Source organism: Streptomyces rubellus, assembly GCF_036323805.1.
In the GTDB taxonomy this organism is placed as follows: Bacteria; Actinomycetota; Actinomycetes; order Streptomycetales; family Streptomycetaceae; genus Streptomyces.
This window is the reverse complement of record NZ_JAZDCX010000024.1, coordinates 57,343-100,844: the sequence shown is the minus strand read 5'-3', so window position 1 is coordinate 100,844 and position 43,502 is coordinate 57,343. Positions and strand designations below refer to the sequence as shown.

Annotated in this window: 40 protein-coding genes and 2 pseudogenes (1 of these 42 running past the window's edge); 18 read left to right on the top strand and 24 right to left on the bottom strand. The window is 73.6% G+C overall.

Annotation, left to right across the window (positions count from 1 at the left end; all coding sequences use genetic code 11):
• Positions 1 to 127: 127 nt before the first annotated feature.
• On the bottom strand, positions 128 to 1,954 hold the full coding sequence (locus V1L54_RS24115; RefSeq protein WP_330120206.1) for an acyl-CoA dehydrogenase: 1,827 nt from the start codon (positions 1,952 to 1,954) through the stop codon (positions 128 to 130).
• Between the two features lie 260 nt (positions 1,955 to 2,214).
• Between V1L54_RS24115 and V1L54_RS24110 the strand changes: the two genes are divergently transcribed.
• On the top strand, positions 2,215 to 2,745 hold the full coding sequence (locus V1L54_RS24110; protein ID WP_330120205.1) for an SseB family protein: 531 nt from the start codon (positions 2,215 to 2,217) through the stop codon (positions 2,743 to 2,745).
• Between the two features lie 103 nt (positions 2,746 to 2,848).
• Positions 2,849 to 3,865: a pirin family protein gene (locus V1L54_RS24105; protein ID WP_330120204.1), complete on the top strand. Its 1,017-nt coding sequence runs from the start codon at positions 2,849 to 2,851 to the stop codon at positions 3,863 to 3,865.
• A 6-nt stretch (positions 3,866 to 3,871) separates the two neighbouring features.
• Here V1L54_RS24105 and V1L54_RS24100 read toward each other — a convergent pair whose 3' ends face one another.
• The gene (locus V1L54_RS24100; protein ID WP_330120203.1) at positions 3,872 to 6,094 is read right to left on the bottom strand and encodes a SpoIIE family protein phosphatase; all 2,223 of its coding nucleotides are present in this window, start codon (positions 6,092 to 6,094) and stop codon (positions 3,872 to 3,874) included.
• 247 nt (positions 6,095 to 6,341) lie between these two features.
• Here V1L54_RS24100 and aspS point away from each other — a divergent pair, with 247 nt between their 5' ends.
• Positions 6,342 to 8,114: an aspartate--tRNA ligase gene (aspS, locus tag V1L54_RS24095; RefSeq protein WP_330120202.1), complete on the top strand. Its 1,773-nt coding sequence runs from the start codon at positions 6,342 to 6,344 to the stop codon at positions 8,112 to 8,114.
• Between the two features lie 96 nt (positions 8,115 to 8,210).
• On the opposite strand, the gene V1L54_RS24090 is transcribed toward aspS, so the two are convergent.
• The gene (locus V1L54_RS24090; protein ID WP_330120201.1) at positions 8,211 to 9,440 is read right to left on the bottom strand and encodes a phospholipase D-like domain-containing protein; all 1,230 of its coding nucleotides are present in this window, start codon (positions 9,438 to 9,440) and stop codon (positions 8,211 to 8,213) included.
• 204 nt (positions 9,441 to 9,644) lie between these two features.
• On the opposite strand from V1L54_RS24090, the gene V1L54_RS24085 reads away from it, so the two are divergent.
• The 4 genes from V1L54_RS24085 to V1L54_RS24070 all read left to right on the top strand — a co-directional run bounded on the left by V1L54_RS24085 (position 9,645) and on the right by V1L54_RS24070 (position 11,795).
• Positions 9,645 to 9,887, top strand: a complete 243-nt coding sequence (locus tag V1L54_RS24085) for a DUF6411 family protein (RefSeq protein WP_330120200.1) — start codon at positions 9,645 to 9,647, stop codon at positions 9,885 to 9,887.
• 86 nt (positions 9,888 to 9,973) lie between these two features.
• Complete coding sequence (locus tag V1L54_RS24080) at positions 9,974 to 10,126, top strand: hypothetical protein (RefSeq protein ID WP_330120199.1); 153 nt, start codon at positions 9,974 to 9,976, stop codon at positions 10,124 to 10,126.
• 81 nt (positions 10,127 to 10,207) lie between these two features.
• The gene (locus tag V1L54_RS24075) at positions 10,208 to 11,176 is read left to right on the top strand and encodes an ADP-ribosylglycohydrolase family protein (protein ID WP_330120198.1); all 969 of its coding nucleotides are present in this window, start codon (positions 10,208 to 10,210) and stop codon (positions 11,174 to 11,176) included.
• Between the two features lie 121 nt (positions 11,177 to 11,297).
• Positions 11,298 to 11,795, top strand: coding sequence for an SSI family serine proteinase inhibitor (locus V1L54_RS24070; RefSeq protein WP_330120197.1), 498 nt, complete (start codon positions 11,298 to 11,300; stop codon positions 11,793 to 11,795).
• A 51-nt stretch (positions 11,796 to 11,846) separates the two neighbouring features.
• On the opposite strand, the gene V1L54_RS24065 is transcribed toward V1L54_RS24070, so the two are convergent.
• The 4 genes and pseudogenes from V1L54_RS24065 to V1L54_RS24050 form a co-directional block, all read right to left on the bottom strand.
• Positions 11,847 to 12,398: a DinB family protein gene (locus V1L54_RS24065; RefSeq protein WP_330120196.1), complete on the bottom strand. Its 552-nt coding sequence runs from the start codon at positions 12,396 to 12,398 to the stop codon at positions 11,847 to 11,849.
• Positions 12,399 to 12,470: 72 nt separating this feature from the next.
• Positions 12,471 to 12,725 carry a TIGR02452 family protein gene (locus V1L54_RS24060; protein WP_330120195.1) on the bottom strand — a complete coding sequence of 85 codons (255 nt, stop codon included), beginning with the start codon at positions 12,723 to 12,725 and terminating at the stop codon, positions 12,471 to 12,473.
• Positions 12,726 to 12,841: 116 nt separating this feature from the next.
• Positions 12,842 to 13,519: pseudogene (locus tag V1L54_RS24055) on the bottom strand (GNAT family N-acetyltransferase); the annotation flags it as partial.
• 82 nt (positions 13,520 to 13,601) lie between these two features.
• Positions 13,602 to 14,009: a VOC family protein gene (locus V1L54_RS24050; RefSeq protein ID WP_330120193.1), complete on the bottom strand. Its 408-nt coding sequence runs from the start codon at positions 14,007 to 14,009 to the stop codon at positions 13,602 to 13,604.
• A 239-nt stretch (positions 14,010 to 14,248) separates the two neighbouring features.
• Between V1L54_RS24050 and V1L54_RS24045 the strand changes: the two are divergent.
• Positions 14,249 to 14,842, top strand: a pseudogene (locus V1L54_RS24045) (phosphatase PAP2 family protein); the annotation flags it as partial.
• A gap of 87 nt (positions 14,843 to 14,929) precedes the next feature.
• On the opposite strand, the gene V1L54_RS24040 reads toward V1L54_RS24045, so the two are convergent.
• From V1L54_RS24040 to V1L54_RS24025, 4 genes are all read right to left on the bottom strand, one after another.
• Positions 14,930 to 15,610, bottom strand: coding sequence for a response regulator transcription factor (locus V1L54_RS24040; protein WP_330120192.1), 681 nt, complete (start codon positions 15,608 to 15,610; stop codon positions 14,930 to 14,932).
• A 7-nt stretch (positions 15,611 to 15,617) separates the two neighbouring features.
• Positions 15,618 to 17,105 (bottom strand): sensor histidine kinase, encoded by a 1,488-nt coding sequence (locus tag V1L54_RS24035; RefSeq protein WP_443076771.1) that lies wholly within the window; start codon positions 17,103 to 17,105, stop codon positions 15,618 to 15,620.
• Between the two features lie 276 nt (positions 17,106 to 17,381).
• Entirely contained in the window at positions 17,382 to 18,224 is an 843-nt protein-coding gene (locus tag V1L54_RS24030) for an ANTAR domain-containing protein (protein ID WP_330120191.1), read from the bottom strand.
• Positions 18,225 to 18,464: 240 nt separating this feature from the next.
• Entirely contained in the window at positions 18,465 to 19,406 is a 942-nt protein-coding gene (locus V1L54_RS24025) for a DMT family transporter (protein WP_330120190.1), read from the bottom strand.
• Between the two features lie 103 nt (positions 19,407 to 19,509).
• Between V1L54_RS24025 and V1L54_RS24020 the strand changes: the two genes are divergently transcribed.
• Positions 19,510 to 20,187, top strand: coding sequence for a TetR/AcrR family transcriptional regulator (locus V1L54_RS24020; RefSeq protein ID WP_330120189.1), 678 nt, complete (start codon positions 19,510 to 19,512; stop codon positions 20,185 to 20,187).
• A 67-nt stretch (positions 20,188 to 20,254) separates the two neighbouring features.
• Here V1L54_RS24020 and V1L54_RS24015 read toward each other — a convergent pair whose 3' ends face one another.
• From V1L54_RS24015 to metG, 6 genes are all read right to left on the bottom strand, one after another.
• Positions 20,255 to 20,896, bottom strand: a complete 642-nt coding sequence (locus V1L54_RS24015; RefSeq protein WP_330120188.1) for a hypothetical protein — start codon at positions 20,894 to 20,896, stop codon at positions 20,255 to 20,257.
• Position 20,897: 1 nt separating this feature from the next.
• Positions 20,898 to 21,434 (bottom strand): RNA polymerase sigma factor, encoded by a 537-nt coding sequence (locus V1L54_RS24010; RefSeq protein ID WP_330120187.1) that lies wholly within the window; start codon positions 21,432 to 21,434, stop codon positions 20,898 to 20,900.
• Between the two features lie 87 nt (positions 21,435 to 21,521).
• The gene (locus V1L54_RS24005) at positions 21,522 to 22,313 is read right to left on the bottom strand and encodes a hypothetical protein (protein ID WP_330120186.1); all 792 of its coding nucleotides are present in this window, start codon (positions 22,311 to 22,313) and stop codon (positions 21,522 to 21,524) included.
• Between the two features lie 8 nt (positions 22,314 to 22,321).
• Positions 22,322 to 22,987, bottom strand: coding sequence for a hypothetical protein (locus tag V1L54_RS24000; RefSeq protein ID WP_330120185.1), 666 nt, complete (start codon positions 22,985 to 22,987; stop codon positions 22,322 to 22,324).
• Positions 22,988 to 23,944: 957 nt separating this feature from the next.
• The gene (locus V1L54_RS23995; protein ID WP_330120184.1) at positions 23,945 to 25,051 is read right to left on the bottom strand and encodes a helix-turn-helix domain-containing protein; all 1,107 of its coding nucleotides are present in this window, start codon (positions 25,049 to 25,051) and stop codon (positions 23,945 to 23,947) included.
• 84 nt (positions 25,052 to 25,135) lie between these two features.
• The gene (gene metG, locus V1L54_RS23990; RefSeq protein ID WP_330120183.1) at positions 25,136 to 26,752 is read right to left on the bottom strand and encodes a methionine--tRNA ligase; all 1,617 of its coding nucleotides are present in this window, start codon (positions 26,750 to 26,752) and stop codon (positions 25,136 to 25,138) included.
• A 190-nt stretch (positions 26,753 to 26,942) separates the two neighbouring features.
• Here metG and V1L54_RS23985 point away from each other — a divergent pair, with 190 nt between their 5' ends.
• From V1L54_RS23985 to V1L54_RS23970, 4 genes are all read left to right on the top strand, one after another.
• The gene (locus V1L54_RS23985; protein ID WP_330120211.1) at positions 26,943 to 27,758 is read left to right on the top strand and encodes an ABC transporter ATP-binding protein; all 816 of its coding nucleotides are present in this window, start codon (positions 26,943 to 26,945) and stop codon (positions 27,756 to 27,758) included.
• Entirely contained in the window at positions 27,758 to 30,382 is a 2,625-nt protein-coding gene (locus tag V1L54_RS23980; RefSeq protein ID WP_330120182.1) for an ABC transporter permease, read from the top strand. The genes V1L54_RS23985 and V1L54_RS23980 overlap by 1 nt, the downstream gene beginning before the upstream one ends.
• Positions 30,383 to 30,560: 178 nt before the next feature.
• Positions 30,561 to 32,639 carry a PhoX family protein gene (locus V1L54_RS23975; RefSeq protein WP_330120181.1) on the top strand — a complete coding sequence of 693 codons (2,079 nt, stop codon included), beginning with the start codon at positions 30,561 to 30,563 and terminating at the stop codon, positions 32,637 to 32,639.
• Between the two features lie 250 nt (positions 32,640 to 32,889).
• A complete protein-coding gene (locus V1L54_RS23970) occupies positions 32,890 to 33,153 on the top strand; it encodes a GlsB/YeaQ/YmgE family stress response membrane protein (protein WP_330120180.1) in 264 nt (87 codons plus the stop codon).
• Between the two features lie 143 nt (positions 33,154 to 33,296).
• Here the strand turns inward: V1L54_RS23970 and V1L54_RS23965 are convergent, their stop codons facing one another.
• Positions 33,297 to 33,494, bottom strand: a complete 198-nt coding sequence (locus V1L54_RS23965; protein WP_443076773.1) for a hypothetical protein — start codon at positions 33,492 to 33,494, stop codon at positions 33,297 to 33,299.
• A 480-nt stretch (positions 33,495 to 33,974) separates the two neighbouring features.
• Here V1L54_RS23965 and V1L54_RS23960 point away from each other — a divergent pair, with 480 nt between their 5' ends.
• Together V1L54_RS23960 and V1L54_RS23955 are read left to right on the top strand one after the other, a co-directional pair.
• Positions 33,975 to 34,304: a hypothetical protein gene (locus V1L54_RS23960; protein WP_330120178.1), complete on the top strand. Its 330-nt coding sequence runs from the start codon at positions 33,975 to 33,977 to the stop codon at positions 34,302 to 34,304.
• A gap of 231 nt (positions 34,305 to 34,535) precedes the next feature.
• On the top strand, positions 34,536 to 34,886 hold the full coding sequence (locus V1L54_RS23955; protein ID WP_330120177.1) for a nuclear transport factor 2 family protein: 351 nt from the start codon (positions 34,536 to 34,538) through the stop codon (positions 34,884 to 34,886).
• A 133-nt stretch (positions 34,887 to 35,019) separates the two neighbouring features.
• Here V1L54_RS23955 and V1L54_RS23950 read toward each other — a convergent pair whose 3' ends face one another.
• Entirely contained in the window at positions 35,020 to 35,688 is a 669-nt protein-coding gene (locus V1L54_RS23950) for a permease prefix domain 1-containing protein (RefSeq protein WP_330120176.1), read from the bottom strand.
• Positions 35,685 to 36,038: a PadR family transcriptional regulator gene (locus V1L54_RS23945; RefSeq protein WP_330120175.1), complete on the bottom strand. Its 354-nt coding sequence runs from the start codon at positions 36,036 to 36,038 to the stop codon at positions 35,685 to 35,687. The genes V1L54_RS23950 and V1L54_RS23945 overlap by 4 nt, the downstream gene beginning before the upstream one ends.
• Before the next feature lie 84 nt (positions 36,039 to 36,122).
• Between V1L54_RS23945 and V1L54_RS23940 the strand changes: the two genes are divergently transcribed.
• The 3 genes from V1L54_RS23940 (at position 36,123) to V1L54_RS23930 (ending at position 39,816) form a co-directional block, all read left to right on the top strand.
• Positions 36,123 to 36,605, top strand: coding sequence for a hypothetical protein (locus V1L54_RS23940; protein ID WP_330120174.1), 483 nt, complete (start codon positions 36,123 to 36,125; stop codon positions 36,603 to 36,605).
• Positions 36,606 to 36,610: 5 nt separating this feature from the next.
• Positions 36,611 to 36,880 (top strand): DUF3817 domain-containing protein, encoded by a 270-nt coding sequence (locus tag V1L54_RS23935; protein WP_330120210.1) that lies wholly within the window; start codon positions 36,611 to 36,613, stop codon positions 36,878 to 36,880.
• A gap of 1,256 nt (positions 36,881 to 38,136) precedes the next feature.
• Positions 38,137 to 39,816 (top strand): glucuronyl esterase domain-containing protein, encoded by a 1,680-nt coding sequence (locus V1L54_RS23930; RefSeq protein ID WP_330120173.1) that lies wholly within the window; start codon positions 38,137 to 38,139, stop codon positions 39,814 to 39,816.
• A gap of 60 nt (positions 39,817 to 39,876) precedes the next feature.
• Here the strand turns inward: V1L54_RS23930 and V1L54_RS23925 are convergent, their stop codons facing one another.
• From V1L54_RS23925 to V1L54_RS23910, 4 genes are all read right to left on the bottom strand, one after another.
• The gene (locus V1L54_RS23925; RefSeq protein ID WP_443076769.1) at positions 39,877 to 41,067 is read right to left on the bottom strand and encodes a cytochrome P450; all 1,191 of its coding nucleotides are present in this window, start codon (positions 41,065 to 41,067) and stop codon (positions 39,877 to 39,879) included.
• 55 nt (positions 41,068 to 41,122) lie between these two features.
• Complete coding sequence (locus tag V1L54_RS23920) at positions 41,123 to 42,628, bottom strand: alpha/beta hydrolase (RefSeq protein ID WP_330120171.1); 1,506 nt, start codon at positions 42,626 to 42,628, stop codon at positions 41,123 to 41,125.
• Positions 42,629 to 42,754: 126 nt separating this feature from the next.
• Positions 42,755 to 42,898: a hypothetical protein gene (locus V1L54_RS23915; protein ID WP_330120170.1), complete on the bottom strand. Its 144-nt coding sequence runs from the start codon at positions 42,896 to 42,898 to the stop codon at positions 42,755 to 42,757.
• Positions 42,899 to 42,997: 99 nt separating this feature from the next.
• A protein-coding gene (locus tag V1L54_RS23910; RefSeq protein WP_330120169.1) for a PA14 domain-containing protein crosses the window boundary here: on the bottom strand, positions 42,998 to 43,502 show its end. It continues 1,319 nt past the right edge of the window; 505 of the gene's 1,824 nt are visible here — the last part of the coding sequence; its start codon lies beyond the right edge, outside the window — the gene reads right to left on this strand; the stop codon is at positions 42,998 to 43,000.

The window sequence follows — 43,502 nt, the reverse complement described above, 5'->3', positions numbered from 1 at the left end:
CGGCCCCCCCCTGCTGTGCAACGTCCCCCCCCCACCGCCGGGTGCCGCCCCCGGTGGGGGCGGCACCCGGAGACCGGTCCGGCCGGCCCGCGCGGCGGGCCGGCGGCTCAGCGGCCGGAGAAGGCCCTCAGAAGGCGGATTCGTCCAGCTCCATGACCGACAGGTCGGTGGCCTCGGCGATCTGCCGCTGGACCGTGACGCCCGGCAGGACGTTCGCCGCGAAGAACTTCGCCGCGGCGATCTTGCCCGCGTAGAACGCCCTGTCCCTGGCGGAGGCGTCCGACAGCTTGTCGGCGGCCACGGCGGCGCCCTTGAGCAGCAGGTAGCCGACGACGACGTCACCGGAGGCCATCAGCAGCCCGGTGGTGTTCAGGCCGACCTTGTAGATGGACTTGACGTCCTTCTCGGTGGCGGCCAGGTCGGTCAGCATGGTGCCGACGATGGCCTCCAGGTCGCCCGCGGCCTTCGCGAGCCGGTCGCGGGCGTCGGCGAGCTCCTCGCCGCCGGCGGCCTCCGCCAGGAACTTCTTGATCTCCTCGGACAGGGCGGTCAGTGCACGGCCCTGGTCGCGGACGATCTTGCGGAAGAAGTAGTCCTGGCCCTGGATCGCCGTGGTGCCCTCGTAGAGGGTGTCGATCTTGGCGTCCCGGATGTACTGCTCGACCGGGTACTCCTGCAGGTAGCCGGAGCCGCCGAAGGTCTGCAGGGACTGGGCGAGCTGCTCGTAGGACTTCTCCGAGCCGTAGCCCTTGACGATCGGCAGCAGCAGGTCGTTGAGGCGCTTGGCGTCGGCGGCGTCCTCGCCGTTCGCCTCCTTGACCTGCACCTCGTCCTGGACGGTGGCGGTGTAGAGCACCAGGGAGCGCATGCCCTCGGCGTACGCCTTCTGCAGCATCAGCGAGCGGCGCACGTCGGGGTGGTGGGTGATGGTGACGCGCGGGGCGGTCTTGTCCGTGGAGCGGGTAAGGTCGGCGCCCTGGACGCGCTCCTTCGCGTACTCCAGCGCGTTGAGGTAGCCGGTGGAGAGGGTGGCGATGGCCTTCGTGCCGACCATCATCCGCGCGAACTCGATGATCTTGAACATCTGGCGGATGCCGTCGTGCTTCTCGCCCATCAGCCAGCCCTTGGCGGGGGTGTTGGCGCCGAAGGTCAGCTCGCAGGTGTTGGAGGCCTTCAGGCCCATCTTGTGCTCGACGTTGGTGGCGTGGACGCCGTTGCGCTCGCCGAGCTCGCCGGTGGACCAGTCGAAGTCGTACTTCGGCACGATGAACAGCGACAGGCCCTTGGTGCCGGGGCCGTGGCCCTCGGGACGGGCGAGGACGAAGTGCACGATGTTCTCGGACATGTCGTGCTCGCCCGAGGTGATGAAGCGCTTGACGCCCTCGATGTGCCAGCTGCCGTCGTCCTGCCGGACCGCCTTCGTGCGGCCGGCGCCGACGTCGGAGCCGGCGTCGGGCTCGGTGAGCACCATGGTGGAGCCCCACTGCCGGTCCACCATCAGCTGCGCTATCTTCCGCTGCTCCTCGGTGCCCTCCTCGTGCAGGACACCGGCGAAGGCCGGACCGGAGGCGTACATCCACACCGCCGGGTTGGCGCCGAGGATGGTCTCGGCGAAGGCCCACAGCAGGGAGCGCGGGGCGTTGGTGCCGCCGACGCCCTCCGGGATGCCCAGCCGCCACCACTCGGCGTCCATGTACGCCTGGTAGCTCTTCTTGAAGGCCGCCGGGACCGGCGCGGTGCCGGTCTCCGGGTCGAACACCGGCGGGTTGCGGTCGGCCTCCTCGAAGGAGGCGGCCAGCTCGTTCTCGGCCAGCCGCGCGACCTCGGACAGCACGCTCCTGGCGGTCTCGACGTCCATCTCCGTGAACGGGCCGGTGCCGTACACCGTGTCACGGCCGAGGACCTCGAAGAGGTTGAACTCGATGTCGCGGAGATTCGACTTGTAGTGCCCCATGGCGACGGCTCCGTAGTGGGATAGACAGGGAGGAGGGGAGTCCTCGTGGCATGCGCGTACCGATAAGTAGCTCCCATGATGCTACCCGTCGGTAATAAGAATCAACCCCACGCCTCCCGACTGTGACCGAACTCCCCGTGCGGCTCGTTCCCCCGGACCGTACCGGGCCGCCGCGCCGCTGTCCGGGGAGATCGCGAAGCCGGGGCCGGAAGCCGCCGGTACGGGCATGGGGCGGCCGGGGAGTCAGTACTCTTGCGTCCATGTACGGCTACGACCAGACCGGAAACGCGGGCCGGCACACCGGCCACCCGGGCCACGGCGGTCACCCGGGGCACTCCGGGCACCCTGGCCAGGGCGCGCACGCCGGACAGCAGCAGCACTACGCCCAGCAGCAGCCGCCCTACGCCGAGCAGCCGCTCTACCCCGAGCCGTCGCCGCCCTCGCTGGCCGAGGCCGTGAAGGCCTTCACCACGGGCGCGATGACCCCGGAGGACTTCCAGGCGGTCTTCGCCACCTCCAAGGTGTACTGCCCGCGCGGCGACACCCCCGGCTTCCTGGCGCTGCACAACACCCAGCAGCCGGTGATCCCGATGTTCACCACGCTCAAGGAGCTGCGCGCGTACGCGGGCAAGGAGTCCAAGTACTTCGTCATCACCGGCGCGGAGGTGCTCGACCTGCTGCCGTCCGGCTACGGGTTCGTGCTGGACATGGAGGGCGAGCACCGGATCGTCTTCGACGCCAAGGCGGTGGAGGAGATGGTCGACTTCGCGATGCGCCGGATGTACGGCTGAGGCCGTGGCCTGCTCCGGGCGGCCGCCGGGGGGAGCGGTGCGCTGGCCTTCGGTTGAACATTGAAATATCCTGGGTGTCCCAAGACTTCCCGAGGAGGTCCCGATGCCCGCGATCACCGCCGAGAACCCGCTCGCGCTGCCGCGTGTCCCCGTCCCCGATGGCCCCGCCGCCGAGACCGCGGCCGCCCGTCCCGTCCTGGCGGTGTCCACCGCGCCCAGCGGCTTCGAGGGCGAGGGCTTCCCCGTCCGCCGCGCCTTCGCGGGGATCGACTACCGGCACCTCGACCCGTTCATCATGATGGACCAGATGGGCGAGGTGGAGTACGCGCCCGGCGAGCCGAAGGGGACCCCCTGGCATCCGCACCGGGGGTTCGAGACCGTCACGTACCTGATGGACGGAACGTTCGTGCACCAGGACTCCGCCGGCGGCGGCGGGGTCATCGGGGACGGCGACACCCAGTGGATGACCGCCGGCTCCGGACTGCTGCACATCGAGGCGCCGCCGGAGGAGCTGGTCGTCAGCGGCGGCCTCTTCCACGGGCTCCAGCTGTGGGTGAACCTCCCGGCCAGGGACAAGATGACCGCCCCGCGCTACCAGGACATCGGCGGCGGCGCGGTGAAGCTCCTCAGCTCCGCCGACGGCGGCGCCCTGCTGCGGCTGATCGCCGGCGACCTCGCGGGCCACGCCGGGCCGGGTGTCACCCACACCCCGATCACCATGATCCACGCCACGGTCAGCCCGGGCGCCGAGCTCACCCTGCCCTGGCGCGCGGACTTCAACGCCCTCGCCTACGTCCTCGCCGGCCGCGGCACGGCCGGCACCGAGCGCCGCCCGGTCGAGCTGGGCCGGACCGTGGTGTACGGGCCGGGGGACACGCTGACCCTGCGCGCGGACGGGAAGCAGGACTCGCGCACACCGGACCTGGAGGTCGTCCTGCTGGGCGGGCGGCCCATCCGGGAGCCGATGGCGCACTACGGGCCGTTCGTGATGAACACCCACGCCGAGCTGGCCCGGGCCTTCGACGACTTCAGGGCCGGCCGGCTGGGACGCGTCCCGGCCGCCCGCACCCGGCCCGGCGCCCCGGACGGCCGCCCGTCGGCCGCCGCCGCGGGGAGCTGACGCCGGCTAGCGCCCGGAGGCGCCCACGGGCTCCGCGGGGGAGCGCGCGTCCTCGCGGAGCTCGAACCAGATGGTCTTGCCCCGGCCCACCGGCACCACCCCCCAGGAGTCCGCCAGCATCTCCAGCAGCAGCAGACCGCGGCCGCGGGCGGCCAGCTCACCGGGGTCGCGGCGGTGGGGCAGCTCCTCGCTGCTGTCGGTGACCTCCACGCGCAGCACGCGCGAGCCGGGCGGCCCGGCCACCTCGACGGTCACCACGGCGTCCCCCTCGGTGTGCAGCAGGGCGTTGGCCAGCAGCTCCGACAGCAGCAGGACGGCGCCCTCCGCCTGCTCCCCGTCCGCCCAGTCGTACAGCAGCTCGCGCAGCTGGTGGCGGGCGTCCGCGACCCGGACCGGCTCGCTCTGGGCGACGGTCAGCACGTTCCGGCGGACGGTGCCCCGGCGCGGCCGCGCGCCCTCGCCCCGGCACAGCAGCAGCAGCGCGATGTCGTCCTCCCGGCCGCCGCCCCGCCAGGCGCCCAGGCCGGTGCCGGTCATGTGGCGCGGCGGCGAGCCGTGCATCGTGTGGATCAGCTCGTCGGCCAGCTTCTCCATCGAGTCGGGCCGCAGACCCCCCAGCGCCTTCCGCAGCCGCTCCCAGCCGCTCTCGTAGTCGTGTCCGCCGGTCTCCACCAGCCCGTCGGTGAACAGCAGCAGCGTGTCGCCCCGGCCCAGCACCAGCCGGGTGGTCGGGTAGTCCGCCGCCGGGTCCACCCCCAGCGGCGGCCCGGCGGGCACCACGGGGGACAGCACCGTGCCGTCGGCCATGCGCACCAGCGGGTCCGGATGGCCCGCGCGGGCGAGGTCGAGGATGCCCGTGGCCGGGTCGGTCTCCACGTACAGGCAGGTCGCGAAGCGGTGGTCGTCGAGGTTGTCCACCTCCTCCCGGGCGGTGGACGACAGCAGGTCCTCGGCCTCCAGCTCGGCCAGGAAGCGGCAGGCCCGGGAGAGCACCGCGTCGGGCCGGTGCCCCTCCAGGGCGTAGGCGCGCAGTGCGATCCGCAGTTGGGTCATGATGCCCGCGGCCCGCACGTCGTGCCCCTGCACGTCGCCGATGACCAGCGCCGTGCGCCCCGAGGGCAGCGGGATCACGTCGTACCAGTCGCCGCCCACCTGGAGCCCGCTGCCGGTCGGCAGGTACCGGCTGGCCAGCGACATGCCGGGGACGTCCGTCGCGCGGGCGGGCCGCATGGTGCGCCGGAGGCTGTCGGCCAGTTCCCGCCGGGACTCCTGGATGTGCACCCGGGACAGCGCCTGGGCGAGCAGCCGGGCCACCGTCGTCAGGACGTACCGCTCGTCCGGGGCGAAGGGGGCCGGCTCGCGGTAGGTGATCATCCAGGAGCCGATGGTCCGCCCGCCCACCGCCAGCGGCAGGTACGCCCAGGAGCGGCGGCCGTACGGCTGGACGGCGGGCCAGGCGGCGGGGAAGCGGCGGCGGTACTCGTCGGGGGAGCCGATGTAGAGGGCCCGGCCGGTGCGGGCCACCACGGCACCCGGGTAGTCGCTGTCCAGCGGCACGTCCTGGAAGAACCGGTGGGCGGAGGAGGGCATCCCGTAGTAGCCGAGCGGGACCAGCCGGTCGCCGCGGACCCCGAAGAGGACGAAGTCGGCGGCCGGCAGGCCGGCCATCAGCTCCGCCGCGGTCCGCATCACGTCCGCCGTGGTCTCGGCCTCGGCCAGCACCTGGCCCGCGCCCATCAGGAACTCCTCGCGGGAGCGCCGCCGGTCGCCGGCGGCCGGCGCCTGCCCGGCGGAGGCGTCCACGGGGCCGCCGAGCTCCACCCGGAGCCCGGCGGGGTGGTCCTCCTCCGTCCCGGGCGGCGTGGCCAGGGACGTCTCGGCCATCAGGCCGTACAGCACCAGGTCCGAGGTGTCCTGCTGTTCCAGCGCCTGGTCGGCGAGGGCCGCCCGGAGGCGCAGGGTCCGTACGACGGCGCCGTCCTCCGCCACGATCCGCAGCAGCGCCTCGGCGACGGTGCCCTCGGTGACGGCCAGTGCCGCGATGTTGTACAGCTCGGTGTAGTCGAACGAGTGAATGCGGGGGCGCAGGGCCTCCAGGGGGAGGGTGGTCTGCTCGGGAGGCAGCCCGAACAGGCGGGCCGCGGTGGCGTCCAGCGTGCTCATACCGGTGCCGTTGTCCCAGACGAAGCAGCCGGTACCGGTGGCCGAGAGGATATCCGCTATGCGCACTTCTCCACTTTATGTGGTCGTTGGTGACGGCACCCGGCGGAAGGGGTCCGGACGGTACGCTGAGGCGTGCGTGCCCGCGTACCGCGGCCGGTGCGCCACTCCCCCGGAAGGGGCGGCTCCGCCCGGTGGACGGCTCCTTCCCGGCAGGGACGGACGGCGCGGCCGGGCACCGCACCGCGCGGCACCGTGCGACACGGCGCGGCACGTACGACACAGTGACCCGACAACCTGACGACTTGGACGAATGATGCATCGGTACCGGTCCCACACCTGCGGCGAGCTCCGTGCCGCGGACATCGACACGGATGTCCGCCTCTCCGGCTGGCTGCACAACCGCCGGAACCTGGGCGGCATCCTCTTCATCGATCTGCGGGACCACCACGGCATCGTCCAGCTCGTCGTCCGCCCGGACACCGCGCCCTACGAGGCGCTGAGCTCGATCTCCAAGGAGTCCGTCGTCCGCGTCGACGGCCGGGTCATCGCCCGTGGCGCGGAGAACGTCAACCCCGAGCTGCCCACCGGCGAGATCGAGGTCGAGGTCGGCGCCGTCGAGGTGCTCGGCGCCGCCGACCCGCTGCCCTTCACGGTCAACACCGAGGACGGCGTCAACGAGGAGCGGCGCCTGGAGTACCGCTTCCTCGACCTGCGCAAGGAGCGCATGCACCGCAACATCATGCTGCGCTCGGCGGTCATCGCCGCCATCCGGCAGAAGATGACCGCGCTCGGCTTCAACGAGCTGGCCACCCCGATCCTGTCGGCCACCTCCCCCGAGGGCGCCCGCGACTTCCTGGTGCCCTCCCGGCTCCACGCGGGGAAGTTCTACGCGCTGCCGCAGGCCCCGCAGCAGTTCAAGCAGCTCCTGATGATCGCGGGCTTCGACCGCTACTTCCAGATCGCGCCCTGCTTCCGTGACGAGGACGCCCGCGCCGACCGCTCGCCGGGCGAGTTCTACCAGCTCGACATGGAGATGAGCTTCGTCGAGCAGGAGGACGTCTTCGGCGTCATCGAGAAGGTGATGACCGAGCTGTTCGAGGAGTTCGGCAACGGCCGCCACGTCACCTCGCCCTTCCCGCGCATCCCGTTCCGCGAGGCGATGCTGAAGTACGGCTCCGACAAGCCGGACCTGCGCGTGCCGCTGGAGCTGGTGGACGTCACGGAGGTCTTCGCCGGCTCCGGCTTCAAGGCCTTCGCCGACAGGCACGTCCGCGCCCTGGCCGTGCCGGACACCGCCGACCAGCCGCGCAAGTTCTTCGACCAGCTGGGCGAGTTCGCCGTCGAGCAGGGCGCCAAGGGGCTGGCCTGGGTGCGCGTCGGCGACGACAACAAGCTGACCGGCCCGATCGCCAAGTTCCTCACCGAGGAGGACACCGCCGCGCTGCTGTCCCGGCTCGGCGCCAAGCCGGGCACGGCGGTCTTCTTCGGCGCGGGCGAGTTCGACGAGGTCTCGAAGATCATGGGCGCGGTCCGCGTCGAGGCCGGACGGCGCACCGGGCACTTCGCGGAGGACGTCTTCCGCTTCTGCTGGATCGTCGACTTCCCGATGTTCGAGAAGAACGAGGACACCGGGGCGATCGAGTTCTCCCACAACCCGTTCTCCATGCCGCAGGGCGGTCTGGAGGCGCTGGAGACCAAGGACCCGCTGGACATCCTCGCCTGGCAGTACGACATCGTCTGCAACGGCGTCGAGCTGTCCTCCGGCGCGATCCGGAACCACGAGCCGGAGGTCATGTTCAAGGCGTTCGAGATCGCCGGCTACAGCCGGGAGGAGGTCGAGCGCGAGTTCGGCGGCATGCTGCGCGCCTTCCACTTCGGCGCCCCGCCGCACGGCGGCATCGCCCCGGGCGTGGACCGCATCGTGATGCTCCTGGCGGACGAGCCCAACATCCGCGAGACCATCGCCTTCCCGCTCAACGGCAACGCGCAGGACCTGCTGATGGGCGCCCCGAGCGAGGTCGACGAGGCCCGGCTGAAGGAGCTGCACCTGTCGCTGCGCAGGCCGCCGCAGGCGAAGGAGAAGTAACCCGCCCGCACCACCCGTCCGCGCCCGGGGCCCGGCACCGTACGACGGCGGTGCCGGGCCCCGGGCGCGTGCTCCGGCCCGGTGCCGCGCCGCCCGTCACAGGAAGCGGCGGATCGGCACCACCGCCAGCTCCCGCGCCCGCTGCGAGACCGGGCGCTTGCGCCACCGGTGCCCCTCGATGTTGACGCTGCGCTTGACGTCCTCGTCGAAGTGCCCGTCCAGCACCGCGGTGAAGTCCTCGTCCAGCACGACGAGCATGACCTCCTCGTCGTGCTCCAGGGACCGCCGGTTGAGGTTGGTGGAGCCGACCAGCGAGGCCGTCCCGTCCACCGTGACGATCTTGGCGTGCATCATCGTCGGCTGGTACTCCCAGACCCGCACCCCGCACGCGGTCAGGGCCTCGTAGTGGTTCTGCCCGGCCAGCCGGCACACCCGCTGGTCCGTGTACTTCCCCGGTACGAGGATCTCCACCTCCACCCCGCGCCGGGCGGTGGCGCACAGCAGCTCCACGAAGTACGAGTCGGGCGCGAAGTACGCGGTGGACAGCCGCACCCGCCGCTGCGCCGTCTCCAGCACCACCCGCAGCAGGGTCTGCATGTCCTGCCAGCCGAAGCTGGCCGACCCCCGCACCACCTGCACCACCGAGTCACCGGCCGGTTCGTGCTCCACGAAGCGGTCCCGCTCGTCGAACAGGACGTCGGCGCACTCGGCCCAGTTCTGCGCGAACGCGGCGGCGATGCCGTCCACGGCCGGACCGCGCACCCGCACATGGGTGTCGCGCCACTCGCCGGGGTTCCGGGCGTCGCCGCACCACTCCTCGGCTATCCCCACCCCGCCGGTGAAGGCGGTCCGCTCGTCCACCACCAGCACCTTGCGGTGGCAGCGGTGGTTCTGCTTCAGCGGGGAGAGCCACAGCGGCTTGCGGAACCAGGCGATCCGCACCCCGGCCCGGTCCATCATCTCCAGCAGGTCCCCCTCGATGAGCCGGCTGCCGAAGCCGTCCAGCAGCAGCCGCACCCGTACGCCCGCCCGGGCGCGTTCGGCCATGGCCTCGGCGAACTCCCGGGCTATGGCACCGCGCCAGTAGACGAACGTCATCATGTCGATGGTGTGCTCGGCGGCCCGGATGCTCTCCAGCATCGCCGGGAAGATCTCGTCGCCGTTGCGCAGCGGGACGAGGCAGTTGCCCTCGGTGGCGGCGATCCCGATCAGCCGTTCCAGCCGCCGCCGGAGCCGCCGTCTGTTGTCATCCGCGCTGTCCGCGCTGTCCGCGCTGTCCGCACCGTCCGCCGTGCGGCCCTCCTGCCGGTCCTGGCCGACGTTCATGGCACCTTCCCGAGGGGAATCGAACACATCGAAAAGCCTGTCGGAGTCCGTATGCCCCGTATTCCGCTCGGTCCGCACTGCCGGCGCGCCCCACCCGGCAGGGATGGACGGCGCGACAGGGGGCAGACGACGGAACACCCCGGATCGGTGACCGATTCGACGCCGGGGGAGACAGAGCGTCACAAGCCGACCTGAGGAGTCACCGTGGTGGTTGCCGGTGTGATAGCCGTCTGCGTGGTCCTGGCCGTACTCGCCTTCCTGGTACCGCGCCTGTCCCGGCACCCCGAGCGCGGTACCCAGCGCTCCCTGGGGCTGGGCGCCCGCGCGGGCAACAAGGCGCCCGGACCGCTGGGCCGGCTGCTGAGCAAGCCGTTCCACAGCAGCTCCCGCGCGGTCTCCCGCAGCGGTTCGGCGGGCCGCCGCGGCCGCCGCCGTCTGCCGTTCTGAGCCCGCCCGTTCCCGGAACGCCGCTGCCCGGCCCGGTACTTCGGACCCGACAGGACCCCGGCCGAGACCCGAAGGGAGACAGCGCAGTGAGTGGGTATGCCGACGCCGCCCGGGGCGGCGACATGGTGGACCTCGCCCGGAGCGGGGACGTCACCGGCGGCCTGGCCATAGGACTGGTGTTCCTCGCCATCCTGGTCGCCTGCCTGGCCGCCGCCTACGTCATCAAGCGGAAGGTGTGACGGCGGCGGCGAATGACGCCCGGGGGTGCCGCCGTCCGGCCGCGCGTCCCCGGGCCGCACCCCGGCCGGTAGCGTGACCGCATGGAACGTACACAGCGCACCGCCGGGGCGGTCGTCGGCTCGGCGGTGGGGGACGCGCTGGGCGCGCCGTTCGAGTTCGGGCCCGCCGGGGCGTTCTCCGCCCGCTTCCCGCACCCGGACGGCGCCTCCGGAGACGGCGACGCAGACGGGAACGAGATGTGCGGGGGAGGCGGCTGGGAGCCGGGCGAGGCCACGGACGACACGCAGATGGCCGTCCTCACCGCCGAATCGCTGCTCGAGCGCGGCGGACTGGACCCGGCGGACCTCTTCGACCGCTTCCGGCGGTGGGCGGCGTCCGACCCCAAGGACATCGGCATCCAGACCGAGACCGTCCTCACCGGCGGCCTGCCCTGGGACCGCGCCGCCGCGGCCCACGCCGAGACCACCCGCCACGCCGCCGGCAACGGCGGGCTGATGAGGGCGGCGACCTCCGCCGTGTACTTCGCGTCCGCCGGCCGCGAGGCCACCATGGACGCCGCCCGCCGGCTGTCCGCCCTCACCCACGGGGACCCGGCCGCCTGGGAGGGCACCGCCGTCCTCCACGAACTGGTCCGCCTGGCGCTGGACGGCACCGACCCCCTCGACCGCCTCCCGGACGTCCTCGCCGCGCTCCGCCCCGAGCACCGCGAGCGGTACGCCACCGTCCTCGCCCCCGGCTGGCACCCCGGCGAGGCCACCGAGCCCAACGGCGCGGTCTGGCCCTGTCTGGGCTCCGCCGTCTGGGCCCTGCGCACCACCTCCTCCTACGAGGACGCGGTACGCGCCGCGATCGACCTCGGCGGCGACACCGACACCGTCGCCGCGGTCACCGGCACCCTCGCGGGTGCCGTCCACGGTCTGTCCGCGATCCCCGCGCGCTGGACCGGGCCGCTGCACGTCCCGCTGCCCGGCTTCGGCGGGCGGGTGCTGCGCCTGCCGGACCTGCTCACCCTCGCCGAACGCCTCGCGGCGGGCGGCCGGGGCTGCTGAGGGCGCTGAGGACCGGGCACGGGGGCGCGAAACTGTCCGGTCCGGCTGTCACACCTGCCCGGCGCGCGCTGTTAGCCTCCGCCGCGTCACCCGCAGACCACGTCCGAGGAGGCCGTGCGCCATGAGCGAGACAGCACGAGAGACAGCACGGGGGAGAACCCGGGAGACGTCCCGCCGCGGATCCCCGTTACGACCGCTCACCGCCACCGCCCTGGCCGCCGTCCTGGTCGCCCTGCCGGCGACCGCGACCGCGACCGAACCCGCCGGTGAGCCCGGCACCGAACCGGGGGCGTCGCTGACGCTGACCTCCGTCCCCGACGACCCCGAGTCGACCTGGACCTCGGCCGTCACCGTCACCCTGGAGTGCGACCCGGTGGGCGGCACCCACCCCTGGGCCGAGGACGCCTGCGAGGCACTCACCGAGGCGAAGGGGAACTTCGAGGACATCGAGCGGATCAGCAACATGTGCCTGCCCTACTGGGACCCGGTCACCATCACCGCCACCGGCCACTGGCACGGCCGGGAGATCTCCTTCCAGGACTGGCACAGCAACAACGACTGCGCCGCGATGTTCACCGGCGGCGTCTTCGGCTTCCGCGGCCCCGCTCCCACCGGATGACCCGCTCCGGGTTCCGGGCGGTCCGCCCCCGGCGGACCGCCGTCCGGCGCGCTACTGACCGATCCGGCCGTCGATCCGCTCGCGCAGCAGGTCGGCGTGGCCGTTGTGCCGGGCGTACTCCTCGATCATGTGCACCAGCACCTCGCGCAGCGAGGTGAGTTCGCCCCTGTCGTCGCCGGTGACGTCCAGGCTCGGCGCCCCGGCCACGAACCGGTCGGCGAAGGCGCACTCGGCGCGCCACACCTCCCAGGCGTCCGCGACGACCGCCGGATCGGGCACCGCGCCGTCGAAGTCCCCGTCCGGGTCGGTGTCGGTGCGGTAGTACGGCGGTGCGTCCTGACCGGCCATCACCCGCCGGAACCAGCCGCGTTCCACGTCGGCCATGTGCCGCACCAGGCCCAGCAGCGACATCGTGGAGGGCTCGACGGAGCGGCGGGCCAGCGCGACGGCATCCAGACCGGAGCACTTCAGCTCCAGCGTCAGCCGCTGGTAACGCAGGAACTCGGTGAGCGTGGCGCGTTCGTCGCCCAGGGACGGCCCGCCCTCGCGGGGATCGTCGGCGGGGTCCAGGAACAGGTCGGCTCTTCTGCGGGGGCTGCTCATCCCCCCACCATCGGGGAGCCGACCGGTCGACCGCCACGGCTTTTCCGGTGCCGGTTCCGGACCGGGTACCGGTCAGGGGCGGCCGGCTTCGTCGGCGAAGGCCCGCTCGAAGGCGGCCCGTACCGGTGCGCCGGGACGGTGGTCGAGGACGGCGAAGACCACGTGCGCGAAGCGGCCGGCGAACCGCCCGCCGCCGGTCAGGCGGGTGCGGAAGGCGTCCGCGACGGCCGCCGCGATGGACACCTCCCGCCCGCCGGGCGCCGTGTAGTGGCCCCGCCCGACGATCTCCTCGGTCTCCTTCGCGATGGCGCGCAGCCGTGCGCTCATGTCCCTGCCTCCCCGGTGTGGTTTCCCCGGTGTGGTGCCCGAGGTGATCGTCGGCGACCGTCCGCGCCGGACGCAACGAGGTTCCCGGGGAACGCCGTCCCCGCACCCCCCTGCGCCCCGAAGAGCGCCCGGCAGGGCTCCAGGCCGCGGATCTCCACCGGGACCGTGCGGTGCGCCTCCCACGCCGCGCGGTCCAGCCGCAGCCGCCGGACGGTGCGGGCCTCGCCCCGTACCGCCGCCGTGACCAGGCCGTCCGGCGCGTAGCCGAGCTTCCGCGACACCGCGAGCGAGGCCGGGGTGTCCGTCATCGCGGCCGAGGTCACGCAGCGGGCGCCGAGCCCGGCGAAGGCCAGGTGCAGCACCGCCGCCCGCATCTCCGTGCCGATGCCCCGCCCCTGGTGGGCCAGGCCCAGCCAGGAGCCGGTCTCCGCCTCCCGGGTCACGGCGAAGCCGGCGGCGCTCAGGTCCTGCCGCCCGACGATCCTGCCGCCGTCCCCGTCCCCGTCCCCGTCCCCGTCCCCGTCCCTGCCGTGCCGGACCGCCAGGCTCAGCGTCCACTCCTCCGGGCGCCAGTTCGCGACGGTCCCCAGGACGTGCTGGAACGTGGCCCGGGCCCGCGCCTCGGGGCCGCCGTCGGTCCACGGCACGGTGAACGGCATGCGTGCCTCGTCGTGCACACCGTCCGCGGCGACCGCGGCCAGCTCGGCCAGGGCCGCCAGACCGGGCAGCCGCAGTTCTAGGCGCGGTGTGGTGACGCGCAGCCCGTACAGGGGCCAGATGTGCTCCTCCGCCATGACGGAAGCCTGCCGAACGGACCGGACGCGCGTCGAACGGTTTTGCCGCCCGGCGGCCGCCCTCGGAAGTCCCCGGAAACCCTCAGGAGCTGGACCACCCGCGCTCGCACAGCACCAGCCGGTAGCCGTCCGGATCCTCGACGGTGACACCCCACCGGTCCCAGTACGGGTTGGAGGACGCCACCCGCCTGCCGCCGTGCTCCGTCAGCCGGGCCACCAGACCGGCGGGGACGGCCCCGCCGAGGTAGACCACCAGCAGGTCCTCCTCGGTGGGGCGCGGCAGGACGGGCCGGTCCGGGTCGTGGACGAGTTCCAGGTGCCAGGCGGCGTCCGGCCACCCCAGCATCAGCAGATCGTGCTCCCCGGGCCGTTCTCCCGCCGCCCGGTACAGCACGTCCAGCCCCAGGCCGCGCGCCCAGAAGCGCTCCGCCGCCGCGAGGCCGCGGGACGGGCGGGCGACACGGAGCTGACTGCGGCCGTCGACGGGCACGGGCCCTCCTCGGTGCGCCGGGTACGTGCCCGGCAGCGTAGGCGCCCGGCCGCCCCCGCACCTCGGCCCCGCGTCCCGCCCGGCCCCGGTCGCCGGTCCTACGCCCTCCGCGCCCGGGGCGGGTGTCCGGTGACGCGGACGAGGGGTTCCGCGCGGTCGTCAACCCCGACGATCGGCAGGGCCCGCCGTTGCCGTTCGGGTCGGGTGCCCGGCCGTCCCCGCTCCTACGTTCGGGCCCCATGGGACAAGAACCGCGGAAGAAGATCAGGGCCGGTCGGCTGCTCGGTGCTCTGGGCGTCCTGGGCGCGGGGGCGGGAGCGGTCGTCCGGCTCTCCCCGGGCGGGCTGGGCGAGCCCGGTGCCGTGGAGGTCACCGGCGGTGCTTCGGCGTCCGCGTACCGCTCGGTGACCGGGGCGGTGGCGGATGCGCCCACGCGGCTGGGCCCCCTCCTGGAGGCGGCCACCGAGGGCACCCTGGTGGTTCTCGGAGTGCTGCTGGCCTGGATGTGGTGGACCGCGGTCCGCCGCAAGGACCCGCGAGGGGCCGCCGGAGCCGTGCTGACCGGTCTCGGCACCGTCACGGCCTACGCGGTGAGCGAGGCGGTGAAGCTGGTGGTGGACGAGGAGCGACCGTGCCGCGCGCTGCGCACGGGGGCCGACCTCGTCGCGGAGTGCCCCGGCACGGGGGACTGGTCCTTCCCGAGCAACCACGCCACCCTGGCCGCCGGGCTGGCCGTCGGCACGGCCGTGCTCCGGCCGCGCCTCGCGGTGGTCACGCTGCCGCTGGCCGGGGCCGCCGCACTGCTGCGCGTCCTGGTGGGGGTCCACTACCCGCACGATGTGCTCGCCGGCGCGCTCCTGGGCGCCACTGTGGTGGCGGCCGTACTGCTCGTGTTCCTGTCGCCGGCTCAGCGGGCGGCATCACGCCTGGTGAGGCTGCGGGGGAACGATCCCGGCCTCATGGGCGACGACCGCGGCAGCGGCCCGGTTTTCCACGCCCAGCCTCGCCAGGATGGAACTCACATGGGCCTTCACCGTTCCCTCCACCACGTGCAACCGCCGGGCGATCTGCCCGTTGGACAGCCCACTGCCGAGGAAGGCCAGCACCTCCCGTTCCCGGGCGGTCAGGGAATCGACCCGGGCGCGGGCGGCGGAGCGCCGGCCGGCCAGCGCCCCCGCGCCCGTCGCCGCGAGGTGCGCGACGACCCGGGCCGCGACCTTGGGTGACAGGTAGGCGGCGCCGCCGGCCACCGCCCGGACCCCGGTGATCAGTTCCTCGGGCTCACCCGACTTGATCAGGAAGCCGGCCGCGCCGCCACCGAGTGCCCGCAGGATGTAGTCGTCCTCGCCGAACGTCGTCAGCATGACGACGCCCGTGGCCGGCACCGTGCTGCGGATCTCCGCCGCCGCGTCGATACCGTTCGTCCCCGGCATGCGGATGTCGAGCACGGCCACCGCGGGGCGGTGCCGCCGGACCAGTTCCACGGCCTCGTGCCCGTCGCCGGCCTCGGCGACGACCTCCATGTCCGGATCCGAGGCGAGGACGGCGCGTATCCCCGCCCGGATCATCGGCTCGTCGTCGGCGACCAGTACCCGGATCATCGGGTCCTCACGGGACGAGTGCTTCCAGGGACACCAGGACGCCGTCCCGGAAGCAGAGCCGGTAGGCGTCGCCGGACCGGTCGTCGAACCGGTTTGCCGTCATCGCGTAGTACTCGCACGTCACACCTTCCCCGGCCGGCTCGGCGGTCGGCGGTCGGCCGTCCGTCTGCCGGTCCGGCAGGAGACGCTCCACCTCGGAGCGGTCCTGCCCCACGCGCAGGCGGGCGTAGTCGCCGGGCTCCAGGACCGACCGGGACGCCGACAGCATCTCCCACCCCGTGAGTGCTCCGCTCAGCGCCGCTCCCGTCACCAGGGGCACCATGGCCGCGGCGACCAGGGTCCGGCCGGCGCGGCGCCGGGCACGGTGATGTTCCTGTGGCAACCGGCCACCGGTCCGGGAGGACGCGGGGGCGAGGGGCCCCGGCGGCTGCGGCGGGGGCGTGTGCGGGATCAGCGCGGTGACCGCGAAGCCGCCGTCGCGCGGACCGTGGCCGAACGATCCGCCGGCCAACCGCACACGTTCTTCCAGGCCGATGAGGCCGCTTCCTCCACTTCCCCCGCCTCCCTCGTCCCGGGTCCGGGTCCGGGTCCGGGACCGAGGGCCGGCCGCGGACGGCGGCGGGCCGTTCTCCACCACGACTTCCGTCTCCGCCGCCGTGTGCGTCACCCGGACGGTCGCCGTCGCGCCGGGCGCGTGCCTGGCAACGTTGGTCAGCGCCTCCCGCACGACCCGGTGCGCCGCCCGCGCGGCCACCGGCGACAGGCCGTCCGCATCGCCGTCGACGTGCAACCGCACTGCGAGCCCGGCCGCGGACGCCGCTGCGACCAGGTCCGCGAGACCGGAGCCGCCGGGTTCGGCCGGAGCCTGGCCGGCCTCCTCACGCAGGACGCCGATCACCTCGCCGAGACGCTCCACCGCGGCCGCCGCCCTGGCCCTGATGTCACCCGCGGCCCTTCGATGGTGCTCCGCAAGGTCCGGCGCGAGCTTCAGGGCACCGGCCGACAGGGCGATCAGGCTGAGGTCATGGCCCAGCACGTCGTGCATGTCCTGCGCGATACGTGCCCGCTCGCGCAGCCTGGCCCGCTCGGCCACCAGCTCCTGCTCGCGCCGCAGCCGCTCGGCGCGCTCCCAGCCGGCCCGGACGAGCTGCTGGTACTGGCACCAGAACCGGCCCCCGAACCAGGGCAGCATCATGGCGGCGACCACCACTGTCACGAACCGGTCGGCCAGCGGCAGCCAGGCGGGTACGACGGACAGCGCCACCACGCCGGCCGCGAGAACCCCGACCAGAGCGAGCACGGTCGGCACCGTCCGCCCGGGCCGCCGTCCGGCCAGGAACGCGGCGACGGCGGTCGGGACGGCCCACCACGGGTCGACCATGCTCAGACCGGCGGCCGTCACCGCGGCCGCTGTCAGGAGATCCCCTGTCCCGGGAACCCGCCGGGGAACGGCCGTCCCGCCCGGAGCCCCGCTGTTGGTCACTGTGCTGTCCACGGAAACGACGGTACGGACACCGGAAGCCGCCCGACACTGCCGAAAGTCCAATCCGCGCCGGGCCCCGCCGCTGGACCACCGCCGTGGACACACGGTTCCGGACGCACCGGGAAGGGCCGCTCCCCCGTTCCGGGGCCTGTCCCCGTACCGGCCGTGCTCGGTCCCGGCCGTCGTCCCGTTCCGCACCGCCCGCCCACTCGCACACCGCGACCGGGCGGAGGAAACGGAAGAACTCGCAGGACGTGCCGTCGGCGCCGTGACACGCGGTCGCGGTTCCTACGACCGCGCGCTCCGCGTCCGCGGCGCGGAGCGCGGCGCGTGGACACGACCCGGCAGGGTGTCCCGCGGCAGCAGCGTTCCCGGCTGGGCGGCCTCGGCGCGGCGCACCAGGGCGGCGGCGATGTCGCGGAGCTTGACGTTGGTGCGCTGGGAGATGTTCACCAGGATCTGGAAGGCGTCCTCGGTGCCGCATCGGCGCTCGGCCTGGACGATGCCGATGGCCTGGTCGATGACCGCCCGCGAGCGCAGTGCCCGCCGGAGCTGGTCCACCTCCGCCTGGAGTTCGTCCAGGCGCCGGGCGGCTTTCTCGGCCTGCGCCAGATGGCGTGCGTAGCCGCGCTGGGCGGACGCGGTGTGGGTGCGGGCCGTGGGGGTCTCTGTCCGCAGGTAGGCGCGTTCGACGCGGACCAGCTCCTCGTGGAGGCCGGTGACGTCCTCGACGTGGTGCAGCAGTCCGGTGATCTCCCGGCCGGGACCCGGCAGGGGGCTGTTGACCGGGCTCCAGTACTTCTCCCGGAAGCCGGTCGGGCTGCCGGCGAAGGGCACGTCGTATCTCTGGACCGGCATCGGGTCCGGGCGTCCCCGCTCCAGGACCCGGCGGAAGGAGGCGTTCAGCCTGCGCACGCCGTCCGCTTCCGGGACGTGCGGGTTGTCGGGGAAGGCGTCGAAGACGTGCTGTCCGATCAGCTCCTCCCGTTCGCGGAGCGTGGCTGCCGCGTAGGCCCGGTTGACGTCCCGGATGACCAGACCGGTGTCGAGCACGAGCAGGGGGGCGGTGGTGGCGTGGAAGACGGCTTCGAAGTTCGTGGGGCTCGTGTTCGGACTGGGGGGCGGAACCATACGAGTACCCCTGCTCGGGTCCCGGCGAACAATGCGGCCCTTTGCGTGTCCTATACCTCACAGTGTCCTGTCCGTGGGGGAGTTGGGCGTACGGCGGCGGTACGTACCCGGCGCGGCGGTACGTACCGCCGCGCCGGGTGCTACCGGGACCGTCGCTCCCGGGCCTCCCGTCCGGGCGGGAGGCCCGCCGCGAAGTCCGCCGGGGGGGGGCGGCGCGACGGGGGCCGCCCTGAGACGGCGTCAGGAGCGGTGCGCCGCCCCGCGCCGGTCGGCCGCGCGGCCCTCGCTCCCGGTCGTCGGGCGGCCCCCGGACCTCCTCGCGCCGTCGCGGTGGACGATGAGGGCGGCGGCGAGTCCGATGCCCAGTCCGAGGACGGTCCGGGGACCGAAGGGCTCGCCGAAGGCGGCAGCCCCCCACACGGCCGTGACCGGGGCCATGAGGAACATGAGGGTGTTGACCTCCGTGACCCCCGAGCGCTTGAGGACCAGCCAGTACAGCCCGTAGGCGACGAAGGTGGCCACGGCGGCGAGCCAGCCGACCGCGAACCAGAACGAGGGGTCCGCCGGAGGGACCGCGGAGCCGGTCCCCACCGCGAGGGCGGTGAACAGGACGGCGCTGGTGGCGCAGTGCACGGTCATCGACACGGCGGGGGCGACCCGCCGGCGGGAGCGCTCCTGGAGGAAGGTCGCCGCCACCAGCGAGAGCATGCCGAGGAACGGTACGAGGTAGGCCCACCAGGCCGCTCCGGTGCCGGCGGAGGCGTCGGCGGTCGCGACCAGGGCGGCGCCGCCCACCCCCAGCCACAGACCGAACCACTGCCCGCGCGAGACGTACTGCCGCAGCAGGGGGCCGGCGAGCGCCCCGGCGACGAGGGGCTGGATGCCGTCGATCAGGGCGGTGGTGCCGCTGGAGACACCGAGCTGGATCGCGTGGTAGACGGTGAACAGGTAGGCGCTCTGGGACAGCACGCCGATCACCACCTGCCTGCCCAGCACCCCCGCCGTCATCCCCCGCCAGGCGCCCCTGGTGAAGAGGACGGACACGGCGGCCAGCACGGCGGCCAGCGGCAGGAAGCGCCACATCAGGAGGGTGGCCGCGGGAGCGCTCTCCGTCCCCAGCTTGGCGCCGATGAAGCCGGAGCTCCAGCTCAGCACGAGCGCGACCGGAAGCAGGACCTTCATCGCTGATCCCTCCGCCGGGCAGGCCGGCCCGTCGGCGCACCGGACTGCGGTATACAGATCGGTCTACTCGCCACGAGTATACAGATCGGTCTACTATCGAGGTGTGGAGAACGGAACGGAGTGGCGGCGCATCACGCTGACACCCGCCGCGGCAAGGGTCCTGAAGGCGGCGGAGCGGCTCTTCTACGAGCGGGGGATCCACGCCGTCGGAGTGGATCTGATCGCCGCCGAGGCCCAGGTCGCGAAGAAGACGATCTACGACAGGTTCGGTTCCAAGGAGCAGATCGTCGTGGAGTACCTCGCGGCCCGCGACGAACGCTGGAGGGAGTTCCTGGCCGGCTTCCTCGACTCGGCCGTGCCGGACGGCGACCCGGCGGCGCGCGTCCTGGCCGTCTTCGACGCGTCGCGCGAGTGGGCGCGGGAGAACAACTCCAAGGGGTGCGGCATGGTCAACGCCCATGCCGAGATCAGCGACCCGTCCCATCCGGCGTACGCCGTCATCACCGGCCAGAAGCGCTGGATGCTCGCGCTGTTCACGGACCTCGCCCGCGAGGCCGCGGACGGGGCGGACGGGACGGACGGGACGGCCCACGGTGCCGACGCGGCCCGGGACGCGGGGCACGCCCTGATGCTGCTGCACGAGGGCGCGCTCGTCGCCCACGGCCTGCGCGTCCTCCCCGAGCCCTTCCGCCGTGCGCGGGAGCAGGCGGGGCTGGTGCTGGAGGGCCTCCGCCGGCCCGGCGCGCCCACGGCGGCGGAGGCGACGGGGACGCCCGGGTGACGGCCGCCGCCGCCCGCCCGGTGCCGCGGCCGCTACCGCGCCCCCGGTGAGCGCACCGTGCCGCCGCTCAGCGCGCCGTTTCCCGAGGCGGGTTCTTCCAGTGGGACGGGCACTCGGTGCCCGCCGCCCGGGGTAGGTAGTACTCGAGCTGTTCGCGCTGGTCCGCCAGGGCGTCGCCGGTGAACACGTCGGCCGCCAGGTCGTCGCGGGCCGGCACCACGACCAGCGCGCGCCGCCCCTCGCGCCACGGCTCGCCGACGCCCGCCACCGACGGGTCCACCACGTCGAGTTCGACGCGCTCGGCACCGCTCGTGGGCTTGATCCACTCCCGGACGTCCAGGGTGACCAGCAGCCTCCCCTCCTCCGGGGACCGGCGTACGTCGGCGATGTCGGCGTCGGCGATCATCCGGGCACAGGCGATGTACTCCTGGTAGGTCTGCCCCTGTCCGGCCTCCTCCCGGCCGGGCCCCTCGGAGCCGGGTGAACCGTCCCCGCCCGGTGGACCGATAACCAGCAGGAGCACGGAGACGGCCGCCGCCGCGCCCAGCGCTCCGGCGAGCACACCGCGCCGCCGCCACACGGCCGTTCGGCGTGCGATGTGCGGCGCGGGCTCCGGCCGCCCGGCCTCGTCCCCGATCATCCCGAGGGCCAGCCGCAGCCGTTCCTCCTCCCGCCGGGTCGGCTCCACCGCGTCAGGTGTCTCGGGCACTTCAGATCGCCTCCATGTCGCGCAGTACGGTACGCAGGGCCGCGACGGCCAGGTGGATCCGGCTCTTGACCGTGCCCTCGGGAACGTCCAGCAGCCGGGCGATGTCACGCACGGGCAGGTCGGCGTAGTACCGCAGCACCAGCACCTGGCGCTGTGCCGCCGTCAGGCGCTCCAGGCCGTCCGCCACCGTCAGTGCCAGGACCCGGTGCTCCTGGGGGTGGTCGGCCGGGGGGCGCCGCGACCAGCGGGCGGCCAGCCGCTCGCGCAGCCCCGTCTCCCTGGTCCTGCGCCGGTGCCAGTCGATCGCCACTCGGGAGGCGACCACCGCCAGCCAGGCGTCCCGGTCGCGGATCTCGGGCCGGTCCGGCCTGGCCCGCTCCTCCAGCAGCTTCAGCCGGACCTGCTGCACTCCGTCGTCGAGTTCGTCCCAGGGCAGCCCGCCCACCAGGAGCACCGCCCGTACGCGGGCGGTGTCGAAGGCCTCCTCCGAGGCCGGCGGGCCGTCCGCCGCGGGCCGTGCGCCGCGCCATCCGTCCATCCGCAGCCCCTCCTCGTTTCCCTGACGACGGAACCGCCCCCGGAAACGTTCACCCGGACCGGGGGCGGTCGGCCACTTCCCGCCGGATCAGCCGCAGCCGGTCTCCGCCGCGGTGGCCGCGGCCCGCTGCCGCGTGTCGCCGGGCCGCGCGGCCTTCAGCTCCGCGACCAGCTCGGCGGCTTCCCGTCCGGCCAGCCGCTCCTCCAGCCCGTCGTCGGCACCGGCCTCCGTGCCGCGCGCGACCGCGGTGGCGGCCTCGTCCGCCCGCTGGGTGCGGCCCTCCTGCTCACCGGTGCCGATGACGCCGGTGTCGTAGGGGATCTCCGACCCCTCGCCCAGACCACGCCACTGGGCGGGGGCCTCCGGGTCCCCCGGGGAGCACCTGGCCTGCTCCCAGACCACCGCCATGATGTAGGTGTGGCCGACCTCCACGCGAGGCCGGTCGTGCATGGCGAGCTCGGTGCGGTTGCCGGTGTCACCGTCGGTGAACTGCCAGCCGACGGCGGAGTAGTCCCAGGTCCGCGGAGCGGGCTTCGGCGCACCGTCGCGGGACCACAGCACCTCGTCGATCCGCAGTGTCACATTCCGCCCGATGACACCCTCGCCGCGGTCGAGCTCCTGCTGTGTCGGGGGGATCTGCCGCTCCGACACGGCGGAGACCACGATCACGTGATCGGCGTGGGTGACCCAGTCCTCGGCGGTCTGGTTGGGCAGGTGGTCGGCCGCGTGGCCGACCACGACGTCCTCGGCGGCCCGCTGCCGCTCCACCGGGCCGGACGCTCCGGCCGGCCCGGCCGGGCCGGCCAGGAGGGTCGCGGTGACCGCGGCGACGGCCGCGGACGCCACCGCGGCGGCCGCGGCATGTGTACGGCGTCTCATGTTTCCCCCTAGTACATGGAGTTGATGTTGTCCCGGTTGTTGGAGCCGAGCCCCGTTCCCGCTCCGACCGGGGTCACCATGCAGCCCAGCCTGCTGTCCGTCTTGGACAGCGCCGGGTACGCCTGGTTCCCGTGCAGCAGTCCGACGGCGTGTCCCGTCTCGTGGCACGAGAGGCCGCGCGTGTAGTGGCCGTTGCCGCGGATGCGGACGTACTGCTGGTCGCACTCCAGGGCGTCGTTGTCGACGGCGTCGTTGCACCAGGTGACCCCGTCCGCACTGGACGGAAGGTTGGTCGAACCCTCCTGGTAGACCACGTCCGTCTCGGCGTTGCCGGAGAACGCCGGTGACGAGTCGTAGGAGACCGACAGGTCCGTGGGCGCGTAGTCGTTGTTCATGGTGCTGCGGACGGCGGTCCTGTCCGGGCTCTCCAGCTCGTAGGTGCCGCTGCTGTCCATGTAGTAGGTGAGCTGCGAGTTGTCGGTCAGGCAGGTGACGTCCCCGTCGCCGCCGTCGGGATCGTTGCTGCACGTCCCCCAGGCGTTCGAGGTGGGGAAGATGTTGTCGGTCACCGCGGCCCAGGCGGTTCCGGCTCCGACCCCCACCGTGAGCACCACGGCGCTGAACGCGAGTCCGCCCGCTGTCCGCCGGCGGCCCCGGTCCGATCCTCTCGGCACGGTTGTCCTCCTTCGTGTCGCTTCGACGGCACGGACACGAGCCGTCGTACGGGTGTTCGACTCTAGGGGGGTCGGGGCGTGTCGGCATCGCCTTAATTCACAAGCGGAACAGGCGAGTTGGATTTCCGGGGCGGGTGCGTGAGGTGCCGGAGCTGCGACTGTCGTGTACGCGTGCCCGGCCCCGGCCGAACCGCTGGGCCGGGCCGGCGGAGGTCACACTCCCGGTGCTGTTGCTCTTTCGGTGCCGTCGACGTGGTACGGCCCGCGCGCACGGCGGAGTTCCCCGCCCGCCTCGGCGGCGGCCCGAAGGGCCCAGGCCGGGACGGCTCCGGGCTCACGGTGTCCCGGTCGGCCGATCCTGTCCGGCGCCGCGCACCACGGCGTCCTCGCCGCCCCGTCTGCCGGGGACGGTCGTCCCGTTCCCGGGCGCCGGCGGGTGGAGGACACGGCCCGGCGTCGGTGGCGCCGGAGCAGTCGGCCGATCCGGTCGGCGGACGCGGCGACGACGACCGCGTGTCGCGGCCCGGGCACGGCCGGGTGGTGGGCAGGGCTCACCGGTGCGCTCTCCCCCGCTCCGTTCACTCCGCGAAGTGGCCGGACTCGCCCGCCTTGACGCCGAGGGGGAACGCTTCGGGCCTGGCGGGCGTGGTGACGACGACCTTGCCGGGGTTGTTGCCCCCATGGGGATGCGGTCGCCGTCCCGGGCGATGGTGATCTCTTTCAGCCCGTCGACGTGCACCGTTTCCAGCCAGTCCAGCCCGGCCACGGGCAGTCGGTGATGGCTGATCTCGTCGATGACCGCGGCCGTGGTGACGTGCCGCTGGGGTGTACCTCGCCACTGGGCCGCGATGTCCGCCAGGAGATCGATCTTGTCTGCCTTGACTGCGTGGAGGAGCGGTGAGGTGTCCCGGACGAGTACCTGTCCGTGCGGAGTGGTGTCCGCTCCGGAAGTTTCTGTCACGGCAGACAGTCCTCCTGCCCCCGGCCGGGAAGGTCTTCTTCCGTGATCGCCCCGTAGAGCAACCCGACAGCGCGTGACGCCGTGATCGCACCACCGCTCCACGCGGACAGTGCGGCGCGTCGCCACTGCGCCCCTGTCGTCCCTTCTGCGAGGTCGGGCTCCGGCTCGTTGCCGCACAGGGCCAGGAAGTCACCCTTGACGGGGGTGTCCGCCTTGAGTCGCCGGGCGGTCGTGCCGTCGACGAGATTCAGTTGACGAGCACGCGCCACGATGGCGGACCACGAGAGGCGGTACGAGGCCGCGACCCTGATCAGCGTCGACCGGGGTGCCTCGTCATCGCTTGTCCCTGTGTCCCAGGCGTGACGGAGGTCGGCTTCCGGCAGCAGGAACTCCCCTGTAAACCGGTTGATGCACTGCTCGCGCTCGTCCCGGTTCGCAGCGACCCCCGCATCACTGTGGTACTCGTCCTGCAGGAGGTGGTGTCCCAGTTCGTGGGCAGCGGTCCAGCGGAGCCGCCCCGGCGGAAAGCGGCCGCTGATGACGGCCACACCGTATCCGTCCAGCAGCAGGGAAGCTCCCTCCGCGGCCTCGTCCACCACGGTCAGGTACAGGCCCAACCGCTCCAGTACGTCCGCGAGTGCTCCGAGCGGTCCGGAGGGAACTCCGGCGGCCGACCGGGCCGCACGCGCCAGCTGGAGGGGATCCACTTTCCCGGCCCCCCGCGCGACTCGGGGGTCCGGCTCGGGCGGAACGAGGAAACCGTGCTCGACCAGCCACTGGGCGTTGCGCGCGTGTTCCTCCAGCCGGGCGTCCAGCCGATAGCGCTCACGCGACGAGGCGTCGGCGTTCGGCTCCAGCGCGGTGCGCCGGGAGACGAGGGCGGCCGGCGGTCGGGAGACCAGGTGCGCGGGCGACACCTTCAGTATTTCCGCGAGCCGGAACAGCTCCAGGGCGGTGATGCGCCGCTCTCCGGCCTCCATGCGCACCACCGCGGTGCGGTCCACACGCATGCGTTTGGCCAGTTCGCCCTGGCTCAGTCCTGCGGCCTCACGAGCCTCGGCGACTCGTTCGCCGATCTCGTTCCAGCTCTGCGCGGTCTCCATGTGTGTGATTTTCGCACACCCTCGGCGCCGCGCACCCCCTTGTGCGTACACAGGGGGTGCGGCGCCGCGAAGGCCGGGCGCGCCCTACGCGTCCTTCGGCTCCTCCAGGCGCGGGAAGAGCACCGCGCCCTTCGTCACCGTCGAGCCCGCCGGGAGCTGCCCCCAGCGGGCGGCGTCCTGGACGCGCTGTTCGGCCAGGGGGCCCAGGGCGGCTTCCGCGCCCAGGGAGTCCCACAGCAGGCCGGAGGTGCGCGGCATCACCGGGTTGAGCAGGACGGCGCAGGCGCGCAGCGACTCGGCGGCGGTGTAGAGGATCGTCGCCAGCCGCTCCTGCGCCTCGGGGGAGGTGTCCTTGGCGACCTTCCACGGCTGCTGCTCGGTGAGGTAGCCGTTGACCTGCTTGACGAAGTCGAAGACCGCCAGGATGCCGCCGGAGAAGTCCAGCTCGTCGCCGATGCGCCGGTCGGCCTCGGCGACGGCCTTCGCCAGGCCGTCCCGGACCGCCTGCTCGGCCTCGCCCGCGCCCTTCGCCTCCGGCAGCAGGCCGTCGAAGTACTTGTTGACCATCGCCGCCACGCGCGAGGCGAGGTTGCCGTAGTCGTTGGCCAGCTCGCTGGTGTAGCGGACGGAGAAGTCCTCCCAGGAGAAGGAGCCGTCCTGGCCGAACTGGATGCCGCGCAGGAAGTACCAGCGGTAGGCGTCCACACCGAAGTGCCCGGTGAGGTCCTGCGGCTTGATGCCCGTCAGGTTGGACTTGCTCATCTTCTCGCCGCCGACCATCAGCCAGCCGTGCGCGACGACCTTCCCCGGCAGCGGCAGGCCCTGCGCCATCAGCATCGCGGGCCAGATCACCGCGTGGAAGCGGAGGATGTCCTTGCCGACCAGGTGCACGTCCGCGGGGAAGGTCTCCTCGAACTTCGCCTGGTCGGAGCCGTAGCCGACGGCGGTGGCGTAGTTCAGCAGGGCGTCGATCCACACGTAGATGACGTGCTTGTCGTCCCAGGGGACCTTCACGCCCCAGTCGAAGGTGGAGCGGGAGATCGACAGGTCCTCCAGGCCCCGGCGGACGAAGCTCACCACCTCGTTGCGCGCCGACTCGGGCTGGATGAACTCCGGGTGCCGCTCGTAGTGCTCCAGCAGCTTCGGCCCGTACTCGGAGAGCCGGAAGAAGTAGTTCTCCTCCTTGAGGATGTCCACCGGCTTCTTGTGGACCGGGCAGAGCTTCTGGCCCGCCCACTCCCCCTCGCCGTCCAGCAGGTCGCCGGGGGCCTTGTACTCCTCGCAGCCCACGCAGTACGGGCCCTCGTAGGAGCCCTGGTAGATCTCGCCCTTGTCGTACAGGTCCTGCACGAACTCCCGGACGCGGGCGGTGTGCCGCTCCTGCGTGGTGCGGATGAAGTCGTCGTTGGCGATCTCCAGGTGCTCCCAGAGGGGCTTCCACGCCTCCTCCACGAGCCTGTCGCACCACTCCTGGGGGGAGACCCCGTTCGCCTCGGCGGTGCGCATGACCTTCTGACCGTGCTCGTCCGTGCCGGTGAGGTACCACACCTTCTCGCCGCGCTGGCGGTGCCAGCGCGTGAGCACGTCGCCCGCGACGGTCGTGTAGGCGTGGCCCAGGTGCGGAGCGTCGTTGACGTAGTAGATGGGGGTCGTGACGTAGAACGCCTTCGCCCCCTGCTGCTCTTCTCCAGTGGCCGCCATGGGAGAAATCCTAACGGTCCGCACCTCGCCGGATCGCCCGTATATCGGCCGCACACCGTCCGCGCGGGACGGAGGCGGACGGCCGGGGGTGGTGCAGGCTGTACCCGCGATCCGCCGTCTGGGCCCATGGGCGGGCACCCCGCGGATTCCTAGGGTCGAGTACATGACCACCAGGGATCGGGGAGCGACCATGAGCAGGGAAGACGCCACCGCGGGCGGGGGCGCCGGGGGAGCCGGGCGGGGCGGGTGGGCGCTGCGGCTGACGGACGTGCACCGCCGCTACGGGAAGGGCGACGCGGCCGTCGCCGCCCTCGACGGGGTGAGCGCCGGCTTCGCGCCCGGCACCTTCACCGCCCTCATGGGCCCCTCCGGCTCCGGCAAGTCCACCTTCCTGCACTGCGCCGCCGGGCTGGACCGGCCCACCTCCGGACGGGTCGAGCTGGCGGGGCGGGACCTGGCCGCGATGAGCGAGACCGAACTGACGAAGCTGCGCCGCGAGCGGATCGGCTTCGTCTTCCAGGCCTTCAACCTGCTGCCCGCGCTCACCGTCGAGCAGAACGTGACCCTGCCGCTGCGGTTCTCCGGCCGCCGCGCCGACCGCGAGCTGGTCGCCGAGACGCTGGCGCGGGTCGGCCTCGCCGACCGGGCCCGCCACCTGCCCGCCCAGCTCTCCGGCGGCCAGCAGCAGCGCGTCGCCATCGCCCGCGCGCTGGTCGTGCGGCCCGCCGTGCTCTTCGGCGACGAGCCGACCGGCGCGCTGGACACCCGTACCGCCGCCGAGGTGCTCACCCTGCTGCGGACCGCGGTGGACCGGGCGGGGCAGACGGTGGTGATGGTCACCCACGACCCGGTGGCCGCCTCGTACGCCGACCGGGTGCTGTTCCTGGCCGACGGGCGGCTGGTGGACGAGATGCGCGCCCCGACCGCCGACGCGGTCGCCGAGCGCATGACCTCCCTGGGCGCCTGGGGCGAGCAGGCGCGGCAGCGGGCGGGGGGTGCGTTCTGATGCTCGACCTGGCACTGCGGATGCTGCGGCACCACAGGAGCGCGAACGTCGCCACCTTCCTGGCACTGCTCGTCGGCACCGCCATCGTGATGGCCTGCGGCGGGCTGATGGAGACCGGGCTGCGCGGCGACGCGGACCCGAAGCGGCTGGTCCGGGCGGACGTGGTGGTGGTCGGGGACCGCTCCTACCGGCCGCCGGTCGAGCGGTCGGCCGCCTCGGAGGGCGAGCTCGGGGAGTCTTTCGCGGCGGACCTCGAGGGCTTCGGCGAGACGGTCGTGCTGCCCGAGCGGGTGCCGGTGGACGACCGGGCCGCCGGCGCGGTGCGGTCGGTCGGGGGAGCGGGAGCGGTCGTCGCCGAGCACACCGTCGAGGCCGCCCTGCTGGACGGCGCGAAGGGCGCGGCGGAACTGACCGGCCTCGGCTGGTCGTCGGCCGCCCTGACCCCGTACGAGCTGGTCCCCGGCGGCCGGGCGCCCGGCGCGTCCGGCGAGGTGGTGCTGGACGCCCGTACCGCCCGCGCCCAGGGCGTGCGCGCCGGTGACGAGGTGCGGATCGCGGCGCGGGGCACCTCGGACGTCTACCGGGTGAGCGGCCTCGCCGAGCCCGCCGCCGGTGACGCGCCGGAAGGAACCGCCTTCTTCACCGACGCGCACGCCGCCGCACTGTCGCCCGCCGTGTCCGCCGTCGCGGTGGTCGCGGCGGACGGCACCGACCCCGGCGCGCTCGCGGACCGGATCGCCGACGCGCTCGGCGGGCTGTCCGGCGCCGCGCCGGTGACGGTGCTCACCGGCGGTGAGCGCGGCCAGGCGGAGGACCTGTCGGTGCTCTCCAGCGGAACGAACCTGATCGCGCTGGCCGGTTCCTTCGGCGGACTGGTCACCATGATCGCGGTCTTCACCGTCTCCGCCACCATCGGGCTGTCGGTGCGGCAGCGGCAGCGGGAGTTCGCGCTGCTGCGGGCGACCGGCGGCACCCCGGGCCAGCTCCGCCGGATGCTGCTCGGCGAGACGCTGCTGGTGGCGGTCCCCGCCGCCGCGCTGGCGATGGTCGCGGGACCGCTGCTGGGCGAGTGGCTGTACGGCCGGCTGGTCGGCCTGGGGATGGCCTCGGACGCGGTCGGGTACCGGCTGGGCTGGCTCCCGGCGGTGGCGGCGGCCGGCGCGCTGCTGCTCACCGCGGTGCTGGGCGGCTGGCTGGGCGCGCGGCGCGCGGTGCGGGTCCGGCCGGTGGAGGCGCTCGCCGAGGCGTCGCTCCAGCGGCGCTGGGCGGGGCCGTGGCGGATCGGCTCCGGGATCGTCTGCCTGATCGTCCCCGTCGTCCTGGGCGTGCTCAGCCTGGTGCTGGGCCAGGGGATGGTCGGGGCCGTGGCCGCGGGCCCGGCGGTGTTCGTCATGGTCGTCGGCCTGGCGCTGCTGGGCCCGGCCGTCACCCGGTGGGCGCTGCGGCTGCTGGACGGGCCGGTGCGGTTGCTGACCGGTGTCGGCGGCGGACTGGCCCTGCTCAACGCGCACGCCCGCCGTATCCGGATGGCGGCCGTCGTCGTGCCGGTCATGCTGGCCACCGGCGTGACCGTCGGCAACGTCTACATCCAGACCACCCAGGTCCAGGCGGGCAAGGACGCCTTCACCCGCAACCTGCGCGCCGACGCCGTGGTGGGCACCGCGGCGGGCGGGGTGACGCCTGAGCTGCTGGAGTCCGTGCGGCGGGTCGAGGGCGTGGCCGCGGCCGGTGCGTACGTCACCACCGTCGGCCATGTCGAGAAGCCCCTACCCGGCGAGCTGGACGAGCTCACCACCGGCATGGGGGAACTGCCGCTCCAGGGCGTCAGCCCCGAGGCGGCGGAGCGGACCACGGCCGTCACCGTCACCGAGGGCAGCCTGGCGGAGCTGCGCGGCCGTACGGTCGCGTTGCCCGAGGTGGTCGCCGGGAGCATGGAGCGCGGTGTGGGCGACACGATCCGGGTGCGGCTGGGCGACCGCGCCGCCGTGGACCTGGAGATCGTCGCCCTCTTCGAGAACCGGCGGGGCGGCCAGGCCGCCCTCGCCCCGGCCGGCCTGCTCGCCGGGCACACCACGGGCGGGCAGCCGCAGCAGATCCTGGTGCGCACCGCGGAGGGGGTGCCGGACGAGCGGATCACCGCGAACCTCGCCGCCCTGGCCGAGGACCACCCCGGACTCGTCGTCGCCGACCGGGCCGCCCTGATCGAGGAGAACACCCGGCAGCTGGAGACCCAGGCATGGGTCAACTACCTGGCGGCGGCCATGATCGCCGGATACACCGCACTGGCCTTCGTCAACACCCTGGTGGTCTCGGTGAACGACCGGCGCCGCGAGTTCGGTCTCCAGCGGCTGTCCGGCGCCACCCGCGCCCAGGTGCTGCGGATGATGACCGTCGAGGCCCTGCTGACGGTGGCGATCGGGGCGGGACTCGGCACCGTCGCCGCGCTGACCTCGCTGGTCCCGTTCAGCTTCGCGCTGACGGGCAGCCCGGTGCCGGCCGGCCCGGTGTGGGTCTACGGGCTGGTGGTGGGGACGGCCGCGGTGCTCACCCTGGCCGCCACCCTGGTGCCCACCTGGAAGGCGCTGCGGGTCCGGCCGGCCGCCGCGGCGGCGGTCGCCGACTGAGCCGCCGGCCGGATCACCGACCGAGCGCCACGGCACGTACCCGGGCCGTAAGGATGGTTGCCCACGTCAACCATCCTTACGGCCCCGGCCCCCTCCCGTTCACCGAGCGGTCGTCCCCCGTCACATCCGCGCCCATACCGTCCTGAGCTGCACGGACATGGGAAACACGGAGGGGACCATGCGCAAGCTGCTGCCGCTGATCGGTTCGCACCCGGGCGGGAGATCCGCCCTCACCTGCCGCTACCGCTGCGGCGACGCCTGCTTCCACGAGGTGCCCAACACCAGCGGCAACGAGTACGCGGGCGACATCATCGCCGAGGCCCTCTCCCGCCGCTCGGTGCTGCGCGCCGCCGGAGCGGCCGGTGTGGCGGCCGCCGCCGGAGCGGCCGTGCTCGGCCAGGCGGACCCCGCGGCCGCGGCCGTCCCGGGACACGGCAGGGGCTGGGACAAGGGGCGCGGGAAGAACCGGCCCGCGCGCGGTCTGCGCTTCACGCCCGTCGCGCCGAACACCGCCGACGCGGTGACCGTCCCCGAGGGCTACGCCCAGAACGTCGTCATCCGCTGGGGCGACCCCATCCTGCGCGGCGCCCCCGCCTTCGACCCGGCCCGCCAGAGCGCCGAGGCGCAGGCCGGGCAGTTCGGCTACAACAACGACTACCTCACCCTGCTGCCGCTGCCCGGCGAGCACGGCCGGCAGGTCCTGTTCGCCAACCACGAGTACACCGACGAACAGTTGATGTTCCCCGGGTACGACGAGGACAACCCCACCCGCGAGCAGGTCGAGATCGCCTGGGCCGCGCACGGCCTGTCCGTCGTGGTGGTGCAGGAGGAGCGCCGCACCGGCCGCCTCACCGCCGTCCCCCGCCACCACCTCAACCGCCGCTTCACCGCCACCAGCGCCTTCCGCCTCACCGGCCCGGCCGCGGGCAGCCCCCTGCTGCGGACCTCCGCCGACCGCACCGGCCGGAAGGTGCTGGGCACCCTCAACAACTGCGCGGGCGGCACCACCCCCTGGGGCACGGCGCTGTCCGCCGAGGAGAACTTCAACCAGTACTTCGCCAACGCCGACGCCGTCACCGACCCGGACACCAGGGCGCGGCTGAAGCGCTACGGCATGACCGGCGGCGCCTCGGACCGCAAGTGGGAGCGGTTCGACGACCGCTTCGACCTGTCCAAGGAGCCCAACGAGGCCAACCGCTTCGGCTGGGTCGTCGAGGTCGACCCGTACGACCCGCACTCCGTCCCGCGCAAGCGCACCGCGCTCGGCCGCTTCAAGCACGAGGCCGCCCAGCCGCGGCTGACCGCCGACGGCCGCCCGGTGGTCTACATGGGCGACGACGAGCGCTTCGACTACTTCTACAAGTTCGTCTCCAGCCGGCGGATGATGCGCGGCAACAGCCGCCGCGCCCGCGAGCACAACCTCACCCTGCTCGACGAGGGCACCCTGTACGTCGCGAAGCTGACCGGCGACAGCCCAGCCGACCAGACCTTCGGCGCCGGGGACCTCCCCTCCGACGGCGAGTTCGACGGCACCGGCCGGTGGATCCCGCTGGCCACCGGCGACGTCTCGCACGTCCCCGGCATGACGGCCGAGGAGGTCTACGTCTTCACCCGGCTGGCCGCCGACAAGGTCGGCGCCACCAAGATGGACCGCCCCGAGGACGTCGAGCCCAGCCCGCGCACCGGCCGCGTCTACGTCGCGCTGACCAACAACACCCGTCGCGGCACGGACGGCAACCCGCTCGCGGACGAGGCCAACCCGCGCAACGCCAACAAGCACGGCCACGTCCTGGAGCTGACCGAGCGCCGGAGCGACCCGGCCGCGGAGAGCTTCGCCTGGCGGCTGTTCCTGGTCTGCGGTGACCCGGAGGACCCCGCCACCTACTTCGCCGGCTTCCCCAAGGACCGGGTCAGCCCGATCTCCTGCCCGGACAACCTCGCCTTCGACGACCACGGCAACCTGTGGATCTCCACCGACGGCAACGCGCTGGGCACGCACGACGGCCTGTTCGGCGTCGCCACCACCGGCGAACGGCGCGGTGAGGTACGGCAGTTCCTGACGGTGCCCACCGGTGCCGAGACCTGCGGCCCGATCGTCCAGGACCGCCGGGTGCTGGTCGCCGTCCAGCACCCGGGCGAGGTGGACGGCGCCAGCTACGAGCGGCCCGCCTCCGCCTGGCCCGACGGACCGGGCCGGGCCGTCCGCCCGTCGGTCGTCGCCGTCTGGCGCCGGGACGGCCGGGACATCGGCGTCTGACACCCCCCTTCCGTCCCTCCCCGCCGCTCCCTCCCCTCTCGTACGGGCGTGTCCCCCCGTACGGACGCCGCCGCCCGCCCGTTCCCGGGCGGGCGGCGGCGCTTCGCGCGCACGGGCCCGTACGGGGGTGCGGCGCCCGGCCGGAGAGCCCGCTGACCTGGTGAGAACGCCGCCCTTGACATGTCCTCGGTATGCATGCTTCCGGACCGGGAAGGAGGAAACCAAGCAACCGTCCCGAAAAGGTGAAGTCATGGAGATTACCGGCATCATTACCGCGATCATCATCGGTATCGTGATCGGTGTGCTGGGACGCCTGGTCGTACCGGGACGTCAGCGGGTGGGCGTGCTGCTCACCATCGCCGTCGGTATCGTCGCGGCTCTGATCGGTACGTTCATCGCCGCCGGCCTCGGTGTCGCCAGCACCGCGGGTGTCGACTGGATCGAGCTGCTGATCCAGATCGGGCTGGCCGCGGTCGGTGTCGCCGCCGTGGACCGCGCCAAGGTGCGTGCCTGACGTCCCGCAGTCCCGTGCACCGGTAACCCCCCACGCCTTCCCCCGCCTCCGGCGGGTGCCCGGCCCGGCAGGGCGGCCTCGACGGCCCCTGCCGGGCCCTCGGCTGTCCGGGACCGGAGCGTCCCGCCCCGGCCGGACGTCCCTCAGCCGGTGTGGTGGTCGCGCTGGACGACGGCCGCGTGCTCCAGCACGTCCTCCATGGGGTCGTCGATCTGCCCGGTCGAGATCAGTGCCATCTTGGGCCCGTTGTGCGACCCGGTGTGCGTCTCGTCGGCCCACGCCGCCCCGGCCGGCGACACGACCGCCGCGACGGCTCCCGCCGCCACGGCGCAGCCGCGCATCCAGTTCCTCCGCATCGTCCCTCTCCCGATCTCCGGGCTTCTCCCGGTCCGGCCTGTTCCGTTCCGGCGGCCCGCCGGTATGGATATCCGTCGATCCGGCCAGAAGTTACGGCCGTACGGCCGTGAATCGCCCGGAACGGTTCCCGGACCGGCCGGACGGTGCGACCCTCCGGTGTCCGCTGACCGCCCGCCGGGGTACTGGCGTGTTCTCCCGGTATTTCCGAGCGGCAGCCATCCGTCCCGGGGTTTCCTGACTTCCCTGCGGAACGCTGTTGGCGGAATGCGCTCGGGCGGTTTCGTGGAGCGGCCCGGTGGCGTGCCGGACCGGTTTCAGGCGTTCGGGGCTTGGCGATGCCGCGCCTGACGACAGCCGTGCGGAGACAGCGGATGCCGGAGCGGGAGGACTTCACGCGGCGCTGCGAACCGCTCCGGCAGCGGCAGCGCCGGGTCCTGTCCAACGCCTGAGCCCCGACCGCCGGGATGACCGACTGGCTGCGCGCCGTCACCGAGTGGAACCCGATCAGCACCGTCGCCGCCGCCTGCCGCGAGCTGTCCGGCGGCGAGGCCGCCGCGGCGAACGACGTCCCGGGCGCCGCCTGGCCGGTGGCGCATCCCGTGGTGGCGGCGGTCGGCCGGGCGGTGCTGCTGCTGGCGTCCTCGTCCCGCTCGCCGTACGCCGCCACGCCCGCGGCGCGGACGGCCGCTGAGGGACGGGGGAGGAGACGCGGACGGCCCGCCCGGGGGGTGGAGGCGGGCCGTCCGCCGCATGGGGTCGAGCGGGCTCGCGCGCCCGGGTGGCCCTCGTTGTGAATTGTGGACGCTGGAGCTCCCCCGGCCCGCGTTTTCGGTGTGCTTTAACCCGAAAGAGGGCGGGCAGGGGCGCGGTGGCGGCGGGTGTTCGAGGGCGGCACCGGCGGGCGGGGCCGAATTCTCCGCCCGAACCGATGAGTTGTGCGGCGCGCGGTGATCGAAGTGGGAGAGGGTGGTAACAGTGGTCCGGCTGCTCGCCCACCCTGCCGGGCCAGGAACGGAGGCACCCGTATGTCCACCCGCAAGGCCGTCGTCGAGAAGTACCTCGAGGGGTTCCGCCGCGGTGACCACGACATGGTCCTGTCCTGCCTCACGGACGACGTGGTGTGGGACATGTACGGCTACACCACGCTGCAGGGCAGGAGGGCCTTCGCCGCCGAGATCGACAACGAGGCCTTCACGGGGCACCCCACGATCACGGTCGACAGCCTGGTCGAGGAGGGCGACACCGTCGTCGCCGCCGGTGGGGGCAGCGCGGTGCGGAAGGACGGCGGTGTGCTGCGCTTCCGCTTCGCGGACGTCTTCCACTTCGACGGCGATCTCGTCGGCCGTCTGGAGACGTACCAGGTCAACCTCGACTGAGCGGGCCCGGGGCGCGTGTCCGGGCTGCGCCCGGGGTGCGTGGGTGCGGGTTCTGTGGGCGCTGGGGCCGGTGCCAGTCCGGAACGGTCGCCCCTCCCCGTCCCCTCCCGCCCGTCGCCCGGCTGCGGCCCGGTCACCCGGTGCGGACGCACTGGCGGCAGGCGCGGGCGGAGGCCGCCACCACGGTGTGCGACACGGCGGCGAGGGCGCCGGTGAACGCCACCAGCGGCCAGTTGGCGGCCAGCGGCGAGGACACGAAGAGCGCGAGCGCGGACAGGCCCAGAGTCACGCCGGTCGCGGTGCCGGCCCACGCGGTCGCCCGCGGCAGCCGGTGCGCCGTGGACAGCCGGGCGGGCAACCGGCGGGCGAGGGCGCCGGTGGCGGCCAGCGCCGCCGCCGCGAGCAGCGCGGCCCCGGCGGCGGCCCCGGCCAGGGGCAGGGCCAGGAACCGCGCCTCGGGCGGCAGTTGGACCCCTTGGCCGGTGACCAGGAACAGCCACCAGCAGGCGGCCAGGAACGGCGCGGTCAGGGCGACGGCCCGCGCGGTGTGCCGGACCTGGACGACGGTCAGCTCCCGCTGACAGGACGGCGCCACCTCCTCGACGGTGCCGAACTCGGCAACGGCCCGCCGGACGGCGAGCCGTTGCGGCAGCCCCTCGGCGGCGTACGCCGCCACCGTGTCCGCGAGACCCTCCCGCAGCTCCGCGACCAGCCGTGCGCGGGCCCGCGCCGGGCCGTACAGGGCCGCCGCCAGTTCGGCGGCGTACGCCTCGACGTCCTCCACTTCTCCGGTCGGCCTCATGCGGTGGCCCGGCCCGGCCGTACGGGTGCGGGGGCCGGGTTCAGCACGGAGCCGATCGCCGCCGTGAACTCGCGCCAGGCCGCCCGCTCCCCGTCCAGGGCGCGCCGTCCGGCGTCGGTGAGCTCGTAGCGGCGGCGGCGCCGCTCACCGACGGAGTCCCAGGTGCTGCGCAGCAGTCCGGTCCGCTCCAGCCGGTTCAGTGCGGGGTAGACCGTGCCGGTGCGCAGTTCGAGCGTGCCGGAGCTGCGCTGCTGGACCGCGGTGATGATCGCGTAGCCGTGCAGCGGCCCCGGCTCGAGCACGGCCAGCAGCAGACCGTCCAGGTGTCCTCGTACCGCATCCGCCTTCATGAGTGGGCAGCCTACACAAAGGTTTTGTAGGCATGGTATCTATTGGCAGGCAATGTATTTGTCGTCGGTACGGGAGAGTCCGCGATGACCAAGTTCCTGCTGTCCGTGCACGTCCTCGCGGCGATCCTGGTGGTCGGGCCGATCGCCGTGGCCGCCTCGCTGTTCCCGCGTTACGCGCGGCAGTCGGCGTCCGGGGGCGGGGATTCGGGGGAGCGGGACGCCGGGGTCGCCGTGCTCCTGCACCGGATCTGCCGGAGTTACGCCGTCGTCGGCGTCGCCGTCCCGGTCTTCGGGATCGCCACGGGTGCGCGGCTCGGTGTCCTCACCGACGCCTGGCTGCTCGTCTCGATGGTGCTGACCGCGCTCGCCGCGGCTCTGCTGGTGGTGGCGATCGTGCCCGGGCAGCGGCGGATGCTCGCGCCGTCGGCGGGTGCGGGCGGTGGGGCCGATGTGGCCGTACGTCCGGCGGCGGCCCGGCTGGCCATGCTCACCGGCGTCTTCAACATCCTGTGGGCGATCGTCGTCGTCCTGATGATCGTCCGGCCCGGCTCCACCACGGGAGCGTGAGCGTGATGCGTGTGCTGCGGATCGCCGCCGGCGCCGAGGCCGCTTCGCTGGCCGTCCTGCTGCTCAACCTGTTCACCGTCCACGCGGAGCCGGTCAGCTCGCTGATGGGTCCGCTGCACGGCATGGCCTATCTGGTCACCATCATCGCCGTCTGGCAGGTGACGACCGCCGCCGACCCGGCGGCCCGCTGGTACTCCCTCGTGCCCGGGGCCGGGGGGCTGCTCGCCCTGCGCCGTGTTGGGAGGGGCACGGGGGTGCCGGAGGCGGGGCGGTGATGTGCCCTGGGCGGGTCCGGGGTCCGGGGTGCGGGGTGCGGGGTGCGGGTGGGGTGCGTGCTGGGGTCGGGGCCAGTCCGGGGCGACCATTCCGGACGGCATGATTTACGGCCGTGATCGTGTCACGTCTCCTCACCCGCTCATTGGCCGCAAATCACGCTTGAGTGTCCGGAACGGTCGCCCCTCCCCGTCCCCTCCCCGCCGTCGCCGGGTGCGCCCCGTCGTGCCTGCGGTCCTCCACGCCCACCGGCTCGTGCACGTCGTGTGACGCCCCTGGCCGTGGCCGGACGGCCACTCGCTCCTGGTGGCGAGGGTGACCGGGACGTGCCGCGGTGCGGGCCGGGTTGCCGGCCGTGCACCCGCACCTGTGAGGGCGGCCGAGGCGCTGCTCGTCCCGGTGTGCGGGGGTGTCCCCTGGCGGAGCCGGGGTGGCTTGCGGGCACGTTCGGCGGGCCGGTCCGTGCCGACCCCCGATCCGGGCGACCATCTCGGGAGCGGACTCGATCCGGGAGTGGGCCCGGTCCGGGGTGTACGGGATGCGGCCAGGTGACCGTCTCGGGAATGAGCCCGGTCTGAAGCGTGCAAGGGATGGGGCCCGCAGTCGGGCGACGGCGGGAGGGGACGGGGAGGGGTGACCGTTCCGGACACTCAAGCGTGATTTGCGGCCGATGAGTGAGCAACAGAGCGTGACACGTCCACGGCCGTAAATCATGCCGTCCGGAATGGTCGCCCCGGACTGGCCCCGACCCCCGCACGCACCCCGTGCACCCCCACCCCTGTGGGTGCGGAAGGGAAGGGCGTGAAGCGGTTCCCCGTGGGGCTCCGGCCGGTACGGTAAGCACCGGCTTCGCCTGAAACGTGTTCCGGAAGAGTTGCTGTGATGTACCGGAAAGTGGCCGGAAGTTTCCATCGGGTGGTGGTGTGAGGGGTGAGCCGCAGGGTCGGTTTTCCCTGTTCTGACCGGCTGTGGCGGGCGCTGTGGCTGTCGGTGGGGGTGTGAAAAAGGTCAACCTGAGGTGGTCGTTGTTCTACAGGTTGTCAGGTGTGAGGCCGCGTTCTTAGCCTGGGAGCGCTCCCGAGCCTGGCCCGGAACTCCGCGATCCGCACGACACCCCACCGACTCGCTCGTTTCTCCGCCGCCGGTTCGGCACACCCCCCGCAAACCGGCGTGCACCGGCGAGTGGACGGCTTCCTGCCGGTCGTGGCAGGGGGTTGGTCCGGCCGACCGCACGCCTTCACGATGGAGGTCCCCCCACATGCGCTCCCACAGACATCGGCCCTGGACATGGGCGGCCGCGGCCTTCGTGACCGTCGCGAGCCTGACCGTCACCACCCTCGGTGGTGCACAGGCGGACAACATTGAAACCTTCCAAACCGCCGCCGCGCTGGCTGATCCTCCGGTGGAGGACGAGGGCGCGGACTGCCGGGTGGGCCAGGGCGGGTCGGCCAACACCTCGATGCTGCCCGACCCGTTCACCAAGATGGACGGCACGCGCGTGACCACCAAGGAGGACTGGCGGTGCCGGCGCGCGGAGATCAAGGAGCTGGCCGAGCGGACCGTCTACGGTGACAAGCCCGCCAAGCCCGACAGCGTCACCGGCACGGTCTCCTCCTCCCGGATCACCGTCAACGTCAGCCACCAGGGCCGCACCGCCAGCTTCTCGGCGAACGTGCAGCTGCCCAGCGGCTCCGGCCCGCACCCGGCGGTGATCGTCTACGGCGGGTTCGGCGCGGACACCGCCACCATCCGCAACTCCGGCGCGGCCGTCATCAGCTACGACCCCTTCGCGGTCGGGCAGGAGGGCACCGGGCGCAACAACAAGTCCGGTGCGTTCTACAGCATCTACGGCGCCCAGAGCGGCACCGGGCTGCTGGGGGCCTGGGCCTGGGGCGTCAGCCGGATCATCGATGTCATCGAGTCCTCCGGCGGCAGTGTGCTGCGGGCGGACGCCACCGGGGTGACCGGCTGCTCGCGCTACGGCAAGGGCGCCTTCGTGGCCGGCGCGTTCGACCAGCGCATCGCGCTGACCATGCCGATCGAGTCCGGCAGCGGCGGGGTGGGCGCCTTCCGCTCCATCGCGCGCGAGAGCGGCGCGCAGCCGCTGAGCAGCGCCTACGGCGAGCAGCCCTGGCTGGGGGACGCGTTCGGCTCCTACACCGGCAACCCCAACTCGCTGCCGGTGGACACCCACGAGGTGGTGGGCATGATCGCGCCGCGCGGTCTGCTCATCATGGACAACCCGCACGTGGAGTGGCTGGGCGCCCAGTCCGGAGCGGTGGCGGCGCTGGGCGGCGCGGAGGTCTACAAGGCCCTGGGCGCGCAGCAGAACATCAGCTACTGGTCCGACGTCAGCGACGGCACGCACTGCGCCAACCGCAGCGAGTGGCGCGGCCCGATCCAGCAGAGCATCCAGAAGTTCCTGCTGAACACCGGCAGCGCCCCGGGCGTCTTCCGGATCTCCGCCAAGAAGTCCGCCAACCTCTCCCAGTGGCGCAACTGGCAGACCCCCACCCTCACCGACGGCGGCGGCAACGGCGGCACCACCGCCGGGAACAACGGCGGGACCACCGCCGGGAACAACGGCGGTGGTGACAACGGTGGGACGACCGCCGGGAACAACGGCGGGAGCGGCAACGCCACCTGTACGGCCACCCTGGAGGAGTCGCAGCGCTGGGGCGACCGCTTCAACGTCCAGGCCACCGTGCGGGCCGGTTCCACCTCCATCAGCAACTGGACGGTGAACCTCCAGCTCAACGGCGGACAGTCGATCCAGAACTCCTGGAGCGCCTCCTTCTCCACCAGCGGCAGCAACATGACCGTGCGGCCCAGCGGCAACGGCACACTGGCGGCGGGAGCCTCCACCGGCTTCGGCTTCACCGTGATGGCCAACGGCAACTGGAACCTGCCCCGCGTGGTGGGCTGCACCGCCTCCTAGCCCGGCCTCGTACACCCGGTGGCGCGGCGGCTCGAAGCCGTCGCGCCACCGGCGCGTCCGTCAGGAGCGGTCGGCCGTGACGGTCAGACCGCGGATCTCGTAGCCGTCGATCGCGTCGTTGTAGGCGACGCGGGGCGGGGCGGCCATACGGATGCCGGGCAGGGCGAACAGCCGGGTCAGGAGCGTGTCGGTGGCCAGGACGGCGATGCCCGCGCCGGGGCAGCGGTGCGGGCCGTCGCCGAAGGACAGGCCCGCGCCGATCTCCCGGCCGGGACGGACAGACAGCGGGCAGGGGCCGGTGGCGGCCGGGTCGGTGTTGGCGTCGGCCAGATGGATCTCGACCGGTGCGCCGGCGGGGACGGTGACCGGTGCTCCGCCGCCGTCCAGGCCGAGGGCGGCCGTCGTGCGGCGCTTGAGCCGGGACACCACCGGTTCCAGGCGGAGGATCTCGTGCAGCAGGGCGAGGCGTCCGGCCTCGCCGGCGGTGCGGTACGTCTCCAGCAGGGCCTCGTCGGCGAGCAGGTGCCAGGCCGCGACGGAGACGAACTCGCGGGTGGTGACCATGCCCGCGGCGGCGAACGTGAGGCACTCGCCGAGGATCTCGGCGTCCGTGCAGCCCTCGTCGATCAGATGCGAGATCAGGTCGTCCCGGCGCGCGCGGCGGTGGGCGCGTACGGCCGGGCGGACGTCGGCGAGGTGGACGGCGAGCCAGGAGGTGTTCAGCCGGACGAGCCAGTAGAGCCCGGAGGGTCTGGTCAGACCGGGTCTGCCGAACTTCTCGGGGAAGAAGCGCTCCAGCCGCCGGCGGATGCCGGGTCTGCTGTGGGTGAGGCCGATGACGGTGCTCACCGTCTCGATCGCCATGCCGAAGCCCAGGTCGCGGAGTTCGGCCCGGCCGGTGGCCCGGAGCGCGGCGAGCTGGGTGTCGGCGGCTCGGGCCATCGTCTCGCGGTGGCGCTCGTCCACCCGGCGGGGGGTGAAGAAGCGGGCGGTCTGCCGCCGGTGCTCCCGGTGCTCGGGGCCGTCGCGGTACAGCACGGGGCGCCGGACGCCGGGGGGCAGCTTCTCCACGGTCTCGATGCCCAGGCCCGCCTGCACGGTGTCGGTGCTGCGCAGCACCTGCCGGGCCTGCGCGTGGCCGTGGACGTGCCAGGTGCCGTCGCCGGCCCGGACGACCGGGCAGGCGGGGCGGGGGCCGCCGGACAAGGCCCGGCGGGCGTCGTGGCTGTCGCTGTCGCCGCTCATGCCCATGCACTGCCCGGCCGCGCGGGGGCGGCAATCCTCCGCTCCCGCACGGCCGGGCCGGTCAGCCGCCGGAGGCGGGGCAGAAGGTGTCGTGGGACGGACGGTCGCCGGTGGTCAGGAAGCCAGTGACCAGCGCGTCCCCGCAGGCGTTGCCGTTGCGGGTGTAGGACACGTGGCCCGTCTCGTCCACGGTGACCATCCGCACCCGGTCGCCCAGGGCGCGGCGCATGCGCAGGGCGCCGTGGTGCGGGGTGGCCGGGTCGCGGAGGTTCTGCACCAGCAGGATGTTCGACGGACCGCGGGAAGTGATCCGCACCGGCGGCTCCTGCGGCCGGTCGTGCCAGAACGCGCACGGGGTGATGTTGACCGGCATGCCGGCCGTGAGCGGATGGCGCAGGCGGCTGACCGCCACGTCCCGGGCGTAGCCGGCCGGGTCGGTCGGCCAGGCGACGTCGTTGCAGATGGTGGCGGCGGACGCGGCGGTGGTGTTCTGCACCACCTCCTCCGGTGCGGTGGGTGGTGCGGGCAGCGGTCCTCCGCCGCGGGCGGCCTCGATCAGCCGGGCCAGGGCGGGGAAGCGGTCGGTGGAGTACAGGCCGTCCAGGAGGGCCTGGCGCAGCACGTTCCCGTTCAGCTCGGCCGGGTTGGCGCCCGGCCAGGGGACGGGTTCGCGGTCCAGGCGCCGGGCGAGGCCGAGGAAGAGGGCGCGGACCTGCCGGGGGGTGCCGGCCAGGCGGTGGGGGTTGCCGGGGTCGGACGCCCAGCGGGCGAAGACGGGGAAGGAGTCGGCCACGCCCACCGCCTGGTTGGCGAGCCAGCCGCGGACCACACGGCGCGGGTCGGGGTCGCCGGCGCTGTCCAGCACGATCCGGTCGGTGCGGTGGGGGAAGAGCTGGGCGTAGACGGCACCGGCGTAGGCGCCGTAGGAGACGCCCCACGCGGAGATGCGCCGCTCGCCCAGCGCGTGCCGGATGCTGTCGATGTCGCGGGCCTCGTTGGCGGTGGTGATGCTGCGCAGCACCGGCCCGCCGTTCTCGGCGCAGGCGTCGGCGATCCGGCGGGCGGCCGCGGTGTTCCCCTCGATGCCGCCGCCGGGGGACGGCCAGGGGAGCAGCCGGACCGGGGCCAGGTCCGCGTGGGCGAGATCGCAGCCGACCGGGGTGGACCGGCCCACGCCCCGGGGGTCGAAACCGATGATGTCGTAGGCGTCGCGCACCTGCCGGGGCAGTCCCCGGGCGGCGGTGGACGGGCCGTTCAGGCCGGAGCCGCCGGGGCCGCCGGGGATGAGCAGCAGGCTGCCGCGGCGCTTTCCGGGGTGCTCGCTGCGCAGCCGGGACACGGCCAGGGAGATCTGCCGTCCACCGGGGTTCCGGTAGTCCAGGGGTACCCGCAGGGTGGCGCACTCCTGCCGGGGGTCCAGCCCCTCCCCGGCACACGGTCCCCAGGCCAGGGGCGCGGTGGGTGGTGCGGCCGCTCCGGCGGGCGGGGCGGGGAGGAGCACGGCGAGCAAGGCGGTCGCGGTGGCGGTGAGCGTGGCCGCGACCGTCCGGCGTCTGGTGGTCGTCATGCCCCACACCCTGGCCGCCGGGCGGAGGACTGGGCCATCGGGCAGGTTCCCGGAGCGTACGGGGGGTGGCCCCACCCTTCTGGGTGGGGCCACCCGGGGGCCGGTGCGCCCGGCCCCCGGGAGGGCTCAGGCCAGGTCGGGACGGATCCGCCAGGGGTACGCCGCGGCGGTCTCGGTGCCGTCGGCGAGGATGCCGACCACCCGGTAGTACGAGGTCTGACCGAGCGGCTGGGTCCGGTCGGGATGCGCGTAGTCCAGCGTGCCCGTCACCGCGGGCACGCTGGCCAGCGGTTCGTAGGCGCCGGTGGCGTGGTCGTACCGGCCGATCCGGTACTCCGTGATGCCGGCGCAGACCTCGCCCGCGCACCGTCAGCCGAGCCGGGAGGCGTCCTCGGAGGCCGTCCATCCGCCGTTGCGGTACAGCGGGCCCGTGCTCGGGGCGGTGTGCTCGGGCGGGGCGGTGTCCAGCTCGGTGGCTATGACGGTGGCGGCGGACGGGGCGTCGGGGGAGATCGTGTTGTCCCAGACGTCCTTGGCGGTCACCGCGTAGACGTACGTCTCGCCGTCCGGGACGTGGGGGCACAGGACGGCCAGCGGATCGTCGGCCCGGTCCGGGCACTGGCCCGTCCACCGCATCGTCCCGTCGCTCTGCCGCACGCCGAACATGCCGCGGTAGGAGGCGATGTCGTCGTCGGCCGGTGCCTCCCAGCGCAGGAGCATCCCGTCGGCGCGCGGGGTGGCGGTGAGGCCGGTGAGGGGGCGCGGCGCGACGCGGTCGGCGGTGGTGACGGTGGCCGGGGCGGAGGGGGCCGATTCGTTGCCCTCGCCGTCGGTGAGGGTGACGCCGTAGGTGTAGGCGGTGTCGAACTCCCAG

Excerpts from the sequence above, each read along its gene's own strand:
- V1L54_RS23985 (WP_330120211.1), top strand. The coding sequence starts at position 26,943 with ATGAGCAGGGAAGACGCCACCGCGGGCGGGGGCGCCGGGGGAGCCGGG.
- V1L54_RS23975 (WP_330120181.1), top strand. The coding sequence starts at position 30,561 with ATGCGCAAGCTGCTGCCGCTGATCGGTTCGCACCCGGGCGGGAGATCC.
- V1L54_RS23930 (WP_330120173.1), top strand. The coding sequence starts at position 38,137 with ATGCGCTCCCACAGACATCGGCCCTGGACATGGGCGGCCGCGGCCTTC.
- metG (WP_330120183.1), bottom strand. The coding sequence starts at position 26,752 with ATGGCGGCCACTGGAGAAGAGCAGCAGGGGGCGAAGGCGTTCTACGTC.
- V1L54_RS24010 (WP_330120187.1), bottom strand. The coding sequence starts at position 21,434 with ATGGACGGATGGCGCGGCGCACGGCCCGCGGCGGACGGCCCGCCGGCC.
- V1L54_RS23965 (WP_443076773.1), bottom strand. The coding sequence starts at position 33,494 with ATGCGCGGCTGCGCCGTGGCGGCGGGAGCCGTCGCGGCGGTCGTGTCG.
- V1L54_RS23970 (WP_330120180.1), top strand. The coding sequence starts at position 32,890 with ATGGAGATTACCGGCATCATTACCGCGATCATCATCGGTATCGTGATC.
- V1L54_RS24005 (WP_330120186.1), bottom strand. The coding sequence starts at position 22,313 with ATGAGACGCCGTACACATGCCGCGGCCGCCGCGGTGGCGTCCGCGGCC.
- V1L54_RS24040 (WP_330120192.1), bottom strand. The coding sequence starts at position 15,610 with ATGATCCGGGTACTGGTCGCCGACGACGAGCCGATGATCCGGGCGGGG.
- V1L54_RS24090 (WP_330120201.1), bottom strand. The coding sequence starts at position 9,440 with ATGAACGTCGGCCAGGACCGGCAGGAGGGCCGCACGGCGGACGGTGCG.
- V1L54_RS23980 (WP_330120182.1), top strand. The coding sequence starts at position 27,758 with ATGCTCGACCTGGCACTGCGGATGCTGCGGCACCACAGGAGCGCGAAC.
- V1L54_RS24110 (WP_330120205.1), top strand. The coding sequence starts at position 2,215 with ATGTACGGCTACGACCAGACCGGAAACGCGGGCCGGCACACCGGCCAC.
- V1L54_RS24105 (WP_330120204.1), top strand. The coding sequence starts at position 2,849 with ATGCCCGCGATCACCGCCGAGAACCCGCTCGCGCTGCCGCGTGTCCCC.
- V1L54_RS24025 (WP_330120190.1), bottom strand. The coding sequence starts at position 19,406 with ATGAAGGTCCTGCTTCCGGTCGCGCTCGTGCTGAGCTGGAGCTCCGGC.
- V1L54_RS24075 (WP_330120198.1), top strand. The coding sequence starts at position 10,208 with ATGGAACGTACACAGCGCACCGCCGGGGCGGTCGTCGGCTCGGCGGTG.
- V1L54_RS23955 (WP_330120177.1), top strand. The coding sequence starts at position 34,536 with ATGTCCACCCGCAAGGCCGTCGTCGAGAAGTACCTCGAGGGGTTCCGC.
- V1L54_RS24060 (WP_330120195.1), bottom strand. The coding sequence starts at position 12,725 with ATGAGCGCACGGCTGCGCGCCATCGCGAAGGAGACCGAGGAGATCGTC.
- V1L54_RS24065 (WP_330120196.1), bottom strand. The coding sequence starts at position 12,398 with ATGAGCAGCCCCCGCAGAAGAGCCGACCTGTTCCTGGACCCCGCCGAC.
- V1L54_RS23940 (WP_330120174.1), top strand. The coding sequence starts at position 36,123 with ATGACCAAGTTCCTGCTGTCCGTGCACGTCCTCGCGGCGATCCTGGTG.
- V1L54_RS24030 (WP_330120191.1), bottom strand. The coding sequence starts at position 18,224 with ATGGTTCCGCCCCCCAGTCCGAACACGAGCCCCACGAACTTCGAAGCC.
- V1L54_RS23925 (WP_443076769.1), bottom strand. The coding sequence starts at position 41,067 with ATGGGCATGAGCGGCGACAGCGACAGCCACGACGCCCGCCGGGCCTTG.
- V1L54_RS23935 (WP_330120210.1), top strand. The coding sequence starts at position 36,611 with ATGCGTGTGCTGCGGATCGCCGCCGGCGCCGAGGCCGCTTCGCTGGCC.
- V1L54_RS23995 (WP_330120184.1), bottom strand. The coding sequence starts at position 25,051 with ATGGAGACCGCGCAGAGCTGGAACGAGATCGGCGAACGAGTCGCCGAG.
- V1L54_RS23960 (WP_330120178.1), top strand. The coding sequence starts at position 33,975 with ATGACCGACTGGCTGCGCGCCGTCACCGAGTGGAACCCGATCAGCACC.
- V1L54_RS24115 (WP_330120206.1), bottom strand. The coding sequence starts at position 1,954 with ATGGGGCACTACAAGTCGAATCTCCGCGACATCGAGTTCAACCTCTTC.
- V1L54_RS23950 (WP_330120176.1), bottom strand. The coding sequence starts at position 35,688 with ATGAGGCCGACCGGAGAAGTGGAGGACGTCGAGGCGTACGCCGCCGAA.
- V1L54_RS24070 (WP_330120197.1), top strand. The coding sequence starts at position 11,298 with ATGAGCGAGACAGCACGAGAGACAGCACGGGGGAGAACCCGGGAGACG.
- V1L54_RS23945 (WP_330120175.1), bottom strand. The coding sequence starts at position 36,038 with ATGAAGGCGGATGCGGTACGAGGACACCTGGACGGTCTGCTGCTGGCC.
- V1L54_RS23920 (WP_330120171.1), bottom strand. The coding sequence starts at position 42,628 with ATGACGACCACCAGACGCCGGACGGTCGCGGCCACGCTCACCGCCACC.
- aspS (WP_330120202.1), top strand. The coding sequence starts at position 6,342 with ATGCATCGGTACCGGTCCCACACCTGCGGCGAGCTCCGTGCCGCGGAC.